The organism is Kocuria sp. CPCC 205297, from assembly GCF_040981035.1.
Classification (GTDB): domain Bacteria; phylum Actinomycetota; class Actinomycetes; order Actinomycetales; family Micrococcaceae; genus Kocuria; species Kocuria marina.
In genome coordinates this window covers 173014-230684 of record NZ_JAVKPY010000003.1, presented here as the reverse complement: position 1 = coordinate 230684, position 57671 = coordinate 173014, and the positions used below count along the sequence as shown (strand labels likewise).

Below are 57671 nucleotides of genomic sequence, written 5' to 3'. Positions count from 1 at the left end.
CGTCCGCCGGGAGGTGACGGCCCGAGCGCAGCTGGATCCCGTCCGCGGTGAAGCGTTCGATGGTGTCCGTGACCACCTCGGCGTGCTCCCCGCGCACAGCCTTGAAGAAGTCGCCGTCCGGTGCCGCGCACAGCCGCTGGTCCCACGGGTCGTACTCGGGGGTGAAGTGCTCGTCGACCGGGAAGGTGGGGCCCAGGTGCTTCACAGCCCCGCGGTGCAGCAGGTCCCGCATGGCCTGCGGTCGGCGGCGGCTGAACTCGTAGATGGCCATGGAGCGCACGATGTTGCGCCAGCGGTTGGCCTCCCCGGCCACGCGCGGCGGCAGCCACTTGCGCAGCTTGATGCCAGTCTCGTCCCTGCCGGGCACGGAGGCCACGTAGGACGGGGAGCGCTGCAGCATGCTCACGTGAGCGCCGCGGTCCGTGAGCGCGGGCACGAGGGTCACGGCGGTGGCGCCGCTGCCGATCACGACCACGCGACGGCCCGCCACGTCCAGGTCCTCCGGCCAGTGCTGCGGGTGGACCACGGTCCCCTCGAACTCGGACAGCGTGGGCCAGTCGGGGGTGAAGCCCTCGTCGTAGCGGTAGTAGCCCGTGGCCATGAACAGCCACCGGCCGGTGAGCTGCTCGGCCCCGCCCGTGTGGACGTCGCGGTGCGTGACGGTCCATGTGTGGGTTTCGGAGGACCACCGTGCCTGCTCGGCGCGCCGCCCGAACCGGATGTCCTTCGTGACGTCGGCCTCCTCGGCCGCCGCGTGGACGTAGTCGAGGATGGTGTCCCCAGTGGCCAGGCTGCGCTCTCCTGTCCAGGGGTGGCTGCGGTAGCCGAAGGTGGCCATGTCCGAGTCAGAGCGGATACCCGGGTACCTGAAGAGGTCCCACGTGCCGCCCATGTCCTCGCGCGCCTCGAGGATGCGGACGGTGCGGCCGGTGCCGGCGAGCTCCCGAGCGGCGCCGATGCCGGAGATCCCGGCACCGATGATGATCACGTCGACATCCTGAGTGTCCATGTGGTTCTCCAACTTCCTTGCGGTCTCGCGCCCCGGTCGGATCCGGGTGGTGCCGCCGGTGCCCGACGGCGTTCCCGACGGGTACCGGCTCCGAAACCTCGCGGCGACGTGGCCGCTTCCAGTTCCCTGCACGCAGGCCGTGCGCCGGGAGGGGCCCGGGGCGGCAGCGGTCCGTGCCGGTGCACACTAACGCGTGTTAGCTTGATGGTTGTCGAGTGTAACAGCTCACATTCGTGGGGCATCAGGGCTCGGCGGCGGTGGGCCACTCGCTACCATGTGGCCACCGACCTCCAGGGAGAACTCACGAGCATGCACCGGCACCCCACCCCCGCACGGCGGGCCACGAGCGCCGACGTGGCACGGCTGGCCGGGGTCTCCCGCACCACCGTGAGCTTCGTGCTCAACGACACCCCCTCGCAGTCCATCTCCGCGGGCACCCGACGCCGCGTGCTCGACGCCGCTCGGGAGCTCTCCTACGCGCCCTCGGCGGAGGCGCGGGCACTCGGCCGGGGCCGCTCCACCTCCGTGCTGCTATACCTCCCGCCGGCGGGGTCCCTCACCGAGGACATCGGGGTGATCGTGGAGCGGCTCTCGGTGCTGTTCTCCGAGGTGGGGCTGTCCATGGTGATCCATGCGTGGACCCGCCGCCCCGCCGCCCAGGTCTGGTCCTCCGTGACGCCGGCCGCCGTGCTCGCGTGGGACCTCGCGGAGGACGACGCCGAGCGCATGCGTCGAAGTGGCGTGCGCGGCGTCGTCTCCTGGACCGGTTCGGACGACATGGGGCGGTGGATCACGGGTCTCCGTGAGCGGGACATCGCCAGGGTGCAGGTGCAGCGGCTCGTGGCCGCGGGCCATACGCACCTGGGCTATGCGATCACGGGCGGGGAGCACATGCACGGCGTCTCCCAGTGGCGCTTCGAGGTGCTGCAGCGCGAGTGCGCGGCCCGTGGCCTGCCTCGCCCGAGCGCTCTTCCCCTTCCTGCGGATCCCCGCGGGGCGGCCGATGTGCTGCTGCAGTGGCGCGAACGGCACCCGGGGGCGTCCGGGGTGTGCGCCCACGACACCACCGCCGCGCTCGCCGTGCTCTGCGGGATGCGGCGGCTCGGCTGGAAAGCGCCCGCGGACCTCGCGATCGTGGGGGTCAACGACTCCCCGGCGGCGGCGCTGGCCGACCCTCCGCTGACCATGGTGGCGCTGGACCCGGAGGTCACGGCCCGGCACATCGTGGCCGTGATCAACGCCCTGGTGCGGGACGAGCCCGCGCCCTCGCCCCCGGACACGGCGGGGGCCTTCACGGTGGACCGCGACTCCGTCTGAGCGGGCACGGATGGTACGGCGGACTCCGCACGCACGGTTCACAGCCCGGTGAACGCGAGGGAGCACAGGCACCTCGGATCCGGGGCCAAAGGCAGAACCGTCAGCCCCCGGCGCAGCACGAGGCACGCGTCCGGACCGTCAGGTGACTGCGTTCCGGACGGGGGCCGGGCCGGCGGTGGGCCGGACGGTGCCGTTCCGGTGCCGGCAGGTGGCACGTCCGGGGGAGCGTCGTGTGGCGGGTCGGACGGTGCCGCCCGCGGAGCGGCGTCGTCCCGCAGCACGTGGGACAGCAGGCGACCCGCGATCTCCCCGGTGGCCACCGTGCGCGTCAGCACGGCCACCGTCCCGTCCTGACGCGGAAGCAGAGGCTCGCCGGGCGTGGGTGGGGACCCACGGAACGCGCGTCGCGCTTCACGGACCGCACTCGCCACACAGGCCCGGCACGGGCGATGCGCCCAGTCGGTGAGGGGCCAGACAACCACGTACCCGCCGTCGCGGACCACGCTCAGGGTGGGCAGCGCCGGGTCCAGGTCCGGGGAGGGAGCCGTGGCGAGGTCCGCCACGAGATCACCGGGCACGGACCACGTGTGGAGCACCACGGCCGTGGGCACCGCCGCCGACGGGAAGAGCTCGGGTGCGCTGAGCGGGGCGCAGCGCGGGGATCTGCGCCGCAGCAGGGTCCTCAGCACCAGTTCACGTGGCTGGCCCTGGAACTCCGCGGGATACGGGCCGTGGCGGACGTCCGCGGTCCCGACGGGTGCAGGATCCCGGACGTTGAGCAGGCAGACCCCGGCCTCCGCGAGCGCGAGGCACACGGCGGCGGTGAGGGGGTCGAGCCCGAGCGCGAGAACGCGCAGCTCGTCGAGCGCCGGGGGAACGCAGGGTTCCTCGGGGGCGGTTGGGCAACGGTGGGTCATGGCACCAGGGTTGCCGAAGCGGGGCGCTCCCGCGGCCGGCGCGGGGCAATCCACAGGACGGGTGCCGCGGGCATCGTGCTCCCCTTCTGCGTCCCGGTTCGTGCCCCGCCCGGGCGGGGTGGTGAACTGGGGGCATGCCCCCACCACGAGCCAGAATCGTCGAACCACCGGAGGAGATGCCGGAGATCGTCGTCAAGCGCAGTGCCCGCCGCACCAAGACCGTCAACGCCCACTTCAGCGGGGATGCCGTGGTGCTCTCGGTGCCGCAACGGGCCACCCGTGCCCAGATCGCGCATTGGAGTGCAACTCTCGTTCCCAGGGTCGTGGCCAAGCGGCGCGCGGCGGAGGCGGCCTCGCGCACGCGGCACTCCGACACGGCGCTGGAGGAGATGGCGCAGCGGCTGTCCCGGACCTACCTGGAGGGTCGTGCCCGGCCCACGAGCATCACGTGGTCCGCCCGCCAGCACACACGGTGGGGCTCGGCGACCCCCGCCACGGGTGCCATACGGATCTCACGGCGACTCGCGGACGCGCCCGAGTGGGTTCTGGAGACCGTGGTGCTGCATGAGCTCGTGCACCTGCTCGAGGCTCACCACAACGAGCGGTTCTGGGAGATGGCACGGCGCCACCCCAGGGCGCACGACGCCGACCAGTTCCTGGACGGCGCCGCGTGGGCGGAGCGGAACCCCGCGCAGGTCACGGGCCGGGAGTGAGGCACCCGAGAGGCCAGCCCGGCGAGCCGGGTCGGCGAGGGGCCGGTACGAGGTCCGCACGAGTCTCGGTGCGAGTGGCTCCGGGCCGTTCGTACGGGCCCGGCCGCGAACCCTGAAGTCCGTACGACGGGCCTACTACACGGAGGCCCAGCCGCCCACGATCAGTCCTCGTCCCGCGTGGTGTCGGGATCGTCCTGGTCGTCGTCGCCGGCAGTGCCCGTGCTCTCACCCGGCTCGCGTCCAGGCGACGTCTCCCCGGACGCACCCTGCTCCGCGTCCGCGGAGGCCTGGCCGGTGGAACTCGCGCCCCCCGGGGCCTGCCGGCCGTCCTCGTACCCGCCGGCCAGCAGCTTCTCCAGGGCGGCGTCCATCTCCTCGTCGCTGGCCGTGAGCAGCCCGCGGCGCTCCTCGAAGCCCTGGGGATCGTCGAGGTCCTCGTTGGTGGGCAGCAGCTCGGGGGACTCCCAGAGGCTGTCGCGCTCGGTGATCCCGCGCTGTTCCTCCACGTAGCCCCAGAAGGTCGCTGCCTCACGCAATCGGCGGGGGCGCAGTTCGAGACCCACGAGGGAACCGAAGGTGCGCTCGGCGGGCCCGCCCTCGGCGCGGCGTCGGGCCATCATCTCGGTGAGGGCGGCGGCGGAGGGGATGTTGGCGGTGGAGGCCACGGTGACGCGGTTGACCCAACCCTCCACGAGCGCGAGGACCGTCTCGAGCTTGGCGAGTGTGGCCTCCTGGCGCGGGGTCATCTCGGGGCTGAACACGCCGGAGGCCAGCGCGTCCTGGATGCCCGAGGGGTCGGAGGGGTCGAGTTCCTGGGCGATGGACTCGATCCGGTCCATGTCGATGTGGATCTCGGACGCGAACGCCGTGATCAGGTCCAGCACGTACTGGCGCAACCACGGCACACCGTGGAACAAACGCGTGTGGGCGGCCTCGCGGATGGCCACGTACAGCATCACGTCCGAGGCCGGCAGGTCCAGCCCCTCGCTGAACTCGGCCACGTTGGACGGCACGAGCGCGCAGCGGTCCTTGGCCAGGGGGATGCCCACGTCCGTGGAGGACAGCACCTCGCACGAGAGCGCACCCACGGCCTGTCCCAGCTGCATCCCGAACATCATGGAGCCCGCGCCGGAGAGCATCCCGGACAGGTCCGCCCCGCCCATGGCCTGGGAGAGCTCGGGGGGCAACTGCTGGGTCAGGGCGTCGGACATGGCCTTGGACACGGAGGTGGCCACCGGGGTGGTCATCTCCTTCCAGGTCTCCCACGTGGCCTCGATCCACTCGGCGCGCGCCCACGCGGACGGCAGCACGGGGGCTTCGCCGAACGCGGTGTTGTCCGTGAGCCACAGGTCCGCGAGCTTCATGGCATCGTTCACGGCGCCCTTCTGCTTCGCCGAGACGGACGCGTCGCCCTTCTGCGCGGCCACCTGACGGGCGTGCTGGTTGGCGAGCTCCCAGTTGATGGGCTCCCCCGAGGAGGTCGAACTCATCATGGACTGGATCTGCTGGAACATCATGGACATGGCCTGCGGGTCCACGGGCATACCGGCCGACATGTCACCGGGCTTCATGTTCCCGGACCCCAGCAGACGCTCGAACATCTCCTGGAACGGGTCCTTGGGGTTCTCGCCGTTCTCGTCGTTCGGAGGGTTCGAAGGCATGGGACCGCCAATCGTCGTGGAGGATCTAGGACTGCTCAAACCCTAGCCGTCCGCCCCGGGCCCGAACCACCGCGTGCGCGCCCAGTTCGCTGATGGCTCAGGTATCCTCCGGGCGCCCGTTCACCGGGAGCGGGCGACGCCGCCGTCCCCGGCCGTGCGGCGTCTTCGAACCTTCCACGAGGGCGTGCGACGTACGCCCCAGACGGTGTGCGCGGGACCTTCCCAGGGTGGGCCGAGTACGCTGGGACGGTCCTGGAGGCCGTGGAGAGGAAGCGACGTGACGGGTGAGCAGAAGGGGGCGCGGCGCGGATTCCTCCGCCGCCGGTCGTTGCCGTCGGTCGCGCTCGCGGGGACCACGGTGCTGCTGCTCGCGGGCGTGGTGCTGCCCGCGCCGTACGTCGTGGAATCCGCCGGACCCACGTTCAACACCGTGGGCAGCCACGACGACAAGCAGCTCGTCAAGATCACGGGCGCCCCGACCTACCCGAGCGACGGCCGGTTGGACCTGACCACCGTGTACGTCACGGGCGGACCCTCCGGGCGGCTCAACTCCATCAACGCGCTGCTGGGCTGGTTGGATCCCTCCGATGCCGTGATCCCGGAGGACACCCTTTACCCGCCGGACACCACGGGCCAGCAGGTGGACGAGTCCAACGCCGCGGCCATGGTCACCTCCCAGGAGGACTCCGTGGCGGCCGCGCTGAACCACCTGGGCAAGCCGTTCACAACCACCCTGACCGTGCACGCCGTGATCCCCGGCGGCGCCGCGGACGGTGTCCTGCGGGCCGAGGACCGGATCCTCTCCGTGAACGGCACGCAAGTCACCTCGCTCGAGCTGTTGCGCGAGCAACTCGACGCCGCGGGGGAGCGGGGAGCGGACGTCGTCGTGCGCCGGGACGGCAGGACGGTCACCGAACACGTGAAGCTGACCCGGGACGAGGACTCGCAGCGGTGGCAGCTCGGCGTGTACCTCGTACCGAAATACGAGTTCCCCGTGGACGTGGACTTCCAACTGGACCAGGTGGGTGGACCCAGCGCCGGGATGATGTTCGCGCTGGGGATCATCGAGGAACTGACCCCCGGATCGATGGCGGGCGACGAACACATCGCGGGTACCGGAACGATCTCGGTGGACGGGAATGTCGGTCCCATCGGCGGGATCCGACAGAAATTGCAGGGCGCAGCGGAGTCCGGTGCCACGTACTTCCTGGCCCCCTCGGACAATTGCGGTGAGGTGGCCGGGCACGTCCCGGATGGTCTCACGGTGATCGAGGTGAAGACACTGGGAGATGCTGTGGAAGGGGTCGAAAAAGCGGCGTCCGGATCGGTCGTGGAGCTGCCTTCCTGCGGCACCCGGTGACATCCCGAGGCGGTGAAATTGCATGCCGCGACGGGGGCCAGCACAATAGGGTGGACACTGATCATTGACAGATCATCATCCGTGCCCAGGGAATTCAGAGGTATTCAGTGACCGCCGGATCCACATCCCCACGTCCATCCAGCGAGTCCGCAGCGGGCCGCAAGAAACACGGGGCCCTGTTGCCCACGGTGATCGCGGTGGTGGTCCTCATCGCCCTGTTCGTGGGGTTCACCCAGGTCTACACGAACATCCTCTGGTTCGAGCAGCTCGGCTACCTGCGGGTGTTCGTCACCCGTAACCTCGCGATGATCGGTCTGTTCATCATCTCCGCCGTGATCGTGGCCACGCTCATATTCCTGAGCCTGTGGCTCGCGTACCGCAACCGCCCCCGGGACACCGGCCAGGTCAGCGACAACATGCAGAAGTACCAGCAGGCGCTGGACCCCGTGCGCAAGATCGTCATGGTGGCCGTGCCGGTGATCTTCGGACTGTTCGCCGCCTCCACGATCACGTCCCAGTGGCAGACCGTGCTGCTGTTCTTCAACCAGGAACCCTTCGGGCAGACCGACCCCCAGTTCGACCTGGACCTGGGCTTCTACGTGTTCACCCTCCCGTTCCTGCGGCTGCTGATCGGCTTCCTGGTCACCGCCCTGCTGCTCGCCGGTGTGGCCGGGCTGCTCATGCACTACGTCTACGGCGGGATCCGCATCCATGAACGCGGGATCGCCACGACCCGTTCCTCCCGCGTGCACCTGGGCTCCATCGTGGCCGCGTTCCTCGCGCTGCAGGCCGTGAACTTCTGGCTGGACCGCTACGCGACCCTGACCTCCAACTCGGGCAAGTGGACAGGTGCGCTGTACACCGACGTCAACGCCGTGATCCCCACCAAGGGCATCCTGGCGATCGCCGCCGTCCTGGTGGCCATCCTGTTCGTGGTGGCCGGGTTCATCGGCCGTTGGAAGCTGCCTCTGATCGGTGCCGCAATGCTCGTGGTCGTGGCCGTGGTGGCCGGTGGGCTCTACCCGTGGGCCATCCAGCGCTTCCAGGTGACCCCCACGGAGCAGGCGCTCGAGAACGAGTACATCCAGCGCAACATCACCATGACCCGGCAGGCCTACGGTCTGGACAACACCGAGGTCACCCCGTACGACGCCACGACCCAGACCGAACAGGGTGCGCTGCGCCAGGACACGGAGACCACCTCCAACATCCGTCTGCTGGACCCCAACGTGGTCTCCTCCGCGTTCGCCCAGCTGCAGCAGTTCCGGCCGTACTACCAGTTCTCCGACATGCTCAACGTGGACCGCTACAGGATCGACGGGCAGACCCAGGACACGGTCATCGCGACCCGTGAACTGAACCCGGACCAGATCCAGGGCTGGTACAACCAGTCGGTGGTCTACACCCACGGCTACGGCGTGGTGGCCGCGTACGGCTCCCGCGTGCAGTCGGACGGCAAGCCCCAATTCATGCAGGCCGGGATCCCGTCCCGCGGTGAGATCTCCAACGACTACGAGCCGCGGATCTACTTCGGGAAGAACTCGCCCGAGTACTCGATCGTGGGTGGCTCCCCTGAGGACCCGCCGCTCGAGCTGGACCGCCCCCAGACCAATGACGGGGACGCCCAGGACGCCAAGACCACGTTCGCCGGCAATGGCGGCCCCACCGTGGGCAACTGGTTTAACAAGCTGTCCTACTCCATCAAGTTCCAGTCCACGGACATGCTGCTCTCGGACGCGGTGCGCCCGGAGTCCCAGATCCTCTACGACCGCAACCCGCGTGAGCGGGTGGAGAAGGTGGCCCCCTACCTCACGGTGGACGGCAACCCGTACCCGGCGATCGTGGACAACAAGGTCGTGTGGATCGTGGACGCCTACACCACGGCGGCGTCCTACCCGTACTCCACGCCGTCCGTGCTCCAGGACGCCACCCAGGACACCCAGACCGCGCAGGGCACCGCCGCTGCGTTGCCGCCCGAGCGTGTGAACTACATCCGTAACTCGGTCAAGGCCACGGTCAACGCCTACGACGGTTCCGTGGATCTCTACGCGTGGGACGACCAGGACCCCGTCCTGAAGTCGTGGCAGAAGGTCTTCCCGAACACGCTCAAGCCGTACTCGGAGATGTCCGCGGACCTCATGGCCCATGTGCGCTACCCCGAAGACATGTTCAAGGTCCAGCGTGAGCTGCTCAACCGCTACCACGTCACGGACGCGAACAGCTTCTACGCGAGCGACGACGTGTGGTCCGTGCCCAACGACCCCACCCAGCAGAACCAGGACGTCCCGCAGCCGCCGTACTACCTCTCCATGCGCATGCCGGGTGAGGACAAGGCGAACTTCTCGCTCACCTCGTCCTTCATCCCGCAGCAGAACGAGTCCGGCAATACCCGTAACGTGATGTACGGGTACCTCTCCGCCAACGCGGACGCCGGGACGGGTGAGGACGGCGTCAAGAGCGAGGACTACGGCAAGCTGAGGCTGCTCGAACTGCCGCGCTCCTCTGTGGTGCCCGGTCCGGGCCAGGCGCAGAACCTGTTCAACTCGGACACGGATGTGTCCCAGGAGCTGAACCTGCTGCGTCAGGGTGCGTCCGAGGTCATCAACGGCAACCTGCTGACACTGCCCGCGGGCGGGGGCATGCTCTACGTCCAGCCCGTGTACGTGCAGTCCTCCGGCGATGCCGCCTACCCCACCCTGCGCCGCGTCCTCGTGGGCTTCGGTGAGAAGGTCGGATTCGCCCCCACGCTCGACGGCGCTCTGGATGAGGTTTTCAGCGGTAACTCCGGTGCCACCACGGACACCGGGGCCGGCGTGAACGACCAGGCCGCGGAGGCCGCCCAGGGCGGCGGCGGGCGCACCGGCGCGGTGGACGACGGCGCGTCGGCCAGCCCCTCGCCGCAGCCCTCCGGGACCCCGTCGCCGCGCTCCACGTCCCTGCAGCAGGCTCTGGACAACGCCAACCAGGCCATGCAGGAAGCGGATCGAGCACGCCGGGACGGTGACTGGACGCAGTACGGCGAGGCCCAGGACCGGCTGAAGCAGGCCATCGACGAGGCCATGCGTCAGGACGGCGCCACCCCGTAATCCAGGGGAGACGCCCGAAGGGCGGTGATCGGGTTCTCCCGGTCACCGCCCTTCGCTATCACCGTCCCCCCTTGTCGCCGCCCCTGTCCTCACCGCCCCTCGCCATCGGGGCGCTGTCCCGTGCGGATCCGCGCCGGGGGACACCCGATTTGCACGATCCGTTCACCCTCCGTATAGTTGAGGACGTCGCCGCGGGGTGGAGCAGTTCGGTAGCTCGCTGGGCTCATAACCCAGAGGTCGCAAGTTCAAATCTTGCCCCCGCAACCACGAAGAAGCCCGGTTTCCCAGGAAACCGGGCTTCTGGCATGTCCGGACACATGTCCGGGGTTACTTCGCGACAAGCAGTGGAGCAAACGCAGCAGGCGATGCCGCGTTTGCTCCACGTCAGCTCACGCCGGGGGTGTCTGCTCAGCCGCGGGATGACGCCCTGAATGCTGCGGCCACCACACCGGCAGCCCCGGAAGTGACTCAGACTTCCTCGGAGGACACAATCTTCTCGCCGTCCTTGGTGGCGTTGCCGGCCTTGAGCGCCGCGAGCCGCGCCTCGATCTCGGTTTGCTGACCCATGTCCTCGAGCGCCTCGAACTGGCGGTCCAGGGAGGAATCGGCGAGCTCCTGCTGGCCGGCCACGCGAGCCTCCTCGCGGCGGATCTTGTCCTCGAACCGGGAGACCTCGCTCGTGGGGTCCATGACGTCGAACGCCTTGAGGGAGTCCTGCACCTGCGCCTGGGCCTGGACGGTCTTCTGGCGAGCGGCCAGCTCGTCACGCTTGGCGGAGAGCTCCTGGAGCTTACCACGCATGGTGTTGAGCCCGTCCTTGAGCTTCTCCACGATCTCGGTCTGGGACGCGATCTGGGGTTCGACCCCGCGGGCCTCGCTCTCGGACTGGATCTGACGTTGCAGCGCGACCTTGGCGAGGTTGTCGAACTTCTGGGCCTCGCTCTCCTTGCCCGACGAACGGAACTCTTCCGCCTTGTTGGACGCGGCCAGTGCCTTGTTGCCCCACTGGGCGGCCTCCTGGACGTCCTCGGCGTGGTCCTTCTCGAGCAAGCGGAGGTTACCGATGGTCTGGGCCACGGCGGACTCCGCCTCGCGGATGTTCTCGGTGTAGTCGCGGACCATCTGATCCAGCATCTTCTGGGGGTCCTCCGCGGAATCGATCATCGCGTTGATGTTCGCCTTGGCCAGCTGAGCGATCCGCCCGAAAATGGACTGTTTGGACATGGTGTTCTCCTCTTCTCGTATCTCGGACAAAACTGAAATCTGTCACGGGGCGGCGGGTGCGTCGCTCACCCGGAGGGGGTCAGAAGTTCCCGCCCACACCGCCGTCGAAGCCACCGAAATCGCCGCCTCCGCCGCCGAAACCGCCGCCGAAGTCACCGCCTCCGCCGCCGTAGTGGCCCCCGCCGATGCCGCCGTTGAGGATCCCGCCCAGCAGGATCCCGCCGAGCATGGCACCACCGAGGCCGTTGCTACGCCGGCCGTAACCCATGCCGCCGTAGCCCATGGGAGAGTTGTAGAACTCGTCCACGTCCGTCTGTGCGGAGCGCTGTGCGGAGTCCGCGAGGCGGATGGACTGGTTGGCCTCGTTGAGTGCTCGCTCGGGATCAGAGTTCTGTAGTTGCTGCGCGATCTCCAGGTGGCGTTCGGCCTCCGCGAGTTCGGTGCGCGCGCGGGCGCCCACACCGCCGCGGCGCGCCCACACGTAGTCGGACGCGGTGGTCAGGCTCGCCTGCGCGCTCACGAGCGCGTGGGACAGGGTCTCGCGCGCGGAGCGGGCGCGGTCGTTCGCGCTCCGGACGTCGTCCAGGCCCTTGTCGAGCTCGGCCTTGGCCTGCGCGAGCCGGCGGGCGGAGCCCATGGGGTCGTAGCGCCCGGAACGCATGTTCTGGGTCACGGTCTGCAGCACGGAGCGCACCCCGGCGGCGGCACCCGCGAGCTCGGGACGGGAGCCCTGCTGGACCAGTCCCTCGGCCTCGGCGACGTCCCGTTGGGCGATGCTCACGGCGTCCTTGAGGGACTCCTCGGCCTTGGCCAGTTCCCGGCGGGCGTTCTCCACCGAGGTGATCAGACCCTCGGCCTGGCCCTGCGCCTCCTCGGCGGCTCGGATGTTGAGCACGGCCTGGGAAACCTGTCCCGCGTCCAGGTGCTGTTGGGCCTGGGTGATCGCGGAGTCGGCGAACTCGAGGCGTTCGCGCGCCTGCTCGCCGTTGTCCCGCACGGGGGCCAGAGCGGCGTCGTCGTACGTTGCGTGCAGCGAGACGAGCAAGGACTCGGCGTCCTGCAGGCGCGGCTGGACACCGGCCACGGCGTGGCGCACGTCCTCGAGCGCCTCGGGGGCGCGGGTCTCGAGTTGACGCAACTGTGAGAAGTTCTGTTCCTGTTCCGCAAGGGAGCCGCGCGCCTGGTTGGAGCGCTCGATGATTTCCCCGAGCCACGCGCGCTGGTCCGCCTCGGTGTCCGGGATGTGGTCCTCGAGCTTCTGCTGCAGCTCGAAGGACGCGCGCATATGCTCCTTGGCCCGCGCGAGCGCGTGCTCGAACGGCTGGGTCTGCTCGCGGCCGTACTGCAGCTGCGCGAAGGTGAGTTCCTGCTCGGAATGCTGGATCGCGTTGTCCGCCTCCACGAGCGCCGAACCCGCGCGCTTGTGCAGCTCGGGCAGGGGCACGAGCGGTCGCTGCGGCGCGCTGCTGCCGTTGTGCGGTTCCGGGGCCTGGGGTGCATTTGCACGACGACGCCGCCCGCGCATGAGCGACGCGACGCCCACGCCCGCAGCCGCGAGCCCGCCGAGCACCACGACCCCGCCGACCACACCGCCGGCCCCGTTCAGGCTCACCCCGCCGAGTTTCGAGTCGATCCCCTTCACGGCACCCTGGGCGGCGGCGTCCCAGTTGCCGTTGCGCAGGGCCGGGACGATGTTCTCGTCGTAGATCTCCTGGGTGTCCGAGCGGGACAGGGGACCCGCCGAGTTGGCCACGAACCGCGCCTGGCGGGTCTCGGTGGCCACGGTGAGCACGGCGTCGTTGGTCCCGAAACCGTTGTTCCGGGCGAAGTCCTGGACCCACTGACCGGGATCGGTGGGGTTCGTGAATCGGTCCACGTACACCACGTAGAGCGTGATGTTGTGTTCGCTGGCGACCCTGTTGATCTCGTCCTGCAACTGCGACGTGTTGCCCAGGACGTTGGCCGAATCCACGATCCGTGTGCCGGGGTCCACCTGCTGAGGGGGCTCGGCCAGGGCGGCGGGCGCCGCGAACAAGCACACTCCCGAGAGTACGGTCGCGGAAACAGCGCGGCGCCAAACGGTGTGTGAATTCATGACCCTCGTTCCAATCGATCTCAGCCCGGCGGACGCCCGCCCGGGGATCGTCCCCGGGACATGATGGTCGTCTGAGTCACAGACTACGCTGAACGGACAATGCGGTCACGAGATCAGCGAGCGTCCCGGAGATCGCCAGACAACGTGCAGGAATCGGCCAGTTCTCACAGCCGCGGCTCAGTACGCCCGGGCATACTGGGCCACCGGAAGCCGCCGGGCGGGTCCCGGTATCCGCGTCCAGACACACGATCCCTCGACGTCCTGTCACAGTCCTGAAGGAGAGAACATGGCCGATTCCTATGACCCCCGTGCGGGCGGCGATCCCCAGCGTCCCGTGCCCCGGTACGGCCAGTACGGCTCCGGGACGGAGGGGGCCGGCCAGGGTTCGCCGTGGCACGCGCAGGACACCCAACCCATCCCGCCCGCGGGCGAACACCCCGGCGCCACCGGGGGTTACCAGTACGGCACCTATTCCGGTGGTCAGGACGGCTACACCGCGGCGTCGCAACCGGTCGGTGGTGCTGCGACCGCCACGACGCCCAAGCGCAAGTTCTCGGCGGGTGCCCTGGTCGCCGGGATGGTGCTCGCAGGGCTGATCGGTGCGGGGACCGCGGTGGGGACCGGCGCCCTCGCCGAGAACAACGGCGTGTCCGCGGCGGGCAACAGCTCCCCGGTGATCGTGAACAACACGGAATCGGTCAACCAGATCACGGGGGCCACCCACAAGGCCTCCCCGTCCGTGGTGACGATCTCCGCGTCCGCCGGGGGCCGCGCGGGGACGGGGTCCGGTGTGATCTTGGACGATCAAGGACACATCCTCACCAACACCCACGTGGTCACGCTGGACGGCGCGAGCTCGGATGCCAACCTGGAGGTCCAGACCTCGGACGGTTCCGTGCGCAAGGCCAGCCTCGTGGGCACGGACCCCGAATCGGACCTCGCGGTGATCAAGGTGGACCCGAGCGGTCTTACGCCCGCGGAATTCGGGGATTCGAGCAAGCTCAACGTGGGGGACACCGCGATCGCGATCGGCTCACCGCTCGGACTGAGCGGGACCGTCACGGACGGCATCGTCTCCACGCTCAACCGGACGATCGCCGTCGCCTCCTCAGCGGCGCAGGAGACCCCAGAGGACTCCCAGCAGGGCGGCGGCGGGCAGGACTTCTTCTTCAACTTCCCGGACAACGGGCAGTCGGGCTCGCGGTCCGCGAAGTCGAGCGTCTACCTCAACGTCCTGCAGACGGACGCGGCGATCAACCCCGGCAACTCGGGCGGCGCGCTCGTGAACTCGAGCGGTCAGGTGATCGGCATCAACGTGGCGATCGCCTCGGCGGCGGGGTCCTCCTCGAACGACTCCTCCAGTTCGGGGAACATCGGGGTGGGATTCTCGATCCCGTCCAATACGGCCAAGCGGGTCGCGGACGAGATCATCAAGGACGGCAAGGCCACGCACGGCTACCTGGGCGCGTCCGTCTCCGCCTACACGCCGTCCGGGAGCAACTCGGAGCAGTTCTCCTCGGGTGCCCTCGTGCGTAGCGTGCAGGACGGCTCCCCGGCCGCGGACACCGGGTTGCGCGCGAACGACGTGATCACGCAGTTCAACGGCAAGCGCATCACGGACGCGGACGCTCTCACCGCCGGCGTGCGGGAACTCGCGGCCGGGACGGAGGCGGAGGTCACCTACCGGCGCGGCGGGGACGAGCACACGGCCAAGGTCAGGGTGGGCAACGCCGCCGAGCAATCGGGCAAGTAGGCGCCCCCGGCTCCGGCCGCGCCGACGGCGTTCACAACGGCGCTCGCAGGGTGTGCATACGCACGGTACCCGCGAGCGCCGTCGTCGTGGCGGGATCACACGCCGTCGGGGAAGCCCAACTGCCGCCAGGCCTCGTAGAGTGCGATGGACGCGGAGTTGGCGAGGTTGAGGGAGCGGCGCCCGGGCAGCATGGGGATCCGGACGTGTTCGGTGACGTGCTCGTCCTCGAGGACATCGGTGGGCAGCCCCGTGGACTCGCGGCCGAAGAGCAGAACGTCCCCGTCCTGGTAGGCCACGTCCGTGTGGCGGGTGCTCGAGTGGGACGTGAACGCGAGGACCCGGGCGTCCCCGAGCGCGTCCCACAGTGCTTCCACGCTGGGGTGCACGTCCATGACCGCGAGATCGTGGTAGTCCAACCCCGCCCGGCGCAGGTGGGCGTCCCCGAACGTGAAGCCCAGGGGCTCCACGAGGTGCAGGCGCGCGCCCGTACAGGCCGCGAGGCGGATGGCGTTTCCCGTGTTGCCGGGGATCTCGGGGGTGTGGAAGACGAAATGCAGCATGGCTGCGAGTGTAGGCGCGTCCGTGCGGCACGGCACCGGCGGGGCGCGGGGCGTTGTATCGACGCAGCCGGGGGGCTCACCGGTGGTGCGCTGGGGGAGGTCGCACCGGAGGTGCGCGGCCGAGGGAGGGCCGCGGTGGGCGCGCCTAGAATTGGACCCATGCCCACACCACGCGTCTACATGGATCACGCCGCCACGACCGACATGCTGCCCGAGGCCGTCGAGGCCTACGTGGCGCAGGCCCAACGCGGCGGCAACCCCGCGTCCCTGCACTCGGGTGGGCGCTCCGCGCGCATGGCCCTGGAGACCGGACGGGACAGCGTGGCCGCGGCGTTGAACGCGGAACCGGTGGAGATCATCCTCACATCCGGCGGGACGGAAGCGGACAACATGGCCGTGCTCGGGCTGTTCCGGGCAGCCCGGGACGCGGATTCGCGTCGCACCGTGATCGCGCTGTCCACCGTGGAACACCACGCGGTATCCGAGGCCGCCGAGTGGCTCGTCGCGCACGAGGGCGCCGAGCTCGCGTGGCTCGAGGTCGATGCCGACGGCCGGGTGGACCCCGACGACCTGCGGGAGTTGCTCGACCGCCGCGGAGACGAGCTGGCCCTGGTGACCGTGATGTGGGCCAACAACGAGGTCGGCACGGTGCAACCGATCGCGGAGCTCGCGGCCCTGTGCGACCGGGCGGGGGTGTCCTTCCACGTGGACGCCGTGCAGGCGTTCTGCGCGGTGCCCGTGGACGCGCACTTGCCCGGGATCAGCACTCTTGCGGTGTCCGCACACAAGCTCGGCGGTCCGATGGGTGTGGGCGCGCTGTACGCCCCCCGCACGGTGACGTTGGCCGCCACGAGTTTCGGCGGGGGCCAGGAGCGCAGCGTGCGTTCCGGCACGGTCAACGCCGCGGGGGCGGCCGCGTTCGGTGCCGCAGTGCACGCCGCCCAGCGTGATGCGCACGCCGAGTTCGTGCGTCGCGCACGATTGCGCGACACCCTCGTGGCGGGGATCCGCGAACGGGTCCCGCAGGCCGTGCTGCGCGGGCCCGAGCCCGGCGCACCCGAGGACGAGTGGGCGCACCCCACGCGGCTGCCGGGCAACGCGCACTTCACGTTCCCCGGGTGCGAGGGCGATTCCATGCTCTTCCTCTTCGACGCCGCGGGGGTCGCGCTGTCCACGGGCTCGGCGTGCAACGCGGGCGTCCCGCGCGCATCCCACGTGTTGCTGGCCATGGGGGTGCCCGAGGAGACCGCGCGCGGTGCCCAGCGCTTCTCCCTGGGACACTCGAGCACGCCGGACGACGTCACCGCGGTGCTGGCTGCCGTGGGGGAGGTCTACGACCGCGCCCACACCGCGGGGCTGTCCGGGCACGTCCCGGGCTTCGCGTCCTGAGCAGCGCCGTCAGGAACCGCGGAGTGGCCGGGAACGGCGGGGTCAGGAACGGCGGGGTCGTCGGGTACTGCGGCGCCGTCGGGAATAGCCCCGGCGGCGCGCTGGTTGTTAAACCGGTTCGACCCACAATTTTCGACCCTCGACGGACCTGGAGGAATTGACGTGCGTGTTCTGGCAGCGATGAGCGGCGGTGTGGACTCGGCGGTGGCCGCGGCGCGCGCCGTGGACGCGGGGCACGACGTCACGGGCGTGCACCTGGCGCTGTCCCGCACCCCGGGCACGCTGCGCACGGGCGCGCGGGGGTGTTGCACGATCGAGGACTCCCGGGATGCATGGCGCGCGGCCGAGAAGCTCGGGATCCCGTACTACGTGTGGGACTTCTCCGAACGGTTCCAGGCGGACGTCGTGGACGACTTCGTGGCCGAGTACGCTGCGGGGCGTACTCCCAACCCGTGCATGCGCTGCAACGAGAAGATCAAGTTCGCGGCCCTGCTCGAGAAAGCGCTCGCCCTGGGGTTCGACGCCGTGTGCACGGGCCACTACGCCAAGGTCGTGACGGATGCGGACGGGCACAAGGAACTGCACCGCGCGGCCGATTGGGCCAAGGACCAGTCCTACGTGCTGGGCGTGCTCACCGCCGGGCAGCTCGAGCACGCGATCTTCCCCCTGGCCGAGACCCCGTCCAAGGCGCAGGTGCGCGCCGAGGCTGAGGAACGCGGGCTGTCCGTGGCCAAGAAACCCGATTCGCACGACATCTGCTTCATCCCGGACGGGGACACCCGCGGGTGGCTCGAGGACCACATGGAGCTCGCCCCCGGGAGGATCGTGGACACCCAGGGCACCGAACTCGGTGAGCACCGCGGCGCGCACGCCTACACGGTGGGTCAGCGCCGGGGTCTGCACATCGGCCGGCCCGCCCCGGACGGCAAGCCCCGCTTCGTCCTGGAGATCCGGCCCAAGACCAACGAGGTGGTCGTGGGGCCGGAGGCCCTGCTGTCGGTCGACGTCATGGAGGGCATCCGACCGTCGTGGGCCGGGCTCCCGCCCCGCGAGGTGGCGGCGATGGCCGAGGACGTGGACGGTCGCTCCGATGAGTTCCCCGTGACGGTCCAGGTGCGCGCCCACGGCGATCCCGCGCCGGCGCGCGCGTGGCTCACCCGGCAGGACGGGCAGCAGCGGTTGTGCGTGCGCCTCGACGAGCCCCAGCGCGGTGTGGCCCCCGGGCAGACCATGGTGCTCTACCAGGGCACCCGTGTGCTGGGCCAGGCCACCATCGACGCCGCCTTCGCCGATCGCGCGGCCGCGGCCGCGTCCTGAGCCCCACGTGGGGCGGCATGATCGCCACACGACCGGGCGCCGGGGCGCGCCACTATTACAGTGGACGCATGAGTGCAGTCACCGACCCCGCCGACCACGCGCCCGTCGACTCATCGGGAGCCGATTCACCGGGCACCGACCGTCCCGCGGACAGCGCGTTGACGCGCTTGGAAGCCATTCGCGGCACGATCGACAACATCGACGCCGCACTCGTGCACCTGCTCGCCGAACGCTTCAAGGCGACCCAACAGGTGGGCAAGCTCAAGGCGGAGAACGACCTCCCGCCCTCGGACCCCGAACGCGAGAAGACGCAAATCCAACGGTTGCGCCGACTTGCGGAGGCCGCGCACCTGGATCCCGAGTTCGCGGAGAAGTTCCTGAACTTCATCATCAGCGAGGTCATCCGCCACCACGAGGCCATTTCCGAAAACCACCAGCGCAGCACCGACGCATGAGCGAAGCAGTCACCGCGACCCTCACCCGTTCCCTGCGGGGTACGGACCTCCTCGAGACGTTCACCGTGCTGCGCGGCGAGCTGGGCGCACCGCACCTGGCCACCGTGCCGCTGCTGCCGGAGCGGGGTCCGCACGCCGAGCTCGCGGCCCGCACGTGCGCCGTGCTCGATTCCCTCTACGCGGACCGGCAGCCCCACGGGTGGCGGATCAGCGGTGTCCCCGGAGACGACTCCCGCCGTGCACGCCGGCAACTGGAGAGCGACCTCAACGTGGTCGCGGACGTCCTGGGCGCCGAATCCGGCGCGGACACCGGACCGATCGCCTTCTCGCTGCTCGGCCCGGTCTCCCTCGCGGCGACCGTCCACGTGCACAACGGGGAGAAGCTGCAGTCGGATCCCGGCGCTCGCCGTGATCTCGCGCAGTCGTGGTGCTTGGGCGTCGCGGACCTCGTGGCCGTGCTGCGGCGCAACACGGACGGGCGCGGTGTCGTGCTGGTGCTCGAGGAACCAGAGCTGGAACGCGTGGTGACCGGGCGCATCCCGACCGCGAGCGGCTACCGCACCCTGCGTGCGCTGCCGCGCCAGGAACTGCGCGCCACGCTCTCGGACGCCGTGGCCGCGTGCCGTGCGACGGGGGTGGAGACCGTGGTCCTGGACGCGGGCGCCGTCGGGATCGACTGGACCCCGCGGGTCGGCGCGGACGCCGCCGTGCTTGGTCTGCCGGACGGGCCCACCGAGCAGTGGGAGCCCCTCGCGGCCCTGCACGAGGCGGGGGTGCGGTTGTGTTTCGACACCGTCCCTGTGGCCGGGCGCACGCCCGTGTCCGAGCTCGTGGGGCGCGTGCTGGGCCCGTGGCGTGAGCTGGGCATGGATCCGGCGGCGTTGCTGGGAACCGTGCTGGCGCCGTCGGCGCGGATCAGCGAGCTCACCCCGCCGCACCTGCCGGACGCCCTGCGGCGGGTGACGCACCTGGGCGGCGCGCTCACCGAGGCGTGCAACGAGGGTTGAGCCCGGCCAGGCCGTAGAATCGAGGGCGTACACGGACGCCGATCCCGGCCGCTCCGGGTGTCAGGGACGAGCGCGAAAGCGGGCCATGAAAGCAAGAATCCTGGTGGTGGACGACGACGCCGCGTTGTCCGAAATGATCGGCATCATCCTCGCGTCCGAGGACTTCGAGCCCGTCTACTGCTACGACGGCGCCGGCGCCCGGGACGTGTTCCGCGCCTCCGAACCGGACCTCATCCTCCTGGACCTCATGCTCCCCGGCATGGACGGGATCCAGGTGTGCCAGCAGATCCGCGCCGAGTCGGACATCCCGATCGTGATGCTCACCGCCAAGTCCGACACCGCGGACGTGGTGCGCGGGCTCGAGGCCGGCGCGGACGACTACGTCCCCAAGCCCTTCAAACCCGCCGAGCTCGTGGCCCGCGTCAAGGCGCGTCTGCGCCCTATGGACCGCGGGGCCACCCAGGAGATCACGCTCGGGGACATCGTGATCGACGTGACCGGGCACAGCGTGACCCGGGCCGGGCAGGAGATTTTCCTGACCCCGCTGGAGTTCGACCTGCTCGCGACCCTGGCGCGCTCGCCGCACCAGGTGTTCAGCCGGGACGAGCTGCTGCGTGACGTGTGGGGCTACCCCCACGCCGCGGACAACCGCCTGGTCAATGTGCACGTGCAGCGGTTGCGCTCCAAGGTGGAACGCGATCCGGAGAACCCGGAGGTGGTCCTCACGGTGCGCGGGATCGGCTACAAAGCCGGGGGACACGCGCATAAATGACGTCCGCCCCGGCGCGACCCGTGGCGCACAGCCCCGCCGAGCGGTGTCCACCCAAACGCTTCCGCAGGATCCGGCTGGGTCGGCGCATGCTCATCCGCCGCTGGCGGCAGTCCCTGCAGTTTCGCTCGATCGCCGTGGCGCTCACGCTCACGTCCGTGGCGTTCCTCGCCACGGGTAGCTTCCTGTCCCACCAGATCGCGGACCGGTTGTTCACCGACCGCCTGGACCAGGTGCTCGAGGAGGCCCGCAGCGACATCCGCACCGCCCAGGCGAGCTTCGACGCCTCCGACGCCTCCGACCGCACCGAGGTCCAGGCGCTGATCAACTCCATGCTGGGCGGGCTGAGCCAGGACACGAGCACCACCGACCACCGCTGGATCCTGATCCCCCTGGAGCAGGGCGCGGGGCAGTTGTTCGTGGGCGTGCAGACCGAGAGCGCGTGGATGACCTCTGCCACCGTGCCCCAACAACTGCAACGGCGCGTGGCCGATGGGGACGGCACGTACTGGCAACCGGCCTCGGTCCGCATGGCGGAGAACGAGCCGGAGAAACCGGTCATCGTGATCGGGGACGTAGTCCAGCTCAACCAGAACTCTCGCTACGGGTTGTACTTCGTCTACGATTTCTCGGACCCGCAGGCCACCCTGGACTCGATCCACGCGGTGCTGTTGCTGTCCATGGTCGCGCTGTTGCTGCTCGTGGGAACCATCGTGTGGTACGTGACCCGGGAAGTGGTGCGCCCGGTCTCGAGTACGGCGCGCGTGTCGCAGCGGTTGTCCGAGGGTGACCTGGACGTGCGCATGGAGGTCCACGGCAGCAACGAGGCCGCCCGGTTGAGCCGTTCGTTCAACCGCATGGCGGATTCCATCCAGGGGCAGATCACCCAGCTCGAACAACTCTCGTCCATGCAGCAGACCTTCGTCTCGGACGTCTCCCACGAGCTGCGCACGCCCTTGACCACTGTGAAGATGGCCGCGGAGGTGCTCTACAATGCACGCGAGGACTTCGATCCCGTCAACCGGCGCTCCGCCGAGCTGCTGCACAACCAGGTGGACCGCTTCGACTCGTTGCTCTCGGACCTGCTCGAGATTTCACGGTTCGACGCCGGCGCGGCCCGCCTGGACATGGCGTCCACGGACATCTTCACCGTCATCTACGACGTCGTGGAGGCGTGCGCGCCGCTCGTGCTCGAATCCGGTTCGGAGCTCACGGTGCGGTCCACCCTGACCCGCTGCGTGGTGCAGATGGACCAGCGGCGGATCGACCGGATCCTGCGCAATCTCGTGACCAACGCGCTCGAGCACGGGGAGAGCAAGCCCGTGGACATCTACGTGGGCGCCAACGAGAACTGTGTGTCCGTGGCGGTGCGCGACCACGGCATCGGGATGACCGAGGAGCAGACGACCAAGGTCTTCAACCGGTTCTGGCGCGGGGATCCCGCACGCGCTCGCACGGTGGGCGGTACGGGCCTGGGGCTCGCGATCGCCACGGAGGACACGCGGTTGCACGGGGGCGCGCTCACGGTGTGGGCCGAACCCGACAATGGCGCGTGCTTCCGGCTCACCCTGCCCCTGCTGCGGAACCAGGGGCTGGATCCAGAGCAGCCCAATCCGCTGCCCATGCCACCCGTGGAACAGCACAACGAATCCACCGCTCGGGTCACCGACACCGGTTCGTTGCAGCTCACTGCCCCGGCCGTGCGCCCGAGCGAGGACCGGGACACGGGCCAGCTGCTCATGGACTTTTCGGACGCCGACGTGGCCGCCGGGGAGCCAGCCGCGACGACGGATGCGAACGCCTCGGCACAAGAGCGCACGGGCTCGAGCGCCTCGCGACACCGTGATCGGACGGAGGAATCATGAATCCCGCAGACCACGATCGGACCCGTGATCGGGCGGATGCCATCCGGGCCGTCGGGGACACGCACCGGGTGAGCGACGTCGTGTTCGGGACCACGCGGCGTCGGGCGCGGCACACGGGCCTGGCGTGCGCGATGGTTCTGGGCCTGACCCTCTCCGCGTGCGGGGCCATGCCGCGGTCCGGGCCCGTGCACAAGGTGATCGAGCCTACGGAGCAGACCCAGCAGTCCGCGATGCCCTTCAATCCCCAGGGGCCCCGGGTGGGGGCCACGGCCCAGGAGATTGTGGAGGGGTTCCTGGCCGCCGGGGTGGGCGCGCAGGACGACTACTCCGTGGCCCGCCAGTACCTCACACCGCAGCTCGCCGCGACCTGGAAGCCGGATACCCGCGTGCTCATCCACTCGGGGGAGCCCACCACGGTGCCGCGGCTCAACGACGGCGAATTCCGCACGAGCATGGAGGTCAGCGGGGAGCTCAGTGCCAGCGGCGTGCTCGCCAAGCAGCCCTCGGGCAGCACACGCGTCCTGGATTTCGTGCTCACCTCGGTGGACGGGCAGTGGCGGATCTCCCGGGCGCCCGACGGCGTGGTGGTCCCGCAAGCGGACTTCGAGAAGATCTTTTCGCCCACCAATCTCTACTTCTACTCGGCTCAGGACAGCAAGTACCTCGTTCCGGATCCGCGGTGGTTCGCGACCCGCTCCACGACCTCCACGGCGGCGGTGCGCGCGCTCATGCGCGGGCCCGCCGCGTATCTGGGCAATGCCGTGACCAGTGCGATCCCGCAGGGTACCGCGCTGTCCCGTTCGGCCGTGCCGGTGTCCGGGGGGACCGCGGCGGTGGACCTCACGCTCGCGAGCTTCGACCCCGCGGAGGTGAACCAGGCACGCCGGATGGAACAACAGCTGCGGGCCACCCTGCGCACCATCCCGAACGTGGACGACGTCGAACTGCGGATCAACGACGCCCCGGTGGACACCTCCGGCGGCAGCGACAACGACCCGATCCAGGCCGTGACCGTCCCCAACCGGCAGATCGGGGTCTCCGACAACAAGCTCGCGTTCTACCAGGGCGGCCAGACCGAGCTGATCCCGGACCTCACGCTGCCAGAGGGCGTCACGCTCAGCAAACCGGGAATGGGCGTGGAGGCCGGGGCCTTCGGGTTTGTGGACAGCGCCGGTTCCACGGTCTACACCGTGTCCCCCGGACAGCAACCCCGGCAGCGGTGGTCCGGGTACAAGCCCACCCGGCCGAGTTTCGACAACCTGGGGTGGGTGTGGGGCGCGGACCGCTCCGGGACCGTCCGGGTCGTGCGGGCGTCGTCGGAGGGGCAGGGTGACACCGTGTCCGCCTCGTGGCTCGACGACCAGCACGTGGCGTCCCTGCGGATCTCCCGCGAGGGCAGCCGCGCGCTCGTGGTCACGACCGACGCCGCCGCGACGCGTTCCACCGTGTGGATCGCGGGCGTGGTGCGGGACGCCTCCGGCAGACCCACCGAACTCGCGAAGGGCAATGCCGTGGCCACGGGCGTGGACGTGGACACCGCCCAGTGGATCGGCCCGGACGAGTTCGTGTCCAGTGCCCTGGACCAGGACACCAACGCGCAACCCCGCCGGTACACGATCGCGGGCAAGGTGGACGAGCTGCCTGCCCTGACCGGGGTGACCTCCCTGGCCGGGGGCAACGGGTCCGCCGCGGTGTACGGCGCCTCGGACGGGCGGCTCTACATGCTCACGGGCAGTTCCTGGGCGCTGCAGAGCGAAGAGGTCACGGACACCGCATTCGCGGGGTGAGCACCCGTTCCTGAGTGGGTGCGCCGTGCGCTGCGCGCTGCACATGTCTGCCGTACCGGGGACGGACACCGTCCGCGCACCGTGAACTGGTGCCATGACCCGCTCCCGCCCCGTCGTTCCGTACCGCTCCTCGGCGGTGCCTCGTTCCGCGCTGTACGACGCCGCTCCGGGCAGTGGCACCGTCGGCGCACCGTGGCGTCGCCCGTCGGTTCTCGCGCGGTGGGACCGTCGGGCCGCGGTCGTCAGCGGGTGGTGCACGCAGGCCCTGGACCTGGTGTTACCGGTGTCGTGCGCGGTGTGTGCCGCCCCGGGCGCCATACTGTGCCGTGCGTGTCGGATCGTGCTGCGCCGCGCCACGGCCCGGCCGCACCCGGTGACACCCCCGGCGGCGCTCGCCGCGTCCGGTGTGCGGGTCGTCGTCGCGGGGGAGTACGAGCACGAACTCGCCTCGTGCGTGCTGTCCTTCAAGAACGGCGGCCGTACCGACCTCGCTCCCGTACTCTCCGCCGTGCTCTCGGCAGCCCTGGCGACCGTGGCGCGCGAGCTCGGCGACGACAGGCCCACCCTGTACTTGGTGCCGGTGCCCACGAGCGCCCGCGCGCGGCGGCGTCGATGGTTCGATCCGGTCGCCACCCTGCTGCGCGGCGCGGCCCTGCCCCCGCGGTCGCACATCGCACCCGCCCTCACGCACCGCGCGGTGGCCGGGAGCGGCACCCAGAAGGGCCGCGGGAGGATCCAGCGCACCCGGGCGCTACGCGGGAGCCTGCGCGCTCGGGACATGTCGGGACTCACGTGCGTGGTCGTGGACGACGTGCTCACCACGGGCGCCACGGCCGCCGAGGCCGTCCGCGCCCTGACCGCGGCCGGGGCCAGGGTGCCCGCGGTCGTGACCCTCGCGGGGGTGCGCGTAGGGCGTTCACCGGAGAGAACGTAGGAACATCGGATGTCGTCATCCATGAATTTCCCCGTTGTTTCCTCTAGCGTTAGATCACGGGAAGCATTGAAGGTGTCCCGTGTGGGAGAGCAGCACATCCCGCGTCATCCCCAAGATGTGGAGGGTCTCATGGAACTGAACATCCTAGGCCGCAACGTCACCCTGCCGGACCGATTCAAGGAATACGTCGAGGAGAAGAGCGAGCGCTTCCAGCAGCTCGGCGACAAGGTCCAATCCATCGAGGTCAAGGTCACCAAGGAACACGCCGCTTCCGGCCACCAGGGCATGCGGGTGGAGATCACCGTCGTGGGGCGCGGGCCCCTGGTGCGCGCCGAATCACGCAACGACGACAAGTTCGCGGCGTTCGACGAGGCCTACGCCAAGCTCGTGGAGCGGTTGCGTCGGGCGCGTGACCGCCGTAAGGTCCACCGCACCGGGCACCAGAGGCCCATCGCCGTGCACGAGGCCACGGGATCGCTGCCCGTCGACCCTTCGGGACCGACTCCCACGTATGCCAGCCAGGAAGAACTCGCGGCGGCCGAGGACGAGGCCTTCAGCACCGAGTACCCCCTGAGCGACCCCCCTACCCCCGTGGAGATCCGGCGCAAGCGCTTCCCCGCCCACGAGATCACCGTGGACGAGGCCGTGGACCGGATGGAGCTCGTGGGTCACGACTTCTTCCTGTTCGTGGACAAGGAGACCCAGGAACCCTCCGCCGTGTACCGCCGTAAGGGGTGGGAGTACGGGGTGATCAGTCTCAGCAATGACGGACGCTCCGGGGAGGAGAAGGCGCGGGCCTACCAGCCAGACACCGCGAACTCCGAGGCCTCCTGAGTATTCACAGCACCGCACCGAGGACGGGCCCGCGACCGCGTCGCGGGCCCGTCCCGTGCCCGGCGAGCGGGTAGCGGGAACCTGGTCGTTGCCCGTCCCGCGCCTGCCGAGTGGGCATCGGGGATTCGGCGGCTACCCGTCCGGGGGCCACCCGGTGCCCGGCGCGGTGGCACGCGGTCGGCGTCCAGCCTGGCTCACGTACACTGTTCGGCGGTGCACCCAATGTCCTGCCGGTGCCCACCATTGATCTCGGAGGAGCGAACACACGTGGCGTCATTCCTGGAAAAGGTTCTTCGCACTGGGGACAAGCGGGTCCTGAAGCGGCTGAGGACTTACGCCGACGCCGTCAACAGCCTCGAGGACAGTTTCAAGGAACTCTCCGACGCCGAGCTGCGCGCCGAGACCGACTCGTTCCGGGAGCGCATCGAGGGCGGCGAATCCCTGGACCGGCTTCTTCCCGAGGCGTTCGCGGCCGTGCGGGAAGCGGCGTCCCGCACCCTAGGTCAGCGTCACTTCGACGTCCAGATCATGGGCGGTGCCGCTCTGCACCTGGGTTACATCGCGGAGATGAAGACCGGTGAGGGCAAGACCCTGGTGGCCACGGCGCCGGCCTACCTCAACGCGCTCGCGGGCAAGGGCGTGCACGTGGTCACGGTCAACGACTACCTCGCCGAGTATCAAGCCAACCTCATGGGCCGTGTCTACCGTTTCCTGGGGTTGGAGACCGGCGTGATCCTGAGCGGTCAGGACCCTGCGACCCGGCGTGAGCAGTACGCCGCGGACATCACCTACGGCACGAACAACGAGTTCGGCTTCGACTACCTCCGGGACAACATGGCCTGGTCCAAGGAGGAGCTCGTCCAGCGCGGGCACAACTTCGCGATCGTGGACGAAGTGGACTCCATCCTCATCGACGAGGCGCGGACCCCGCTCATCATCTCCGGACCGGCCTCCGGGGAGGCCAACCGGTGGTACCGCGAGTTCGCGACCGTCGTGCAGAAGCTCGACCCGGAGGCCGACTACGAGGTCGACGAGAAGAAACGCACCGTGGGCGTGCTCGAACCGGGGATCGAGAAGATCGAGGACTGGCTCGGCATCGACAACCTCTACGAGTCGCAGAACACCCCGCTGATCGGGTTCCTCAACAACGCGATCAAGGCCAAGGAACTGTTCCGTGCGAACAAGGACTACATCGTCGCGGGTGGCGAGGTGAAGATCGTGGACGAGCACACCGGCCGAGTGCTCTCCGGGCGGCGCTACAACGAGGGCGTCCACCAGGCCATCGAGGCCAAAGAGGGCGTGGAGATCAAGCCCGAGAACCAGACGATGGCCACCATCACACTGCAGAACTACTTCCGTCTGTACGACAAGCTCTCGGGCATGACGGGTACGGCCCAGACCGAGGCGGCCGAGTTCATGAATACGTACGAGACTGGCGTCGTGGCCATCCCGCCGCACCGCGGCATCGCCCGCGAGGACAAGCGGGACGTGGTCTACAAGAACGAGGCCACCAAGTACGCCGCCGTGGTGCGGGACATCGAGAATCGCCACGAGAAGGGCCAGCCAGTCCTCGTGGGCACTGCGTCCGTGGAGAAGTCGGAGTACCTCTCCCGTCTGCTGGCCAAGCGCGGTGTGCGCCACGAGGTGCTCAACGCCAAGAACCACGCGCGTGAGGCCGCGATCGTGGCCCAGGCCGGCCGCAAGGGCGCGGTCACCGTGGCCACCAACATGGCCGGTCGAGGCACCGACATCATGCTGGGTGGTAACGCCGAGTTCAACGCCGTGGAGAAAATGGCCGAACTCGGCCTGGACCCCGAACGCGATGCCGAGAAGTACGAGGCGCGGTGGCCCGACGTCCTCGCGGAATGCGAGGCCTCGACCAAGACGGAACACGAGGAGGTCCTCGAATCCGGGGGGCTCTACGTCCTGGGCACGGAGCGCCACGAGTCCCGCCGGATCGACAACCAGTTGCGCGGGCGGTCCGGTCGTCAGGGGGACCCGGGGGAATCCCGGTTCTACCTGTCCCTGTCGGACGACCTCATGCGCCTGTTCAACCCCGGTGCGGCGCAGCGCCTCATGGCGATCGCCCCGGACGACGTCCCCGTGACGGGTCGTTTGATCACCTCCGGTATCGCCAACGCGCAGAACCAGGTGGAGGGGCGCAACGCCGAGCAGCGCAAGAACGTGCTCAAGTACGACGACGTCCTGAACCGCCAGCGCGCCGTGATCTACCGGGATCGCAAGCGGATCCTCATGGGCGACGACATCGAAGATCAGATCCGGCAGTTCACGGACGAGGTCATCACGTCGGTGATCACGGAGCACACCGGGACGGGTCACCCCGAGGACTGGGACCTGGACGCGCTGTGGACCGCGCTGCGGGCCATCTACCCCGTCTCCCTGACCCGCGACGAGGTCCTCGAGGAAGCGGGCGGCCGCCCGCGGTTGACCTCGGACTTCCTCCAGGAGCAGATCCTCTCGGACGCCGCGGTCACCTACAAGGAACGCGAGGACGAACTCGGTTCCGAGGCCATGCGCAACCTGGAGCGCCGGGTCCTGCTCTCGGTGATCGGTCAGCGCTGGCCCGAGCACCTCTACGAGATGGACTACCTCAAGGAGGGGATCGGGCTGCGCGCCATGGCCCAGCGCGATCCGCTCGTGGAGTACCAGCGCGAGGGCCACGCCATGTTCCAGGAGATGATGGCCGCCATCCGCGAGCAGACCGTGGTGACGCTGTTCAACCTGGAGGTCCGCAAGCAGCGCACCGGCGCGGACGGTGGTGCCGTGGAGCTCACGACGCCCCAGCGTCCCGCGTTCCTGCAGTACACCGCCCCGGACGAGGACGGCACGCCGAGCGCGGCCGTGGAGTCCGAGCCCCGGGTGTCCTCCGACGACGACGAGCCTGCGGCGGACACCGAGCCGGCGACGATGAACGGGGCCTCGGATGCCGACGGTGTCACCTCCGCTGGCGAGGGGGCCAACCGCGCCCAGCGTCGGGGGAAGTCCGCCAAGGCCAGCGGCAAGGCGAAGCGGGGCAAGCGGCGCTGAGGCCCGGCTGGACCCGGCGAGATCACCCGACCTCCAGATGGGTGACCCGCCACTGCCGCGCGATCCGCTCGATCCGTAACGCCACGGCGCGCGCCCGGGTGGATTCCTCCACCACGAGGGATGCCTCGTAGCACCCGGGGGCTGGGCTGCACACCCGGATCCGCCGGATCCGGGCGGCGCGGTGCACCTCGAACACGGCGCGCCGGTCCGGGCACTGTTCCTGCACGAGCTTGAGCATGGCCGCGCGCTGGGTGAAGCGTTCCACGACCTCAGGCTCCGTCCACCGGGACAGTTGGTTCGCCGGGCGGGTGCCCGCGAGGATCTCCACCGCGGCTTGCCCGATGCTGCGGGCGATCGCGCCGACCCGCTCCATCTCGTTCTTGCCCGTGAGGGCCGCCACCGTGCGGTCCTGGCGCCACGTGTAACCGCCCGCGGGAGTGCGGGGTGCTGATTCGGGGACGGCGATGCTCATGGTGTGCTCCTCGGTGACGAAGGGTGGGCCGGACGGCCCGGGGACGATGGAGAGAGGTTGTGGCCCCGCCGCGAGGCGAGTTCCCGACGGTGTTCCGGGGCCCGCGTGGGTCGCGGGCGGGTCCTGAAGTGGCCGTGTTTGAAGTAATGGATCCCAGGGCGGACCTGCCTGGGGTAGACCTATCCGGTGCAGCGCTCCTCGTGCGGTGCGCCCGCCGGATCGAGCAGGTGGGGCGGAACGCGTAACTGGTCCCCGGGGCGGATCAGATCCCCCTGGTGCGCCACGGCGTTCAGCTCGAGCCACGCCGGGAGGTTGTGGCACACGGTGGCGTCCGTGGCCCCCGGCCCCAGCAATTGTTCGGTGAGGCCCCACAGGGTGTCCCCGGCCATCACGGTGAGGACGCCATTGGAGACGCGCTGCCCAGCGGGCGGGTTGGCCGGCTCGAGCATCGGGGTCGAGGCCTCCGGGGCCCGTACAGGAGCGGTCGTGGATTCGGGGGTCGCTTCCGGGCCGCTCGTCTGCGCTCCGGGCGCGGTGTCGGGAACAGCTTCCTGAACGGATTCCGGCGCGGGGGCGGAGGGCTCCGCGAGCTGCTCGGTACCGGCGGTGGCCGGGGCCCAGAAGGGGTCGAGGGCGGCGTCGTCGGCGTGGGCGGGCGCCACGACCACGAGCTGCACGCCCACGAGGGCGACCGCGGTGCGCGCGACCAGGGTGGGCGTGAGGCGCATGGCCCACCGCTCCAGGCCGTGCCAGCGCAGTCGCCGGGCCGCCCGGGCGAGGGCGAGCATCACCAGTCCACCGACCCACCACCCGGCCACGGCGAGGCACGCACCCGCCGCGACCACCGCGACCAACAGGTCGGGGTCTTGACCGGATCCTGTGGCGCGCAGAGTCTGCGCATATCCGAGGCCCAGAACCCCCAGCGCCCCGGCCAGCACGGGGACGCCGAGCCACGCGGCGGCCAAGCGGGTGCCGGTGGAAGGTGCCGATCGATGGATCGTAGACATCTTTGCCTCCGAATAGTGCTGTTTGATGCCGTTTGACATTTCTAGATCATTCAGCGGTCTCGGTCGGCTGTCAATCATCGTTGCAATTGCATTCATGTCGACATGACATCCGACGCGGAGCCGGCCCCTGCACGCCGTAGCGTGACCTCAGGACCCCGAGACCCAAGGACGGTGGCGGATGCGCTGGGACGACCTCTTCGAGGACATGGAGGCCCAACTCGAGCAGGCCAGGGTGCGGCTCGTGGAGCAGGAGGCCGTGGAGACCGCGCGCGCGGAGCTGTCACGACTCACGCTGCTCGAGCGGCTCGCGGCACACCGCGGCGGTCCCGTGCGGCTGCGCCCAGCGCGCGGTGACACCCTGGAGGGAGAGCTCGCGGACGTGGGCTCCGGCTGGGTTGTGGTGCGCGAGCGGCACCTCCAGCACCTGGTCCCACTGCACAGCGTGGTGTGGTGGGAGGGACTACCGCGTCGCTTCGAGGTGCTCCCGGAACGTTCGACCATCCGCAGGCTCGGCATGGGCCACGTCCTGCGCGCCCTCAGCACCGCGCGCGTGCACGTGCGGGTCGTGCTGCAGGACGAATCCCGTCACGGGGAGATCGAGGGCACGGTGGACGCCGTGGGTCAGGACTTCTTCGACGTCGCGGTGCACCCGCAGGACCAGTTCCGCCGACGTAGCTCGGTCACCGCGGTGCGCACGGTGGGGTTCCATGCCGTGGCGCTGGTCTCGTCCCTCGATGCGGGGTGAGTCGCCCGGCGTCCCAAGGGTGTGTCAGTGCAGGGTGCCCTCACGCACCGCTTGCTCGGTGCGCTCGTAGCCCTGTTGGATGTACTCCTCCAGCTTGACCGTCTCCACGCGCCACTGCCCCCGGCCGCCCACCTGGATCGCGGGGAGCTCCCCCGAACGCACCATGGCACGCGCTTGCGGGACGGAGATCGAGAGGATCTCGGCGACGTCCGCGAGTGTGAGGAATCGCTGCTGGGACATTCCGGTCCATCACTTTCTTAGGTGCCGTTGCATGCTGTTTCATCGGGGTTCGCTCGTCATTGTCCCACGTGAGGGGGTAGGCGGCGGGTTATCAACAGGTCCTGGGCGGAATGAACACGTGGCCACCTCCGTCCACAGGTCGTTCGTCACACTTCCCAGCGCGGTGTGCGACGCGGCACACTCGGGTGCAGCCGGCGGGGGCCGGCGCATCACGAAAGGATGTCAGCATGGGGAGCACCGCGGCGCTCGAGCGCTCGGGACGGTCCACGGCCGCACGATTCCGCAAACCGTCCTGGCGGGATCCGCGGCTGCTCGTGGGGCTGCTGTTGGTCCTTCTCTCCGTGCTGGGGGTGATCCTGCTGGTCGCCACGGCCAACCGTACCCAGCCGTACTACGTCGCGGCCAACGACCTCTCCGTGGGGCAACGGATCTCGCGGGAGGACCTGGGCACGGTGGACGCACACCTGCAGGATTCCTCCGCGCAGTACGTCGCGGACGGGCAACTGCGGGAGAACGCGGTGGTGACCCAGCGCGTGGCGCGCGGGCAACTCGTGCCGGCTGCGGCGGTGGGCACCGCGGACGAGCTCGACCGCACACCCGTGGGGATCGCCCTGACCACCCCCATGCCGGCCCAGGCGGAGGCGGGGTCCCACGTGGACGTGTGGGTGGCCGAGCCCAAACCCACGGGGCGCGGGTACGGGGCGCCCGAGAAACTCGTCACGGGCGCGGAGATCGCGCGCGTGGACACCAAGGACACGGCGCTTGGCGGTAACGCCTCGGCCACGGTCTACGTGCTCGTCACGCAGGCCCAAGTGGGTCCGCTCGTGGATGCGCTCGGCAACGACGCCAAGGTGACCCTGGTGCTCAACACGGCGGGTTCCGGCTCGTGAGTATCTCGGTGGTGACGCTCGGGACGAGCACGTGGCCGCTCGTGGACCGGCTCGAACGCTTGCACGGGGACGTCACGGTGGTGCGGCGCTGTCTGGACCTCGCCGAGCTGCTCGCATGCGCCCACACCCGCATGGCCCACGTGGCGCTCGTCGCGGAGGGTGCCGAGGAGCTCACCGCGAGCCTGCTCGATCAACTCGAGACCGACGACCTGCGGGTCCTGGTGGTCGAGGGACACGACGAGTCCCGCGTGCAGCGTCTGGGTGTCGACAGCGTGCCCCCGGACGCCACCGGGGAGGAGCTGGCCCGGATCATCACCCGCGCGATGCTCGGTCCCGCACGCTCGCCGTCGTCGGTGCGGGACGACGGCGCTGGGGCGCCGGGCGAACGCCCGGCACCCGAGCGTGAAGCGGCGTCGAGAGGAACGTCGTCCAAGGGAATGGCATCGAAGGCAGCGGTATCGAACAGCGCGGCGGCGACTGATGCACCCGCGGACGGGCCGACGTCGCGCGAAGGAGCAGTCGGGCGAGCCGCGGGCCGAGCAGTCGCGAATTCCGCATCCTCCCCGGACAGCACCCATGGGGAAGGGCACATCGGCCCCGGCCCCGACGCCGCCGGACTCGGCTCGGGGGCTGCCGTACCCGGTGGGTCATCCGGCGATCCCGCGACGGCGCACGACCTCGATGACTCAGACGCCCTCGACCATGTCGAAGCCTGCCGGGTGATCGCCGTGTGGGGACCGATGGGAGCGCCCGGTCGCACGGTCACCTCGCTCAATCTCGCCGCCGAACTTGCCCTGCTCGCGCGGCGTGTGCTGCTCGTAGACGCGGACACCTACGCCGCCTCGGTCGCGGCGAGCCTCGGGATGCTGGACGAAGCCGCGGGGCTGGCGCAGGCGTGCCGGCTCGCCGACCAGGCGCGGCTGGACCGGGAGGGATTGCGACGCTGCGCGAGCACGGTGTCCGTCGCGGGCGCCTCGCTGGACGTCCTGACCGGGATCACCCGCTACGACCGCTGGCCCGAGATCCGGGGTTCCGCCCTGGACCTCGTGCTCGACCGTGCCCGGAAGGACTACGACGCCGTGGTCGTGGACACCGCCTCCGGCCTCGAGTCCGACGAGGAGATCAGTTCCGACTTCATGGCCCCACGGCGCAATGCCGGGACGCTGACCGCGGTCGCGGCCGCGGACGTGGTGATAGCACTCGGCGCAGCGGACACCCTCGGCGTACCGCGGCTCGTCAAGGCTCTGCCGGACCTGTTGGACGCGGCACCGGACGCGCGGATCGTCGTCGTCATGAACAAACTGCGCGCCGCCGCCACCGGTCGCTCCGCGGCCGAGTCCGTGCGGGAGGCCTGGGAGCGCTTCTCGCCCGGGCACCCCGTGGCCCACACCCTCTCGTGGGACGCCAAAGCGTGCGACGACGCCCTGCTCGCCGGTGCTGTGCTCTCGGAGACAGCGCCACGCAGCACGCTACGTCACGAGATGAGTGGGCTCGCGGAGCTCGTGCGGCGGATGCGTGAGCCCGATGCACACGAGGGCGCGGCAGAACCCGTGGGCGCGGGAGCGGGCCCGGCGGGGACTAGGCTGGGGCGTCGGATGGGCGCGTGGTTGCGCCGCGGTTGAGCATCGGAAAGCGAGCGTTCCATGGCCTTCACGGATCCGTTGCGATCTGTCCCGGACTTCGACGCCGGGGACGCCGAGTGGCTGCACCTGCTCGTGGGGGACTGGCAGATGGTCGCGGACCTGGGCTTCGGGGACCTGCTGTTGTGCTTCCCCGCGGACGTGATCCCCGCCGCCGAGAGCCCCACGGGGGATCCGATCCCGGGTGAGGGCAGCGAGTTCCTCGTGTTGGCGCACGCCCGGCCCACCACGGGACCCACCGCTTACCAGAAAGACATGGTGGGGGAGGTCGTGGGTGGCGAGGCTGCGTTCACACTGCGCAGGGCGTGGGTGGACCGGCGGATCGAACGGGCCGGTCCGTCCGAGTGGTCGAGCCTCGCGTCGCGGTCGGTCACCCTCGTGCCGCTCGTGCGCAACAACCGCACGATCGCCGTCCTCAGTCTCACCGCGGACCCCCAGCACGACCGCTTGCCGTCCCGCATGGAACTCGTGTACCACGAGCTGGCTTCGGCCCTGCTGCGCATGGCGAACCAGGGGACGTGGCCGGATTTCGCGGTGCGCACCGATTCCCGCCGGGGCGCCCCGCGCGTGGGCGACGGCATGATGCGGCTCAACGCCGAGGGGACCGTCGAGTTCTGTTCCCCCAACGGTCTGTCCACGTTCCGGCGGCTGGGTCTGGCGGGGGACATCACGGGGCAGAACCTGTTGCACGTGGCACGCCAGTTGCCCCTGACCGCCCCGGGCGTGGACGAGACCCTGGCGCCCGTGCTCGCGGGGACCATGCCGTGGCGCGCGGAACTGGCCACCGGCAAGGCCTCCGCCACGCTGCGTGCGATCCCGCTGCGGGAGGGCCCGGAACGCACCGGGGCGCTGTTGCTGTGCCGGGACGTCACGGAACTGCGGCGCCGCGACCTGCAGCTCGTGTCCAAGGACGCGACGATCCGGGAGATCCACCACCGGGTCAAGAACAACCTGCAGACGGTCTCCGCCCTCCTGCGCCTGCAGTCCCGGCGCATGCATTCCGACGAGGGACGCAACGGCCTGCAGCAGGCCATGCGGCGCGTGAGTGCGATCGCGCGCGTGCACGAGTCCCTGTCCCACGAGATCTCGGAGGACGTGGACTTCGACGACCTCATCCGCCACCAGGTCAAACTCGCGGTGGAGACCGCCTCCGCGGGCCAGCACGTGCGCACCCGGGTCAGCGGCCGGTTCGGGCGGTTGCCGTCCAAGAGCGCGACGTCCGTGGCCCTCGTGGTCAACGAGATCGTGGCCAACGCCGTGGAGCATGGGCTCAAGGACCGGGACGGCACCGTGGAGCTCGCGGTGACGCACCGGCAGGACGAGGTCACGGACGCGGGGGAGAGGTACCGCGTCGTCGAGATCGCGATCAACGACGACGGGCGCGGCATGGGGGACGCCGTGATCGAGGAATCCGGTGTGGACGCCTACCGCCCACCCGCGGAGGGCGAGGGACTCGGGATGCAGATCGTGCGCACGCTCGTGGCCGGTGAGCTGCAGGGCGGCATCCGGTGGCAACCCGCTGACGGGGGTGGGACGAGCGTGATCATCACCGCCCGGTTCCCGCGAGCGACGTCCGGGCGCTCCTGACACGCCCAGCCGGCCGCGGACGACGGCGGCCCGTGACCCGCTCGTGGGAGCAGGTCACGGGCCGCCGTGGGGAACGGACTCAGGAGGCGCGGCGGGCGCGGGCGGCGCGGCGCTTCAACGCACGCCGTTCGTCCTCGCTCATACCGCCCCACACACCGGCGTCCTGGCCGGATTCGAGGGCCCACTGCAGGCACGTGTCCATGACCTCGCACGTGCGGCACACGGCCTTGGCTTCCTCGATCTGCAACAGGGCGGGGCCGGTGTTGCCCACCGGGAAGAACAGTTCGGGATCCTTTTCGAGGCAAGCTGCGCGACTACGCCAATCCATGACGGCACGGCTCCTTTCGGGTTCGTGGGTGCGGGCCCGTGCGCATCCCACGCAATGCGGCAGCGAGCCGCGTCGCGGATTTCCGGGGGGAATGACACACAGAAAAGGCCCGTGAATGTCGGGCCTTGGGGATTCTGCCCACAATTTTCCCACGTAAACACACAGTAAACAAGGGTGTGAGCGCTATATCACATCCCAAGGCGCCCCTCGCAACGATTGCCGCCGGATGTCCGTGCGCGAGGCCGGCCCCTGTACCGGCGGCTGGGACCCACCGATGAGACGGACCCGTGGGACCGGTTGCTCGGGCCGCTGCCCGCGCGGCCGACGGCCGGCATCGGTGGCCGGGACCGAGTGTTAGGACCGGTCTCCCGAATGAGCCGTCGGCACCGACTGGTGGCATCGGCCTCCGGCATCAGCGGACGGGACAGGTTCCCGGCATCCGTCACCGGCCGCGGGCCGATGCGGTCACTACAGTGGGAGTGCTCCCGTTCCCGCCGAAAGGTTTTCCGCATGGCCGCCCCGGATCGTCGTACCGCCCCCGGAGCCGCGAGCTCCCGGCCCTGGACTGCATCCGTGATCACCGTGCTGGTGGCGTTGGAGGGTGCGGCATTGCTCGCGGTTGCCGTGGGCCTGGTCGTCTCCCTGTTCTCCGTGCATGTCCTGCCCATCGCGGGGATCATCTTCGCGACCGTGGTGCTCGCCGCGGGTGCGTTGTGGCTCGGCGCGGCGGCCCGCGGGACCTGGCGAGGGTTACGCTGGCCGCGCGCCGCGGTCCTGGTGTCTCAGGCGTTCTTGTTGATCGTCGGACTGTCCTTCCTGCAGCTCACCGTGGGCTTATGGGGGATCGTGGTCGCGGCGATCGCGGTGGTCACCGTCCTGTGCTTGTTCGCACCGCGCACCGTCGCCTGGATGCATCGCACCCACGACGACGTCGCCCGCTGACCTCGCGGGACCTCCCGCGGAGCACGCCGGGACCTCAGGCACCGATGCTCGCGCGAGCCGGCAGTGATGGCGTCCACCGCAACGGCCCCGGGTGACCGGACGGTTGCGGGGCGTGGCCCGCCGAACGGGGCTGAGCGTCGTCGTACCTCTCACCCTGTGACCGCCTGCGCGGGCGCGGGCAGCTGCACCGGTTCCGCGAGGCCGCGGTGCACCCAGACCGCGCGGCCGGGCGGCCCGCCCAGCGCAAGGCCCGTGAGGGACGCGCCGAACACGTCACCGTCGAACACCCGCCGTGGACGCACCAGGAGCGTGTCCGCGTGCTGTCGCCACGCGAGTAGCGGGGGAAAGGTCCCCGCGAGCGCATCCGTGAGGCGCACGCCCACGATCATTCGTGCCCCGGGCTGGGCCGAGGCGGTGGCTGAGCTGTCCGCAGCCTGGTGGGACTCGACCGGGGCTGCATGCGCGGACCACGCGGTGGCCAGTGCCCGGAGGACATCGGAGGTGAGGTGGTCGGCGTCGTCGATCACGATCGTGGCCGGCCGATCAGCTGACCTGGCGGCGTGCAGGAGCTCCTCGGCCTCGGCTGCGGTGCTGGGGGAGCCGGCGAATACGAGATGTCCAGGCCCGCCGCCTCGGGATGCGCGTGCAGCCAACCCGGAACGGGCGGCGTCAAGGAACGTGGATCGCCCCGACCGCGCCGGGCCGGCGACGATCAGGGTCGAACCGGGACCCCACGGGTGAACGGCGCATTGCCCGTCCCGCGTGACACCCAGCACCAAGCCGGCCACGGACCGATCGGGGACATGCCACACGGTGGGCAAGGGGAAGGACGTGGGCCACGGGTTCGCCGGCTGGTGCGTCGGGCCGTCGGTGCGCCGTGCGTCCGGGGAATCCTGGGACGCGGCGGCGAGTGCACCCGCAGGTTCATCGGGCCGTGGCGGAACGAGCCGGGCATCCCGGAGGCCCGTGGGCACGGTGGGTCCGGGCGGGGCACTGTGGGCGACCGCGGGTGCGTCGGGTCCGAGCCACCTGGCGAGCTGGACGACCGCGAGGTGCCCCGAAGAATCCTCCACGCCCCACGGCGTGCAGCGGGCGGCCATCGGGCCCGCGAGGGCGGCTCGCTCGGGATGCGGCGTGAACGGGGGCAGGCGGGGCCACTGCACGAGGGCATCGTTGCTCTGTCCTTGTGGGAAGTACAAGCGGTTGGAGCCGAGGTGGGAAGCGCGTCCCGCAACCAGCGCGCGATCCCCCGCGACCACGCAGGACAGCCCGCCGGACGCACCCGTGGCCATGAGAGACACCAGCTCGTCCTCCAGATGCGCCCACGTGCTCGCACGCAGGACCTGGCAACAGCGATCCCAGTCGTCCACGGCGAGGACGGCGCGTGACGGGGGATCCCTGGGAACGGTGGACGCGTGTTCGAGCCCCTCATGGAGTTGTCGCACCAGGTGGGCCACGTCCCCGGGCTGGTCCGCACGGGCACAGCCGCGGACAGCGGGGTGCAGGGGCCGACCGCCCGCCGTGGTGAGCCCCTCCACGGGCTGGCCCGAGGCGGTGAGGACGTACACCGCCACCCCCGTGTGTGCCTCGTCCGTGGCGGTCGGGATCCGGATGTGGGCGCAGCGCCGCAGCACATCGCGCAGTCCCTTGCGCGTGGCCTCGGGGCGTCCGATCAGCAACAGCGGCCCGTCCTGCCACGGGTGCCACGAGACCCGCCCGCACCAGTGGGCCGCCGGATTCTCCGCGGCACCCAGATCCACCTCGTCACCGTCGGTGCGCACCGCGGGCACGTGGCGGGGTAGGGGCGGTGGGACAGCGGCGTCGGCGGGAACGCGAGACGATGCCATATCAGTGGAGGTGGGCGGCGGATACCCGTGCCAGGCGCGGGAGACGTCGCGCACCGCGGCGGTGACCCCGGCTTCCCGCTCCGAGGACGCGGTGAGGCGGAGGTGCCCGGTTCCCGCGGCGGGCGGGCTCGGAAGGGGTCCGGGATCGAAACGAAGCACCAGGGGCTCGGGCCGCGGTGGGATCATGCGGGTCAGGACCGCCGCCTGCACCTCCACGGGCAGGCCGTCCCCGCGGTCCAGGAACCCGCGGCCCGGGATGCCGGGGGTGATGCGGGCCGCCGCGGCGGTTCCGAGTACGTCCATCGATTCCTGATCACTGCGCACCCGCAGACACAGTGCCTGGGTGATGTTGGCGCGCACGTCCGCGCTCAATGCACCCTGGGGACGCTGGGTCGCGAGCACGAGGTGCACACCGAGGGAACGGCCCACCGCGGCAATCACCGCGAGCTGTTGCCCCGCATCCGGGAAGGCATCCGTGAGCATCCTGGCCTCGTCCACCACGACCACGAGCTCCCGTAGGGGAAGGGCACCGCTCGCGGCGCACAGCAGCTGCGCCATATCATTGAGCCCGAGGGAGCACAGGACCCGCTCGCGGCGCTGCACCTCGGAGCGTAGGAAGGCCAGGGCGCGGCCGACCTCGTCGGGTCCCAGGTCCGTGAGCAGGGTCGTGACGTGCGGTAGCCCCGTCAGTGGGGCCAGGGCCGCCCCGCCCTTGAAGTCGATGAACACGAATTCCAGGCGCTCGGGTGGGAATGCGTGTGCGAGCCCCGTAACGAGGGTGCGCAGCACTTCCGACTTCCCGCATCCCGTGGTGCCCGCGACGAGCAGGTGCGGGTTCTCGTCGTCGAGCCGGACGACCTCCGGCCCCGCGGATGACACGCCGAACACCGCGGCCAGCGCTGCGTTCGACGTCGTGGGCTGGGGACGAGCGGCGGACCCGCCACGGCACGTGCCGACGAGCGAGGTGGAGGTCGGACCGAGGTGCGCGGCCACCAGCTCGTGCGAGCCCACGCGGCGAGGCAGTGGGCCACCGTGAGCGCCTCCCGCGGCTCGTCGCCACGCGCGGATCGCCGCCTCTGCGGTGTCGAAGGTCACGGTGTCCGGCGTGAACGCGAGGTGCGTCCCGCGCCCGGTGTCCGCAAGCCCCGGAACGGCATGGATCACTCGGCTGCTGAGCCGCAGGCCGTCCGGCCCCGCGGTGACGACGGTGTCCCCGGGGGCACCCTCCGGGTCTGCCGTCACGATGATGCGAAGCGTCCCGGGCGTGGCCGGCGCGGTGGCGGCCCACGCCGGTGTCACGACCTCCAGCGCGACGTCCCGGTCCGGTGAAGAGGCCGTGGGATTCTCGCGGGGTGCTGCGAGCAGATCGTGGGCCACGGGCGGGCGCCACGTGATGCCCGGGGACACGCGCAATGCGGCGAGCGCCGCGTGCCCCGTGAACAACTGCACGGCCAGGGCATGGAGAACACCCTCCGCGCGTTCCCGGTCGAGAACCAGGGTCAGGCTGCCGATCCCCGCCAGATCCAGTAACACGGGAGCGTGGGAGTGGAATGCCGCGCGAGGCGCCGTCGCACGGTCACCGACGATGTGCGCGGACCGTGCCGCGTGACCCAGCCGGACCCACCGACGTGTCCGCTCAGCAGGGGCGCCGATCCGTCCGGGCGTTGTCGCGTCATGGGACAGTGCGGTGGCCGGGCGGGGTCCGCCGCCGTCACTCCGGGACGAGCTGCGCACCGCCCGGCCGCGCGCCACGATCTCCGCGGCCGACGGCGCCGCCTTCTCACAGCGGCGCAGGTCCCGTTGGAGTGCCGCGGCCAGGCGACGTCGATGATCGCGCCGCGCGCCGCGCTCGCCGAACCAACCCACCGCGGACGTGACCGCACCAAGGGCACTGAAGACCAGGAAGAACCACCAGTGGGTGACCACCGCGATACCGATCCCGGCCAGGAGGGGGAGCAGACCCGTGATCAGGGCGATCCGGGACTTCCCGACCGCGGGGGAGTCCACACGCAAGGGGTGGGCCGGATCCGTCTCCTGGGCGGTGAATCCTGCCGGGGGCACCGCCGGATCCGGCCAGGCCAGGTCCTCGGTGTGCGCCGGGGGGAACGAGACCCGCAGGGTGCACGCGCGACCGTCCGCCCGCACACGGACCCGGTCGCCGTGCCGCAGTGCTGCGCCTCCCGGGAGCACCCGCAGGCCCACGTCATCCATGATCAGGGTCGGGTGGGCGGGATCTTTTCGTAGCTGCGACGCGGGGAGCAATTGTGGCTCGTGGGGCGTGAGGTCGAGCTGATGCGTTCCGCGGGCCAGCGGGAGGCGCGTTCCCACCCCGACGCCCTCCACGGCCACGAGATACGCGGTCTCCTGTGGATCCGCGAGCGGCTCGACCGGGGACGGGGGACCCGGCGTCGAGGCCTGAGCGGGCCCGGCCGGCACGTCCGCGTCGTCGAGGGTCCGTGCCTCCGGGGTCAGGACCACCGTGGCACCATCCGTCAGGGGCGGGGTGCCCACGCGCGCGGCCGCGAGATCGACGCCCGATACCACGGCGGTGCACGGCGTCCCCAGGAGTCGGGCGAGTTCGGCGCGCAGGTCCGCCCCGCGCGCACCCGATGCGGCGGTGAGGTGCGCGGTGTGGACCACGCCGGAACCGGCCCACGTGATCCGGAGACTCAACTGCATGACAGCACTTCACCCGCCGGTGACCGCCCGCGGCGAGGACACGTCCCGCCGTGTGGATCCGCGCGGCGCGGGGGCGTACAAGGGCTCGCTCGTGCAGTGGGCTCACCGCGGGCCGATCTTCCCACCGAACGCCCATGCACGCGCCGTGGACGCGGTCCGGATTGGGGCGTGAATCATGAGACAGTAAAGGCCATGAGACCCCGCAAGGTTGTCATCGTCAGCCGAATCTTCCTCCCCGAACCGGCGGCCGCGTCCTTCCGTCTGGCCGCCCTGGCCAGGGGCTTCGCCGCCGAGGGGGCCGACGTCACGGTCCTGACCACGAACCCGCCCCGCGCCATGGCTGCGGCCACCGTGGACGAGCCGTACCGCATCGTGCGGGTCCCCGTTCTGCGGGACAGCGAGGATTACGTCCGCGGCGTGGCCCAGTACCTGAGTTTCGACGTCCAGGCCTTCGCCCGCCTCCTCACCATGGACGCGGACATCGTGGTGAGCGAACCACCCCCCACCACGGGACTCGCGGTGTGGCTGTCGAGTGCACTGCGGCGTCGTCCGTACATCTGGTACAACCCGGACGTGTGGACCTCCGCGACCCTGAACATGGACGTCCCCTCGGTGGTGACGCAGCTGATGCGCGTCGCGGAGACCGTGTCCGCCCGGCGCGCCGGCGGTGTGATCACGGTGTCCGAATCGATGGGCGAGGAACTGCGCCGCGTGACCGGGGTCGGGCGGGACAAGATGTTCCTCGCCGAGAACGGGATCGACACCGACACCTTCACCGCGGACGGCCCCGCCGAACCGTGGGACGGACCGTATTTCGTGTACGCGGGGTCCGTGTCCGAATGGCAGGGTATGGACATCTTCATCGAGGCGCTCGCCCGGATCCTGCCGCGCCACCCCGGGGTGACCCTGCACGTCCTGGGGCGCGGGTCGGACCTCACCCGCGTCCAGGAGGTCGCCGCGCGGCTGGCCCCGGACAACGTCGTGTTCCACGGCGTGCAGCCCCCGGCGCGCACCGCGGCGTTCCTGCGGGGTGCCGTGGCCGCCCTCGCCTCCGTCATCCCGCACACCGGGTACGACTTCTCCAAGCCCACCAAGCTCTACGCGGCCGCCGCGTGCGGCACACCGTCCATCTACGCCGGGGTGGGCGCGGGTGCCCGCCTCGTGTCCGAGAACCGGTTGGGAACGCCCGTGGAGTTCACCCCCGAGGCGGTCGCGGACGCCATGGAACGCGCGCTCGACGACGCCCGCTCGGGTGAGCGCGAGGGCGCACGTGAGCGCCGTCGGACGTGGGCCCGCGAGAACGCGTCGCTCGCGGCGTCGGGGCGAGCCGCCGCCGCGTGGGTGCTCAGCGGCTTCACCCCGGGCGCCCGCTGAACGCGGAGCGCGCCTCGCTGTCATCCCGGTGCGGCGGTGCGTGAACCCCGCCGTCCTCCGAGCTGCGGCGCCGTCGCCGTAGCGGCCGAGCGGCGTCGCACCCTGCGCACGACGCCGCCGTGTGACGACGCTCACGAGGCGCGGCGCTGTGCGGGTCACACAGGGCGCACGGGGTGGTGTCCGGTATTTTTAGGCCAGACGATGTCCGTGCATGAATCGCGGAAGATGCTAGGAGAAACACATGAACACTGATCTGGTGGTCGTGGGCTCGGGTCTGTTCGGTTTGACCGTGGCGGAACGAGCGGCGCGAGAAATGGGTCTGAAGGTCACCATGATCGACCGGCGTTCCCACCTGGGCGGCAACGCCTACAGCGAGAACGAGGAGCGGACCGGGATCGAGGTGCACCGCTACGGGGCCCACCTGTTCCACACCTCGAACGAGCGCGTGTGGGAGTACGTGAACCGCTTCACCGCGTTCACGAACTACGTGCACCGGGTGTACACCCGGCACAAGGGGGAGGTGTTCCCCATGCCCATCAACCTGGGCACGATCAACCAGTTCTTCCGCGCGGCGTACTCCCCGGGGGAGGCACGCGATCTGATCCGCGAGCAGGCCGGTGAACTGGCGGGCACGGATCCGCAGAACCTCAACGACAAGGGCATCCAGCTGATCGGACGCCCGCTGTACGAGGCGTTCATCAAGCACTACACCGGCAAGCAGTGGCAGACCGATCCGAAGGACCTGCCCGCGTCCATCATCTCCCGGCTGCCCGTGCGCTACACGTACGACAACCGCTACTTCAACGACACCCACGAGGGCCTGCCCGTGGACGGGTACACCGCGTGGCTTGAGCGCATGGCGGACCATCCGAACATCGACGTGCGCCTGGACACCGACTTCTTCGACGACTCCCAGGAGTTCTCCAAGTCGAACGTGGTGGGCCAGGTCCCCGTGGTCTACACGGGCCCGGTGGACCGGTACTTCGACTACGCCCAGGGCGACCTCTCGTGGCGCACGATCGATCTGGAGGAAGAGGTCCTGGACATCGAGGACTTCCAGGGCACCTCGGTGATGAACTACCCGGACGAGGACGTCCCGTTCACGCGCATTCACGAGTTCCGCCACTTCCACCCGGAGCGTGATTACACCAAGGACGCGACCGTGATCATGCGGGAGTTTTCGCGTTTCGCCGAGAAGGGCGACGAGCCCTACTACCCCGTGAACACGCAGGCGGACCGCGAGAAGCTGCTCGCGTACCGGGATCTGGCCAAGGGGGAGTCGTCGGTATTGTTCGGCGGCCGCTTAGGCACGTACAAGTACCTGGACATGCACATGGCCATCGGCTCGGCATTGTCCATGGTGGACAACAAGATCGCACCGCATTTCACCTCCGGTGCGCCCCTGAGCAGCGGAGGAATGGACGAGTGAGCAGCGAACGCGTGGAACAGGCCAGCCAGCCCGAACCGCAGACCACGGATGACCAGGAGTACCTGGCCAAGATCAACACGGAGCCCAGCACGGCGGAGGACCTGCGGGAGGTGGCCCGGGTCGTGTTCCCCGCGAACAAGGACTTGGACGCCCTGCCGCTGTACATCGACGGTCCCATCAACCGGGACGGCCCGTCCTCGGCCGGCGCCGACACCGCCAACCAGCACCCGGACGACATCCTCTCGCGCCGTTCGGTGCGGATCCGGGCCGGGCGACGCGTCTCGTTCGGCTCCTACTTCAACGCGTTCCCGGCGTCCTACTGGCGCCGCTGGACCGTGGCCGAGTCCGTGGTGCTGCGTGTGCGCACTACGGGTGCCGGATCGCTCATCGTGTACCGCACGAATGCTCGCGGGGTCGCGCAGCGCGTCGAGGACCGCCGGGTCAGCGGGAGCGCCACGTGCGAGTTCGAGCTCACGCTGGCCCCGTTCGGTGACGGCGGCTGGTACTGGTTCGACCTGATCGCGGACGAGGAGGGCATGGTCCTGGACGCGGCGTCCTGGCTCGTGCCGTCCCATGGCCGCCCGGTGGGTCGCGTGACCCTGGGTGTGACGACGTTCAACCGCCCGGACTACTGCGTCAACACGATCAAGACCATTGCCGAGGCGGACGGCCTGGACGAGGTCCTCGACGAGCTGATCATCGTGGACCAGGGTAACAAGCTGGTCCAGGACGAACCCGATTTCTCGCAGGCCGAGAAGGCCATGCGCGGGAAGCTGCGGATGATCCGGCAGGGGAACATGGGAGGTTCCGGTGGTTTCGCCCGGAACATGTACGAGGTCGTGCGCGGCCGGGACACCCCGAACGGCGTGGAGAAGTCCGACTACGTCCTGATCCTGGACGACGACATCCTGCTCGAGTCCGAGGGCGTGCTGCGGGCCACCGCGTTCGCGGACATGTGCCACACCCCGTCCATCGTGGGCGGGCACATGTTCGACATGTACAACAAGCCCCTGCTCAACGCGTACGCGGAGGTCGTGAACCCCTATCGGTTCTTGTGGGGTCCCATCGACGGCCTGGGTGGCGTGGACTTCGCCGAGCGCGGTCTGCGTTCGCGTCCCCAGCTGCACCGGCGCTGGGACGCCGACTACAACGGCTGGTGGATGTGTTTGATCCCGCGCGTGGTCCTCGAGGACATCGGGCTGTCCCTGCCGGTGTTCATCAAGTGGGACGACTCCGAGTACTCGCTGCGAGCCAAGGCCGCCGGCTACCCGACCATCTCCCTGCCGGGTGCGGCCGTGTGGCACGTGTCGTGGGCGGACAAGGACGACGCCGTGGACTGGCAGGCGTACTTCCACGAGCGCAACCGCCTGATCGCGGCTCTGCTGCACTCGCCGTTCGCCAAGGGCGGGCGGATGCTGCGCGAGTCCCTGACCACGGATACCAAGCACGTGGTGTCCATGCAGTACTACCCGGCCAAGTCCGTGTTGCTCGCGATCCAGGACGTCCTGGACGGCCCGGACGGGCTGCACGCCATGCTGCCCACCCGCATGCCCGAGATCCGCGCCATGAAGGACGAGTACTCGGACGCGCGCGTGGTCAAGGACCCGGCCACTCTGCCGCCGGTCCGGCGCAAGAAGCCCCCGCGCACCATGGGGGCTCCCAAGTCCCCGACCAAGGCGCAGCTGATCCCGTGGGCGGTGCGCACCGTGCTCAAGCAGACGCTGCGCCCCGTGCGGGACATGGCCAAGGAGTACCCGGAGGCCAGCGTGGCGCACATGGACAGCCACTGGTCCTACCTGGCGTCCCTGGACTCGGCGATCGTCTCCAACGCGGACGGCACCGGGGCGTCCTGGTACCGCCGGGATCCCGCTCAGGTCCGTGAGCTCATGATGGAGAGCGTCAAGCTCCACGCCGAGTTGCTCTCCCGTTGGGACGCGCTGAGCGAGCAGTACCGCGCCGCCCTCCCGGAGATCACATCGGTGGACGCGTGGGCGCGGACTTTTGCGGAGAACAGCCCCGCGCAGTAATTTGGCCCCTGCACGACGCCGCACGCAGACTTCCGCGTGCGGCGTCGGCGTGTATCCGGTCACGGCGCACAACGGCCCGTGCGAGGAAAGGACGGCAGATGGAAATGCAAGCCCCCGCGACGCAGTTGCGGCCTCCGGGGCAGGACCGCGGTTTGCGGGACGTGTTCGCCAACAGGTTCCTGCTCAAGCTGATCGTGGACAAGGAGATCCAGATCAGGTACCGCGGCACGGTGCTGGGTCTGTTATGGTCCTACCTCAAGCCGGGCGTGCAGTTCCTGGTGTTCTACATCGCCATGGGCGTGTTCCTGGACCTGAACCGGGGGATCGAGAACTTCGCGGTCTACTTGTTCTCCGGGATCGTGGTGATGAACCTGTTCGGTGAGGTCTTCGGCAACGCATCGCGTTCGGTGGTGGCCAACGGCGGTCTGCTCAAGAAGATCTACCTGCCACGGCAGTTGTTCCCGGTGTCCAACCTGCTGGTCGCGTTCATCCACTTCGTCCCGCAATTGGCCATCCTGCTGCTCGCGTGTCTCGTGACCGGGTGGCGCCCGGACCTCAAACAGTTGCTGGCCGTGGTCGTGGGGACGTTGATCATCGCCCTGTTCTCCCTGGCCCTGGGCATGTTGTTCACCACGTTCAACGTGTTCTTCCGGGACGCGGAGAACATCGTGGACCTGATCGTCATGGTCTCCACGTGGGCCTCGCCCGTGCTCTACATGTGGACCATGGTGCGGGAGAAGCTGTGGGACTGGGTGTATTACGTCTACATGGTCAACCCCCTCACGGTGGCCGTGGAACTGTTCCACTACGGGTTCTGGTTCCCCACCACGGATAACCCGCAGATCTGGCACGTCCCGCCCCACCTGATGACGGGCTGGACCCCGTTGGCCATCGTCACCAGCCTGATCCTCTTCGTGATCGCGGACCGGCTCTTCCGGTCCCAAGAGGGCAACTTCGCGCAGGAGCTGTGAATCATGTCTAGTTCAGTCACCCCGCACACCCCCGGGCGCACCGAGGCGGACGTCGCCATCCGGGTCAGGCACATGACCAAGGAGTTCGTGCTGCGCCACACCCGCTCCATGAAGGAGGCCTTCGTGTGGCTCGCGAAGGGCCGCAAGGGGGACCTCACGGCCAAGTTCACGGCACTCAACGACGTCTCGTTCGATGTCTACGACGGTGAGACCGTGGCCCTGCTGGGCTTCAACGGTTCGGGCAAGTCCACGACCCTGAAGATGATCTCCGGGGTCATGAACCCGGACTCGGGGGAGGTGCTCACGCGGGAGCGCGTGGCGGGGCTCATCGAGGTGGGCGCGGGGTTCCACCCGGATCTCACGGGCCGCGACAACGTCTACCTCAACGGCGCCATCCTGGGGATGGACAAGGCGGAGATCGACGCCAAGTTCGACGACATCGTGGCCTTTTCCGAGATCGCCGAGTTCATCGACACCGAGGTCAAGTTCTACAGCTCCGGCATGTACTTGCGCCTCGCGTTCTCCGTGGCCATCCACACCGACCCCGAGGTCTTCCTGGTGGACGAGATCCTCTCCGTGGGGGACGAGCCGTTCCAGAAGAAATGCATCGGTCGGATCAAGGACCTCGTGCGCCGGGGCAAGACCCTCGTGGTGGTCTCCCACGACCTCAACCTCGTGATGGACATCTGCGAACGCGGGATCGTGATGGACCACGGCAACAAGGTCTTCGACGGCAACGTCTACGGCGCCGTCGCCCACATGCGCAACCAGCCCGAGGAGGAGGTGCGCCGCGAGCACGCGGAAGGCCTCGCGCGCGCCCTCGAGGACAAGCGCCGCAAGCGCGAGTGGCAGGCACGCGAGGCCGCCGAGCGCGGCGAGGAGTTCGTGCCCCAGTACGACCCGGACTTGGACGGGCCCCTGGCAGGCTGAGCCCGCTGTGTTGCCCAGCGGCCTACATGACGACGGCGCCGCGAGAGTCCTACTCTCGCGGCGCCGTCGTCATGTAGGCGGGGATGTTCAGTCGCAGCCCACGACCTTGTAGAGGACGCTGCCGCCCTGCCGGTCGACCTCCTCGTAGTGGTCACCCGGAACGTCGTGGACGTTCGTATACGCGGGGAAGTCGTCCCAGTCCGGAGTGTCCGGTATCAGGGCCCGGTCACCGAAGTCGAGGACGTAGTCGATTCCCGACTCGTTCACTGCTGGGCACGTCTCAGCCGACTTGGAGGTATCCCCGAGGTCCCGGGTCACGACGGCCTCGGCCGGGGACAGATGGGTGAAAATGTGGGGCGAGGTCACGTGGCGGTCCGCCACGCTGTAGGCCAGGCTCGCTCCCGTCCAGGGGTTGACGCCGATGAGGGCGTCCTCGGGAACGCTCAGGTCCACGCGTTTCAGCAGCTCGTACTCGTCCGGAGTGAGTCCGAACGAATTCGCGTCAATCCGGAAGGCGTCCCTCAGGTAGACGTCCATATGACGGAACGGCGCCTCCTGGGTGGCGGGGAGCATGAGGACGCACAGCACCACCGCGAGGACGAGTTCACTGGGTGCCCGCCACCGCATGACCCGGTCCGAGGCGATATGCCGGGGGAAGAAGACGTCTGCCACGGAGACGACGAAGATTGCTGTGAGCATCACCCCGGTCATCGGCAGCAGAGCCGCCAGTCGCGAGGAGTCCTCATACCAGGGCCCGACCAGCCAGGTGCGGAACGGGTCGTCCGGCGCTCCTGTGGCGTAGACGTAGAGGACGAGAGTGCTGACGTGCATCAGGGCGACCCACAGGTACTTGCGACGCCAGATTGCCACGATGAGGCCCAGGAGAGAACTAATGGCGAAGACCCAGGGGATCTCGTCGCGGCCGTTAGGAGCGAGTAGGACGGCCTGTCCGACGGCGGTGGTCAGCCCCGTGTCGGAGGGGCGGTTGTAGTCCGTCTGCAGAACCGACCAGATGATGGTGAAGGCCGCAATGGTCAGCAGAATGACGATGGTCCCGAGCATGAGCTTGCGGTAGTACCGGCCAGCCCTGCTGCCACGGACGAGGCAGGGGTGCGTGAAGTTCTCCGCGGCTCGGCGTACCCGCCACCCGCTGCGACACACCACCATCAGAGTGGTGGCCACCAGCAGGGTTGCCAGAGCATTGGGCTGGGCAACCCCCAGCGCGCCAAGCATGGCAAGGATCACGATGATGCGCTGGCCCACGTCTGCCCGCAGACGGTGGGTCACAGCCGTGATGGAAGCCATGACAGCCACGGCGAGGGGAAGCAAGGACAGCGACAGAATGTTCGGTAGCAGGGGGCCGTAGTTCAGCAGCGCGAAGGGGAAAGAGCTGAATGCCGCGGACCCTACGCCCGCTGTGATCAGGGGCAGGGGCCGGAAACCCGTGATCGTTCCCACTGCCGTGACGATCGCGAGGGGCCAGACGACGGCGCACACCACGAGGACGACCGCGTTCGTGACCACGAAGACGTCGTCGTGGGTGGCTTGCATGGCAAGGGCACCGAGGCCGTGCCACAGGGACGGGTAGAACGCGAACGACTTGTCCGGGGCGATCATCGTTCCGAGGTTCAACGATGAGGCGTTGCCCGTCTCGAGAATGAACCGCACGGCATTGAGGTGGAACAGCACGTCGAACCGCTGAGGGAAGGACCCCGCCCCTGGCATCAATTCTCGAAGCCGGGTGCTGATGAGGTACCCACCGATGCCGGCCGACAGGAGCGCGACGAGCAGCCCGTGCCACGGTATGCGGTGCTCCGCGTCTACCGGCTGCCGGTAGACGGCCCGGCAGCGCTCCCGCCACCCGAGCTCCGAGCTGCCCTCGCGTCGTCGTCGCCCGAGCACCATGAGTGCGGCCACCAGCAGCCAGACCAGGAGACACCCCACCAGGACGGTGCCCCGGTTCCAGGGAATGTGTGCGAGACCGAGAGCCATGGCCAGGCCACCGAGCACGGCGGCCGAGCCCAGCGGGGCGAAGAGCAGCGAGCGCGCCCGGGAGAAGCGCAGGGACCTCCACAGTCCGTAACCGGGGAGGAAAAGTGCGGCTGCGACCCAGAGAATGGAGAACAGGCCTATGTTGGGAAGCAAACGACTTTCCTTCGGCAGGGGGAAGCTGGGGAACCTGACGCAGTATATCGCCGGGCTCGGAGGGAGACCCGGGGATGCCCGGCCCGGGACTGGGGGGTGCCGCGCGCTATGGAACAATGGTCGGGTGAGTCGAGCGTGGATTGTGATGCCCGTGTACAACGAGGCCCAGGTGGTGGGGGAGGTCCTGGAGAACCTCCGCCGGACGTTCCCGCACGTGGTGTGCGTGGACGACGGCTCCCGTGACGACTCCGCACGGATCTGCCGCGAGGCCGGCGCCGTGGTGGTCCAGCACCCCATCAACCTCGGTCAGGGTGCCGCCCTGCAGACGGGTTTCGAGTACGCGCTGCAGGACCCCGAGATGGACTGCGTGGTCACGTTCGACTCGGACGGCCAGCACCGGGTGATCGACGCGTACGACATGGTTCAGCGCATCCGCTCCGGTGAGGCCGAGGTGGTCCTGGGCTCCCGGTTCCTGGACGACCGCACGCAGGTCTCACCGCTAAAACGCCTCGTATTGCGCACCGCGGCGTTCGTGTCCAAGTTCACGAGCGGGATGGACCTCTCCGACGCCCACAACGGGTTGCGGGCCATCGACCGGGGGACCCTGGGCAAGATCCACCTCAAGCAGAACCGCATGGCCCACGCCTCCGAGATCGTCAACCAGTTCGCGCAGATCCAGCCCCGGTGGGTCGAGCACCCGGTGGAGATCATCTACACGGAGTATTCCAAGGGCAAGGGCCAGTCTTTGCTCAACGGTGTGAACATCCTGACCGAACTGTTCGTGAAGTAGCGGGAGCCCCCACATGACCATCGTGGTCCAGATCGTCCTCATCCTCGCCGTGGCGTACGGTGCGCTCACGCTCGTGCGCGGCGGGGCCAACGCCAAGCACCAGGCGATCCGCCGGCTCGCGGCCGTCGCGTTCTTCGTCTTCGCGGCCATCTCGATCCTGGTCCCGGACCTCGTCACGAGCGTCGCGCGGTTCCTGGGCATCGGCCGTGGTACGGATCTGGTGCTCTACGCGCTCGTGGTGCTGTTCATGGTCACGCAGTACACCACAGCGCAGCACCGCCGTGCAGAGGAGGTCAAGCTCACCCGCATCGCCCGGCACATCGCCATCTCGGAGACCGAGAAGCCCTGGGAGCCCGACGCCGCCCACGGCGAGCGCCGCTCGGTGCGCGCCTTCCGCCACACCTCGCCGCTGGGTCGGCCGGTGGAGGCGCCATCGTCGGGGTACTCGTCCGGGCACAACGCCGCTGGGCCGGGTTCCGCACAGCAAGAAAATACCGGGCTATAGGCCAGAGGCCCACACCCGGTACATAGTCATTTTACTCCCCGACATCGGGCCCAGCGATGCCGGGCCGAGAGGCATGGTCATACATCCTCAAGCCGAGGCACGCAGTCTTCCTCTCGGTCAAGAAATCGGGCACACCACATCGTTGAGCGACATGGTCTGCGAGCAGGGCCTTGGGCGACCGGGAACCGGCGAGTCCCGCTGTGAGACGATGGTGGAACGCGATGGCCGAGGTCAAGACATCTACCGCTTGCAGCCCGTCAGTGGCACGCGAGTCCAGACGTACAACTGATGCAATTCCGAGTCTACGCAGGCGACGGTTGACGTTGGATTTGAGATCTTCCTCGAGCAGGTCGTGATCAGGGGTGGAATAGTTGTCGGCCAGAACAGTTGTTATTTCTCCCGGTCTGATCGCCCCTATGAGTAACCGTTCGAACAACTTCAGGTAGGCCGTCCACGGATCTGCGAACCGTGCCACCGGGTCGGCAGGATCTCGAGCAGCGACGCAACAGAAGAAACGGAAGTCGCTGTCGGTCAAGACGGTGTCCACGAAGCCCTCGTAAGTATTGAGGGCGCCCTGGGTGAGATCCGTGAGGTGGAACTTGCCGTAGTCATGGGTTCGGTCTCGGTACTTCTGCATGCTGCGCAGAACCCGGGGAGGCCCGGGTGAAGGAGAAGGCCGACAGCGAAGAATCCGTCTCGGGAGATCGAGCCTGTTTCGTCGAGAAAAGCGAGAGAGGGGGTGGGTCTTAGGCAGAAACAGGTGCTTGGCCACTCTTCCCTCCTTCCATCGGTGGCGTCATCGTAAGGCGGCCGGAGCGCACGCTCATTCTCGACTTGCGCCGTTGGCCCCGCACGGAGCTCGTGCTGCAGAGGTCCAGGTCTCTCAGTCACGTCGCGGCGACCAGCTCGGCCGGACTAGCGCGTCCTGCCCCATTGGTCGTGATGCCCATCACACTCGATGCAGTTGCATAGTAGGTCGAAACATGACGCCCATGGCCGGGTTCATCGGTGCACGTCAGCGGGGTTATCCACAGACCGGGTGCCGTGTCGTGTCGATCAGCTGCGATTTCCCCTAGCGTTCCCTGCAGAGTTGACCAGCCGGTAACGGGTTCGGGGGAATCCCAGGGGGAGTCATGGCCGTAGGGGTCGCCGAGGACGCGATCGGGTTGATCGAGGCGGATGTGCGTGAGCAGATCCGGCGCAGCGGGTTGGATCCGTTGCATGAGGTGGAGCCCACCCGTCAGATCGTGGCCGCTGTGGTGGCGGAGTACGACGTGCGTTCGGCGCGTGCGGGGTTGCCGCGGGTGCAGGACCTTGAGGCTGCCCGTAAGACGGTGCTGGACCTGGTGGCCGGGTACGGTCCGTTGCAGCCGTTCCTGGATGATCCCGAGGTCGAGGAGATCTGGATCAACGGCCCGACCGAGATCTACATCGCCCGCGACGGCGAATCCGAGCTGACGAGTCTCGTGCTGAGCGAGTCACACGTGCGCACCCTCGTGGAGCGCATGCTCAAGTCCTCGGGGCGCCGCCTGGATCTGAGTTCCCCGTTCGTGGACGCCTCCCTGCCGGACGGTTCCCGGTTGCACGTGGTGATCCCGGACGTTACCCGGGCGCATTGGGCGGTGAACATCCGCAAGTTCGTGGCACGGGCCCGCCGCCTGGAGGATCTGGTGGGGTTGGGCTCGCTCACCACCCAGGCCGCGCAGTTCCTGCATGCGGCGGTGGATGCCGGGTTGAACATCCTGGTGTCGGGGGCCACCCAGGCCGGGAAGACCACCCTGCTCAACTGCTTGTGCGCGGCGATCGGCCCGCGGGAGAGGGTGATCACGGTCGAGGAGGTCTTCGAGCTGAAGGTGGCGCTGCGCGACGTCGTCGGCATGCAGTGCCGCCAAGCGAACCTCGAGGGCACGGGCGAGATCCCGCTGCGCCGGCTCGTGAAGGAGGCGCTGCGCATGCGCCCGGACCGGTTGGTCGTGGGGGAGGTGCGCGAGGCCGAGAGTCTGGACATGCTCATCGCGCTGAATGCCGGGCTGCCGGGGATGTGCTCGCTGCACGCCAATTCTGCCCGCGATGCCGTGACCAAGATCTGCACCCTGCCGCTGCTCGCGGGCGAGAACATCAGTAGCGCGTTCGTGGTACCCACCGTGGCCTCGTGCTTCGACCTGGTCGTCCATTGCCACCGCGCGCCCTCGGGTCACCGGTACGTCGCCGAGATCCTGGGCATCGGTAACCGGGTGGAGAACGGCGTCATCGAGACGTACCCGATCTTCCGCTTACAGGACGGCGCCCTGCGCGCGGTGGCCTCGGAGCTGCCCTCGGCCCACAAGTTCACGCGCGCGGGTTATTCTCCGGCGTCGCTGATTCACGACGACGCTCCGGCGAGTACCGCGTCCGACGACACCGGCCGCATCGCCACGCCCGCCGACGACGCGTCGCGAACGGGGCGGCGAGACCCATGAGTGCGTTGTTCGGAGTACTGCTGGGAACCGGGGTGTTCCTCGTGTGGTGGTCGTGCTGGACCCGGCCACCTGCCGCGCGGACCAAACACGCGCGGGCAGGCTACCTCCGCACCCTGTTGTTACGGGCGGATCTCCCGGGCCTGTCACCCGCGGCGTTCATCGGGCTGAGCCTGCTCCTCGCCCTGGTGGCGGGGGTGTTGATCCTGGCGCTGACGTCCGCCGCGGTGTTCGGCCTGTGTGTCTTCCTCGTGACACTGTGCCTCCCGCTGTGGCTCGTCAAACGGCGCGCACGACGTCGCACGGCCGTCCTGCGCGAGGTCTGGCCCGACGTCGTGGACCATGTGCGCTCCGCGATCCGCGCGGGGATGGGCCTGCCCGAAGCCCTGATGCAACTGCAGTACCGGGGACCGGAACCCCTGCGGCCCGCGTTCGCCCAGTTCGCGGCCGACTACCGTGCTAGCGGTCAGCTCCACGGGTCGCTGACCATGCTCAAGCAGCGGCTCGCCGATCCCGTGGCGGACAACATCGTGGAGGCGCTGCGCGTGACCCGCGAGGTGGGCGGCACCGATCTGGGGAAGTTGCTGGGCACCCTGTCCGAGTTCCTGCGGGAGAACGAACGAACCCGCAGTGAACTGGAAGCCCGGCAGTCCTGGACCGTGAACGCCGCTCGGCTGTCCGTGGCGGCACCGTGGCTCATCCTTGCGCTCATGGCCACCCAACCCGCAGCGGTCCGCGCCTACAACACGGCCGCCGGCGCCGCCGTGCTCCTGGGTGGGCTCGCGATCTCGGTGCTGGCGTACCAGCTCATGCTGCGCCTGGGCGCCTTACCCACCGAGCGGAGGGTGCTGCGATGAACCTCACCGTGCTGTCCGGGGTGCTCGGACTCGTTCTCTCGCTGGGACTGTGGCTCATCCTTGCGGCGGCCAAGGCCGTGGGAGCGCCCAGCTTCGCGGACCGGATCGCCCCGCAACTGCGCGCCGCGGAGCTCTCCGCCGGACTCGGGGACAACCCCTGGCGCTCACGGCGCTCCCGCGGCCAGTCCCTGACGGGTGCGGCGGGCAACGCCCTCATGCACTGGATCCTTCAGCGCGCAGCGCCCCTGTTCTCCAACGCGGACGTCCTCGCCCGACGACTCGTGCGGGACGGTTCCCGTAAGGATGTCATGGACTACCGCGCCGAACAGGTGCTCTTCGGTGTGGCCGGAGCGGTCGTGGGCAGCGTGATCGGAATGGCCCTGGTGCTGCGGGCGGACGTGAACATCGCGATCCTCGCCGTGGGTGCCGTCCTCGGCGCGGGGACCGGTGTATGGCTGCGTAACTACCTCTTGAGCCGCAGTATCCAGCGCCGGGAGAAGCGCATGCTCGCCGAGTTCCCCGCCGTGGCAGAGCTCATGGCGCTCGCGGTAGGCGCCGGGGAAAGCACCGTGGGCGCGCTCGAACGGGTGTGCCGGGTCGCGGAGGGCGAGTTAGTCGGGGAATTCCGAGCGGTGCTCGCCCAGACGCGCGCCGGGTCCGGATTGACGACGGCGCTGCAGGACTTCTCGGCGCGCACCGACGTCGTGGCGCTGGGCAGGTTCGTGGACGGCATCGTCGTCGCCATCGAACGGGGCACCCCGCTCGCTGACGTGCTGCGAGCCCAAGCTCAGGACGTGCGGGACCACGACAAACGGGTCCTGATGGAGATCGCCGGCAAGAAAGAGATCGCGATGCTCGTCCCGGTCGTGTTCTTCATCCTGCCGTTGAGCGTGATGTTCGCGGTGTTCCCCGGACTCGCGGTCCTGGACCTGGGGTTCTGACGGATCGGCTCCGGAACCTACTGACGACACAAGGAGAAAATCATGAAACACCTGATGCGCTGTCATGCGGCCACCGTGTGGCTGCTGACCGTCTCCCTGCCCGCTCGGCTCGCACCGAGTGATGACCACCCGGATCGGGGGGACGTACCCGGCTGGGTCATGCTTACGCTCATGTCCGCGGTGCTGGTGGCGGGGTTGTTGCTGATCGCCCGGCCCGCCTTGGAGGGGCTGTTCCAGGATGCCATCAACCGCGTCTCGGGCCTCTGACCCCGCGCTCGACCCGGACGCCGGCAACGCGGTGGCCGAATACGTCATGGTCCTCGCCCTCGCGATCGTGCTGTTCGGCCTCATTCTGCAGGTGGGATTCGCGCTGCACGTGCGCAACACCCTGATCGACGCCGCCGCGGCCGGGGCCCGGTACGCGAGCCTCGCGGACCGCACCGACGAGGACGGCATCGCCCGCACGCGCGGGATCATCACCGACACCGTGGGCGCGAGGTACGCGCGGGACATCTCCGTGTCCCGTACCAGCGTGGGGTCACTGCCGGCGGTCGAGATCCGTGTGGTCTCGCCCCTACCGGTCGTGACCACGCTGGGCCCGCCGCGCGCGCTGGAGGTGAGTGGGCATGCGGTCGACATGGATTCGTGAGGTCCTCGCGCGGCGCGGTTCCGGGGACGATCCGGACCGGGGGAGCGCGATCGTGGAGTTCATCGGACTGGGCCTGCTATTGCTCGTGCCCGTGATGTACCTGGTGGTCACGGTGGCCCGGGTCCAGGCGGGCTCGCTCGCCGTGGTCGCGGCGGCGGACCAGGCGGCTCAGGCCGTGTCCGTTCTCGAGGCCAAGGACCTCAATCGCGTAAGGGTGCACGACGTCGCCGCCGTCGCGGCCCAGGATCACGGTTTCGACCCGCGGGACCTCGCTGTCACGGTGAGCTGTTCGGACGGGACGTGTGAGACACCCGGTTCGGTGGCCCGGGTCCACGCCACCGTCACCGTGGAACTCCCCTTGATGCCGGGGTTCGTCACGGCCAGGATCGCCGCGCTGTCCTCGGACGTCACCGTGATCGCGGGGCGGTACTCATGATGCGCGCGATGCTATCCGGCCGCGACGTGATGCGGCCCCTCATCGGTATCGCGACTGCGCAGATCGACGACCTCGACGGGCCGCGGCCACACGAGTGCCCGGCGCAGGGGACGAGCCAGGACCGCGATGAACCGCCTCGTGCGAACCCCGAGGATCCTGACTCCGGACAGACCACGATCGTGATGATCGGTTTCGCCCTGGTGACTCTGCTCCTGGTGGTCACAGTCATGGCGATCACCAGCGTGTACGTAGGGGAGCGGCAACTTCAATCGCTCGCCGATCGGGCGGCGGGGGCCGCCGCGGACACGTTCACGAACGTGGACCGCTCCGGTTCGGGTCCGCCCACACCCATCCTCACGAACGGGGCGGTGGCCGCCTCGGCCACGAGTTACCTGGGGACCGTGGGGGCTTTCCACGATGTCAGCGGGCTGTCCCTCGCGGCGCCCACGGGATCGGCGGACGGGACGACCGCCCAGGTCACGCTTTCGGCCGTGGTGCATCCGCCGGTGGTCAACGTGTTCATCCCGGCGGGTGTCTCGATCAACGCCACGGGGGACGCGCGAGCCGTCATGCAGCGGTGATTCACCTCACCCGGTTTGCCGTCTGACCAGCGGTTTCACAGGTGACGTGTTGTGTACCGTTGACGCGTCACTTGCGGAGTGACTTTCCGCGATAAGTAAGACT

General features: G+C 69.4%; 48 protein-coding genes and 1 tRNA gene (1 of these 49 running past the window's edge). 36 read left to right on the top strand and 13 right to left on the bottom strand.

The annotated features are described in order from the left end of the window. Window positions 1-1009, bottom strand: partial view of an NAD(P)/FAD-dependent oxidoreductase gene (locus RF650_RS04045; protein ID WP_144930622.1) — the 5' portion only. It extends 470 nt beyond the left edge of the window; only the first 1009 of its 1479 coding nucleotides appear in the window; the start codon lies at window positions 1007-1009; its stop codon lies beyond the left edge, outside the window. 276 nt (window positions 1010-1285) lie between these two features. Here RF650_RS04045 and RF650_RS04040 point away from each other — a divergent pair, with 276 nt between their 5' ends. Continuing rightward, on the top strand, window positions 1286-2326 hold the full coding sequence (locus RF650_RS04040) for a LacI family DNA-binding transcriptional regulator (RefSeq protein ID WP_368814130.1): 1041 nt from the start codon (window positions 1286-1288) through the stop codon (window positions 2324-2326). Between the two features lie 38 nt (window positions 2327-2364). On the opposite strand, the gene RF650_RS04035 is transcribed toward RF650_RS04040, so the two are convergent. Next, window positions 2365-3243, bottom strand: a complete 879-nt coding sequence (locus RF650_RS04035) for a hypothetical protein (protein ID WP_368814129.1) — start codon at window positions 3241-3243, stop codon at window positions 2365-2367. A gap of 134 nt (window positions 3244-3377) precedes the next feature. Here RF650_RS04035 and RF650_RS04030 point away from each other — a divergent pair, with 134 nt between their 5' ends. Continuing rightward, window positions 3378-3956, top strand: coding sequence for a M48 family metallopeptidase (locus RF650_RS04030; protein WP_368814128.1), 579 nt, complete (start codon window positions 3378-3380; stop codon window positions 3954-3956). Between the two features lie 161 nt (window positions 3957-4117). Here RF650_RS04030 and RF650_RS04025 read toward each other — a convergent pair whose 3' ends face one another. Continuing rightward, a complete protein-coding gene (locus tag RF650_RS04025) occupies window positions 4118-5617 on the bottom strand; it encodes a zinc-dependent metalloprotease (protein WP_368814127.1) in 1500 nt (499 codons plus the stop codon). A gap of 277 nt (window positions 5618-5894) precedes the next feature. Here RF650_RS04025 and RF650_RS04020 point away from each other — a divergent pair, with 277 nt between their 5' ends. The 3 genes from RF650_RS04020 (at window position 5895) to RF650_RS04010 (ending at window position 10330) form a co-directional block, all read left to right on the top strand. Next, the gene (locus RF650_RS04020; protein WP_368814126.1) at window positions 5895-6977 is read left to right on the top strand and encodes a PDZ domain-containing protein; all 1083 of its coding nucleotides are present in this window, start codon (window positions 5895-5897) and stop codon (window positions 6975-6977) included. 107 nt (window positions 6978-7084) lie between these two features. Next, a complete protein-coding gene (locus RF650_RS04015) occupies window positions 7085-10063 on the top strand; it encodes a UPF0182 family protein (protein WP_368814125.1) in 2979 nt (992 codons plus the stop codon). A gap of 190 nt (window positions 10064-10253) precedes the next feature. Next, window positions 10254-10330, top strand: a tRNA-Met gene (locus RF650_RS04010). 201 nt (window positions 10331-10531) lie between these two features. Here the strand turns inward: RF650_RS04010 and RF650_RS04005 are convergent. Both RF650_RS04005 and RF650_RS04000 read right to left on the bottom strand, forming a co-directional pair. After that, window positions 10532-11287 (bottom strand): PspA/IM30 family protein, encoded by a 756-nt coding sequence (locus RF650_RS04005; protein WP_368814124.1) that lies wholly within the window; start codon window positions 11285-11287, stop codon window positions 10532-10534. A gap of 79 nt (window positions 11288-11366) precedes the next feature. Continuing rightward, complete coding sequence (locus tag RF650_RS04000) at window positions 11367-13382, bottom strand: TPM domain-containing protein (RefSeq protein WP_368814123.1); 2016 nt, start codon at window positions 13380-13382, stop codon at window positions 11367-11369. Window positions 13383-13668: 286 nt separating this feature from the next. Between RF650_RS04000 and RF650_RS03995 the strand changes: the two genes are divergently transcribed. Beyond that, entirely contained in the window at window positions 13669-15135 is a 1467-nt protein-coding gene (locus tag RF650_RS03995; RefSeq protein WP_368814122.1) for a S1C family serine protease, read from the top strand. A gap of 95 nt (window positions 15136-15230) precedes the next feature. On the opposite strand, the gene RF650_RS03990 is transcribed toward RF650_RS03995, so the two are convergent. Further along, window positions 15231-15695 carry a tRNA (cytidine(34)-2'-O)-methyltransferase gene (locus tag RF650_RS03990; RefSeq protein WP_085107632.1) on the bottom strand — a complete coding sequence of 155 codons (465 nt, stop codon included), beginning with the start codon at window positions 15693-15695 and terminating at the stop codon, window positions 15231-15233. 159 nt (window positions 15696-15854) lie between these two features. Here RF650_RS03990 and RF650_RS03985 point away from each other — a divergent pair, with 159 nt between their 5' ends. From RF650_RS03985 to secA, 10 genes are all read left to right on the top strand, one after another. Continuing rightward, on the top strand, window positions 15855-17084 hold the full coding sequence (locus tag RF650_RS03985; protein WP_368814121.1) for a cysteine desulfurase family protein: 1230 nt from the start codon (window positions 15855-15857) through the stop codon (window positions 17082-17084). Between the two features lie 162 nt (window positions 17085-17246). Beyond that, on the top strand, window positions 17247-18401 hold the full coding sequence (mnmA, locus tag RF650_RS03980) for a tRNA 2-thiouridine(34) synthase MnmA (RefSeq protein ID WP_368814120.1): 1155 nt from the start codon (window positions 17247-17249) through the stop codon (window positions 18399-18401). A 68-nt stretch (window positions 18402-18469) separates the two neighbouring features. Next, complete coding sequence (locus tag RF650_RS03975; protein WP_098053968.1) at window positions 18470-18856, top strand: chorismate mutase; 387 nt, start codon at window positions 18470-18472, stop codon at window positions 18854-18856. Beyond that, a complete protein-coding gene (locus tag RF650_RS03970) occupies window positions 18853-19863 on the top strand; it encodes a hypothetical protein (RefSeq protein WP_311254092.1) in 1011 nt (336 codons plus the stop codon). Before RF650_RS03975 ends, RF650_RS03970 begins: the two co-directional genes overlap by 4 nt. 85 nt (window positions 19864-19948) lie before the next feature. Then, window positions 19949-20635 (top strand): MtrAB system response regulator MtrA, encoded by a 687-nt coding sequence (gene mtrA, locus RF650_RS03965; RefSeq protein WP_131332627.1) that lies wholly within the window; start codon window positions 19949-19951, stop codon window positions 20633-20635. Continuing rightward, window positions 20632-22497 (top strand): MtrAB system histidine kinase MtrB, encoded by a 1866-nt coding sequence (gene mtrB / locus RF650_RS03960; protein ID WP_131332628.1) that lies wholly within the window; start codon window positions 20632-20634, stop codon window positions 22495-22497. The genes mtrA and mtrB overlap by 4 nt, the downstream gene beginning before the upstream one ends. Continuing rightward, entirely contained in the window at window positions 22494-24284 is a 1791-nt protein-coding gene (locus tag RF650_RS03955; RefSeq protein WP_242670638.1) for an LpqB family beta-propeller domain-containing protein, read from the top strand. The genes mtrB and RF650_RS03955 overlap by 4 nt, the downstream gene beginning before the upstream one ends. Before the next feature lie 94 nt (window positions 24285-24378). After that, window positions 24379-25218 carry a ComF family protein gene (locus RF650_RS03950; RefSeq protein ID WP_368814119.1) on the top strand — a complete coding sequence of 280 codons (840 nt, stop codon included), beginning with the start codon at window positions 24379-24381 and terminating at the stop codon, window positions 25216-25218. A 129-nt stretch (window positions 25219-25347) separates the two neighbouring features. Beyond that, window positions 25348-26052: a ribosome-associated translation inhibitor RaiA gene (gene raiA / locus RF650_RS03945; protein ID WP_131332630.1), complete on the top strand. Its 705-nt coding sequence runs from the start codon at window positions 25348-25350 to the stop codon at window positions 26050-26052. Window positions 26053-26319: 267 nt separating this feature from the next. Next, window positions 26320-29100, top strand: a complete 2781-nt coding sequence (gene secA, locus RF650_RS03940) for a preprotein translocase subunit SecA (protein WP_311254093.1) — start codon at window positions 26320-26322, stop codon at window positions 29098-29100. Between the two features lie 22 nt (window positions 29101-29122). On the opposite strand, the gene RF650_RS03935 is transcribed toward secA, so the two are convergent. Both RF650_RS03935 and RF650_RS03930 read right to left on the bottom strand, forming a co-directional pair. Next, the gene (locus RF650_RS03935) at window positions 29123-29572 is read right to left on the bottom strand and encodes an Rv3235 family protein (protein WP_131332632.1); all 450 of its coding nucleotides are present in this window, start codon (window positions 29570-29572) and stop codon (window positions 29123-29125) included. 179 nt (window positions 29573-29751) lie between these two features. Further along, window positions 29752-30579, bottom strand: coding sequence for a hypothetical protein (locus RF650_RS03930; RefSeq protein WP_311254094.1), 828 nt, complete (start codon window positions 30577-30579; stop codon window positions 29752-29754). 178 nt (window positions 30580-30757) lie between these two features. Between RF650_RS03930 and RF650_RS03925 the strand changes: the two genes are divergently transcribed. Further along, complete coding sequence (locus RF650_RS03925; protein WP_085107607.1) at window positions 30758-31324, top strand: hypothetical protein; 567 nt, start codon at window positions 30758-30760, stop codon at window positions 31322-31324. 24 nt (window positions 31325-31348) lie between these two features. On the opposite strand, the gene RF650_RS03920 is transcribed toward RF650_RS03925, so the two are convergent. Continuing rightward, window positions 31349-31564, bottom strand: a complete 216-nt coding sequence (locus RF650_RS03920; protein WP_085107605.1) for a helix-turn-helix domain-containing protein — start codon at window positions 31562-31564, stop codon at window positions 31349-31351. A gap of 227 nt (window positions 31565-31791) precedes the next feature. Between RF650_RS03920 and RF650_RS03915 the strand changes: the two genes are divergently transcribed. Genes RF650_RS03915 through RF650_RS03905 form a run of 3 tightly spaced genes read left to right on the top strand, consistent with a single transcriptional unit; the run spans window position 31792 to window position 35681 of the window. Further along, on the top strand, window positions 31792-32454 hold the full coding sequence (locus RF650_RS03915) for an SAF domain-containing protein (protein WP_311254095.1): 663 nt from the start codon (window positions 31792-31794) through the stop codon (window positions 32452-32454). After that, window positions 32451-34076: an AAA family ATPase gene (locus RF650_RS03910; RefSeq protein ID WP_368814118.1), complete on the top strand. Its 1626-nt coding sequence runs from the start codon at window positions 32451-32453 to the stop codon at window positions 34074-34076. The genes RF650_RS03915 and RF650_RS03910 overlap by 4 nt, the downstream gene beginning before the upstream one ends. A gap of 21 nt (window positions 34077-34097) precedes the next feature. Beyond that, window positions 34098-35681: a sensor histidine kinase gene (locus tag RF650_RS03905; RefSeq protein ID WP_131332636.1), complete on the top strand. Its 1584-nt coding sequence runs from the start codon at window positions 34098-34100 to the stop codon at window positions 35679-35681. Window positions 35682-35760: 79 nt separating this feature from the next. Here the strand turns inward: RF650_RS03905 and RF650_RS03900 are convergent, their stop codons facing one another. Next, a complete protein-coding gene (locus RF650_RS03900; RefSeq protein WP_019309413.1) occupies window positions 35761-36009 on the bottom strand; it encodes a WhiB family transcriptional regulator in 249 nt (82 codons plus the stop codon). Between the two features lie 510 nt (window positions 36010-36519). On the opposite strand from RF650_RS03900, the gene RF650_RS03895 reads away from it, so the two are divergent. Beyond that, window positions 36520-36951 (top strand): hypothetical protein, encoded by a 432-nt coding sequence (locus RF650_RS03895; protein WP_311254097.1) that lies wholly within the window; start codon window positions 36520-36522, stop codon window positions 36949-36951. Window positions 36952-37100: 149 nt separating this feature from the next. On the opposite strand, the gene RF650_RS03890 is transcribed toward RF650_RS03895, so the two are convergent. Next, window positions 37101-41477: an FtsK/SpoIIIE domain-containing protein gene (locus tag RF650_RS03890; protein ID WP_368814117.1), complete on the bottom strand. Its 4377-nt coding sequence runs from the start codon at window positions 41475-41477 to the stop codon at window positions 37101-37103. Here RF650_RS03890 and RF650_RS03885 point away from each other — a divergent pair. From RF650_RS03885 to RF650_RS03860, 6 genes are all read left to right on the top strand, one after another. Further along, window positions 41476-41649, top strand: a complete 174-nt coding sequence (locus RF650_RS03885) for a hypothetical protein (protein WP_311254099.1) — start codon at window positions 41476-41478, stop codon at window positions 41647-41649. The two genes, RF650_RS03890 and RF650_RS03885, sit on opposite strands and share 2 nt — an antisense overlap. Window positions 41650-41669: 20 nt before the next feature. Next, window positions 41670-42851: a glycosyltransferase family 4 protein gene (locus RF650_RS03880; protein ID WP_311254100.1), complete on the top strand. Its 1182-nt coding sequence runs from the start codon at window positions 41670-41672 to the stop codon at window positions 42849-42851. A 241-nt stretch (window positions 42852-43092) separates the two neighbouring features. Continuing rightward, window positions 43093-44280 carry a UDP-galactopyranose mutase gene (gene glf, locus RF650_RS03875; RefSeq protein WP_311254101.1) on the top strand — a complete coding sequence of 396 codons (1188 nt, stop codon included), beginning with the start codon at window positions 43093-43095 and terminating at the stop codon, window positions 44278-44280. Beyond that, window positions 44277-46307: a glycosyltransferase gene (locus RF650_RS03870; RefSeq protein WP_311254102.1), complete on the top strand. Its 2031-nt coding sequence runs from the start codon at window positions 44277-44279 to the stop codon at window positions 46305-46307. The genes glf and RF650_RS03870 overlap by 4 nt, the downstream gene beginning before the upstream one ends. 98 nt (window positions 46308-46405) lie before the next feature. After that, window positions 46406-47278 carry an ABC transporter permease gene (locus tag RF650_RS03865; RefSeq protein ID WP_085107590.1) on the top strand — a complete coding sequence of 291 codons (873 nt, stop codon included), beginning with the start codon at window positions 46406-46408 and terminating at the stop codon, window positions 47276-47278. A 3-nt stretch (window positions 47279-47281) separates the two neighbouring features. After that, window positions 47282-48208, top strand: coding sequence for an ABC transporter ATP-binding protein (locus RF650_RS03860; RefSeq protein ID WP_311254103.1), 927 nt, complete (start codon window positions 47282-47284; stop codon window positions 48206-48208). A gap of 87 nt (window positions 48209-48295) precedes the next feature. On the opposite strand, the gene RF650_RS03855 is transcribed toward RF650_RS03860, so the two are convergent. Then, entirely contained in the window at window positions 48296-50353 is a 2058-nt protein-coding gene (locus RF650_RS03855) for a DUF6541 family protein (protein WP_311254104.1), read from the bottom strand. Window positions 50354-50477: 124 nt separating this feature from the next. Here RF650_RS03855 and RF650_RS03850 point away from each other — a divergent pair, with 124 nt between their 5' ends. Further along, window positions 50478-51143, top strand: coding sequence for a glycosyltransferase family 2 protein (locus RF650_RS03850; RefSeq protein ID WP_239318262.1), 666 nt, complete (start codon window positions 50478-50480; stop codon window positions 51141-51143). 13 nt (window positions 51144-51156) lie between these two features. After that, window positions 51157-51648: a DUF2304 domain-containing protein gene (locus RF650_RS03845; protein ID WP_131332643.1), complete on the top strand. Its 492-nt coding sequence runs from the start codon at window positions 51157-51159 to the stop codon at window positions 51646-51648. Between the two features lie 31 nt (window positions 51649-51679). On the opposite strand, the gene RF650_RS03840 is transcribed toward RF650_RS03845, so the two are convergent. Beyond that, on the bottom strand, window positions 51680-52285 hold the full coding sequence (locus RF650_RS03840; protein ID WP_311254105.1) for a hypothetical protein: 606 nt from the start codon (window positions 52283-52285) through the stop codon (window positions 51680-51682). A 496-nt stretch (window positions 52286-52781) separates the two neighbouring features. On the opposite strand from RF650_RS03840, the gene RF650_RS03835 reads away from it, so the two are divergent. The 7 genes from RF650_RS03835 to RF650_RS03805 are packed head-to-tail and all read left to right on the top strand — an operon-like array spanning window position 52782 to window position 57568. Then, window positions 52782-54107 carry an ATPase, T2SS/T4P/T4SS family gene (locus RF650_RS03835; protein ID WP_311254106.1) on the top strand — a complete coding sequence of 442 codons (1326 nt, stop codon included), beginning with the start codon at window positions 52782-52784 and terminating at the stop codon, window positions 54105-54107. Continuing rightward, a complete protein-coding gene (locus tag RF650_RS03830) occupies window positions 54104-54961 on the top strand; it encodes a type II secretion system F family protein (RefSeq protein ID WP_131332645.1) in 858 nt (285 codons plus the stop codon). Before RF650_RS03835 ends, RF650_RS03830 begins: the two co-directional genes overlap by 4 nt. Next, window positions 54958-55902 carry a type II secretion system F family protein gene (locus tag RF650_RS03825; RefSeq protein WP_311254107.1) on the top strand — a complete coding sequence of 315 codons (945 nt, stop codon included), beginning with the start codon at window positions 54958-54960 and terminating at the stop codon, window positions 55900-55902. Before RF650_RS03830 ends, RF650_RS03825 begins: the two co-directional genes overlap by 4 nt. 42 nt (window positions 55903-55944) lie before the next feature. Continuing rightward, window positions 55945-56169, top strand: coding sequence for a hypothetical protein (locus RF650_RS03820; protein ID WP_094067118.1), 225 nt, complete (start codon window positions 55945-55947; stop codon window positions 56167-56169). Then, window positions 56141-56551, top strand: a complete 411-nt coding sequence (locus RF650_RS03815) for a TadE/TadG family type IV pilus assembly protein (protein WP_368814116.1) — start codon at window positions 56141-56143, stop codon at window positions 56549-56551. Before RF650_RS03820 ends, RF650_RS03815 begins: the two co-directional genes overlap by 29 nt. Continuing rightward, window positions 56529-56987, top strand: a complete 459-nt coding sequence (locus tag RF650_RS03810; protein WP_368814115.1) for a hypothetical protein — start codon at window positions 56529-56531, stop codon at window positions 56985-56987. Before RF650_RS03815 ends, RF650_RS03810 begins: the two co-directional genes overlap by 23 nt. Before the next feature lie 8 nt (window positions 56988-56995). Continuing rightward, the gene (locus RF650_RS03805; RefSeq protein ID WP_368814114.1) at window positions 56996-57568 is read left to right on the top strand and encodes a pilus assembly protein TadG-related protein; all 573 of its coding nucleotides are present in this window, start codon (window positions 56996-56998) and stop codon (window positions 57566-57568) included. Window positions 57569-57671 lie beyond the last annotated feature (103 nt).

What these genes read in the sequence shown, in the direction of transcription:
- RF650_RS04035 (WP_368814129.1), bottom strand. Translation starts at nt 3,243, where the DNA reads ATGACCCACCGTTGCCCAACCGCCCCCGAGGAACCCTGCGTTCCCCCG.
- RF650_RS04030 (WP_368814128.1), top strand. Translation starts at nt 3,378, where the DNA reads ATGCCCCCACCACGAGCCAGAATCGTCGAACCACCGGAGGAGATGCCG.
- RF650_RS04025 (WP_368814127.1), bottom strand. Translation starts at nt 5,617, where the DNA reads ATGCCTTCGAACCCTCCGAACGACGAGAACGGCGAGAACCCCAAGGAC.
- RF650_RS04005 (WP_368814124.1), bottom strand. Translation starts at nt 11,287, where the DNA reads ATGTCCAAACAGTCCATTTTCGGGCGGATCGCTCAGCTGGCCAAGGCG.
- RF650_RS04000 (WP_368814123.1), bottom strand. Translation starts at nt 13,382, where the DNA reads ATGAATTCACACACCGTTTGGCGCCGCGCTGTTTCCGCGACCGTACTC.
- RF650_RS03995 (WP_368814122.1), top strand. Translation starts at nt 13,669, where the DNA reads ATGGCCGATTCCTATGACCCCCGTGCGGGCGGCGATCCCCAGCGTCCC.
- RF650_RS03990 (WP_085107632.1), bottom strand. Translation starts at nt 15,695, where the DNA reads ATGCTGCATTTCGTCTTCCACACCCCCGAGATCCCCGGCAACACGGGA.
- RF650_RS03985 (WP_368814121.1), top strand. Translation starts at nt 15,855, where the DNA reads ATGCCCACACCACGCGTCTACATGGATCACGCCGCCACGACCGACATG.
- RF650_RS03975 (WP_098053968.1), top strand. Translation starts at nt 18,470, where the DNA reads ATGAGTGCAGTCACCGACCCCGCCGACCACGCGCCCGTCGACTCATCG.
- RF650_RS03970 (WP_311254092.1), top strand. Translation starts at nt 18,853, where the DNA reads ATGAGCGAAGCAGTCACCGCGACCCTCACCCGTTCCCTGCGGGGTACG.
- mtrA (WP_131332627.1), top strand. Translation starts at nt 19,949, where the DNA reads ATGAAAGCAAGAATCCTGGTGGTGGACGACGACGCCGCGTTGTCCGAA.
- mtrB (WP_131332628.1), top strand. Translation starts at nt 20,632, where the DNA reads ATGACGTCCGCCCCGGCGCGACCCGTGGCGCACAGCCCCGCCGAGCGG.
- RF650_RS03955 (WP_242670638.1), top strand. Translation starts at nt 22,494, where the DNA reads ATGAATCCCGCAGACCACGATCGGACCCGTGATCGGGCGGATGCCATC.
- RF650_RS03950 (WP_368814119.1), top strand. Translation starts at nt 24,379, where the DNA reads ATGACCCGCTCCCGCCCCGTCGTTCCGTACCGCTCCTCGGCGGTGCCT.
- raiA (WP_131332630.1), top strand. Translation starts at nt 25,348, where the DNA reads ATGGAACTGAACATCCTAGGCCGCAACGTCACCCTGCCGGACCGATTC.
- RF650_RS03935 (WP_131332632.1), bottom strand. Translation starts at nt 29,572, where the DNA reads ATGAGCATCGCCGTCCCCGAATCAGCACCCCGCACTCCCGCGGGCGGT.
- RF650_RS03930 (WP_311254094.1), bottom strand. Translation starts at nt 30,579, where the DNA reads ATGTCTACGATCCATCGATCGGCACCTTCCACCGGCACCCGCTTGGCC.
- RF650_RS03925 (WP_085107607.1), top strand. Translation starts at nt 30,758, where the DNA reads ATGCGCTGGGACGACCTCTTCGAGGACATGGAGGCCCAACTCGAGCAG.
- RF650_RS03920 (WP_085107605.1), bottom strand. Translation starts at nt 31,564, where the DNA reads ATGTCCCAGCAGCGATTCCTCACACTCGCGGACGTCGCCGAGATCCTC.
- RF650_RS03915 (WP_311254095.1), top strand. Translation starts at nt 31,792, where the DNA reads ATGGGGAGCACCGCGGCGCTCGAGCGCTCGGGACGGTCCACGGCCGCA.
- RF650_RS03905 (WP_131332636.1), top strand. Translation starts at nt 34,098, where the DNA reads ATGGCCTTCACGGATCCGTTGCGATCTGTCCCGGACTTCGACGCCGGG.
- RF650_RS03900 (WP_019309413.1), bottom strand. Translation starts at nt 36,009, where the DNA reads ATGGATTGGCGTAGTCGCGCAGCTTGCCTCGAAAAGGATCCCGAACTG.
- RF650_RS03895 (WP_311254097.1), top strand. Translation starts at nt 36,520, where the DNA reads ATGGCCGCCCCGGATCGTCGTACCGCCCCCGGAGCCGCGAGCTCCCGG.
- RF650_RS03885 (WP_311254099.1), top strand. Translation starts at nt 41,476, where the DNA reads ATGACAGCACTTCACCCGCCGGTGACCGCCCGCGGCGAGGACACGTCC.
- RF650_RS03890 (WP_368814117.1), bottom strand. Translation starts at nt 41,477, where the DNA reads ATGCAGTTGAGTCTCCGGATCACGTGGGCCGGTTCCGGCGTGGTCCAC.
- RF650_RS03880 (WP_311254100.1), top strand. Translation starts at nt 41,670, where the DNA reads ATGAGACCCCGCAAGGTTGTCATCGTCAGCCGAATCTTCCTCCCCGAA.
- glf (WP_311254101.1), top strand. Translation starts at nt 43,093, where the DNA reads ATGAACACTGATCTGGTGGTCGTGGGCTCGGGTCTGTTCGGTTTGACC.
- RF650_RS03865 (WP_085107590.1), top strand. Translation starts at nt 46,406, where the DNA reads ATGGAAATGCAAGCCCCCGCGACGCAGTTGCGGCCTCCGGGGCAGGAC.
- RF650_RS03860 (WP_311254103.1), top strand. Translation starts at nt 47,282, where the DNA reads ATGTCTAGTTCAGTCACCCCGCACACCCCCGGGCGCACCGAGGCGGAC.
- RF650_RS03845 (WP_131332643.1), top strand. Translation starts at nt 51,157, where the DNA reads ATGACCATCGTGGTCCAGATCGTCCTCATCCTCGCCGTGGCGTACGGT.
- RF650_RS03840 (WP_311254105.1), bottom strand. Translation starts at nt 52,285, where the DNA reads ATGCAGAAGTACCGAGACCGAACCCATGACTACGGCAAGTTCCACCTC.
- RF650_RS03835 (WP_311254106.1), top strand. Translation starts at nt 52,782, where the DNA reads ATGGCCGTAGGGGTCGCCGAGGACGCGATCGGGTTGATCGAGGCGGAT.
- RF650_RS03830 (WP_131332645.1), top strand. Translation starts at nt 54,104, where the DNA reads ATGAGTGCGTTGTTCGGAGTACTGCTGGGAACCGGGGTGTTCCTCGTG.
- RF650_RS03825 (WP_311254107.1), top strand. Translation starts at nt 54,958, where the DNA reads ATGAACCTCACCGTGCTGTCCGGGGTGCTCGGACTCGTTCTCTCGCTG.
- RF650_RS03820 (WP_094067118.1), top strand. Translation starts at nt 55,945, where the DNA reads ATGAAACACCTGATGCGCTGTCATGCGGCCACCGTGTGGCTGCTGACC.
- RF650_RS03815 (WP_368814116.1), top strand. Translation starts at nt 56,141, where the DNA reads ATGCCATCAACCGCGTCTCGGGCCTCTGACCCCGCGCTCGACCCGGAC.
- RF650_RS03810 (WP_368814115.1), top strand. Translation starts at nt 56,529, where the DNA reads ATGCGGTCGACATGGATTCGTGAGGTCCTCGCGCGGCGCGGTTCCGGG.
- RF650_RS03805 (WP_368814114.1), top strand. Translation starts at nt 56,996, where the DNA reads ATGCTATCCGGCCGCGACGTGATGCGGCCCCTCATCGGTATCGCGACT.